The organism is Paenibacillus sp. LS1 (assembly GCF_026013365.1).
Lineage (GTDB): Bacteria > Bacillota > Bacilli > Paenibacillales > Paenibacillaceae > Paenibacillus.
Genome location: NZ_JAPDOE010000006.1, coordinates 173015 through 230685, shown reverse-complemented (window position 1 = coordinate 230685; position 57671 = coordinate 173015). Strand labels below are relative to the sequence as shown.

The 57671-nt window shown below is 48.7% G+C and carries 42 protein-coding genes (1 of these 42 cut by a window edge); 12 read left to right on the top strand and 30 right to left on the bottom strand.

Features of this window, described 5'->3' with window-relative positions; all coding sequences use genetic code 11:
* The 8 genes from OM416_RS21445 to OM416_RS21410 form a co-directional block, all read right to left on the bottom strand.
* Window positions 1–302, bottom strand: the 5' portion of a protein-coding gene (locus OM416_RS21445) for an NAD(P)-dependent oxidoreductase (RefSeq protein ID WP_264932884.1). The gene continues 1066 nt to the left of window position 1, outside the view; 302 of the gene's 1368 nt are visible here — the first part of the coding sequence; its start codon is at window positions 300–302; its stop codon lies beyond the left edge, outside the window.
* 50 nt (window positions 303–352) lie between these two features.
* Complete coding sequence (locus OM416_RS21440; protein WP_076332522.1) at window positions 353–1234, bottom strand: nitrilase-related carbon-nitrogen hydrolase; 882 nt, start codon at window positions 1232–1234, stop codon at window positions 353–355.
* A gap of 4 nt (window positions 1235–1238) precedes the next feature.
* On the bottom strand, window positions 1239–2528 hold the full coding sequence (locus tag OM416_RS21435; protein WP_264932801.1) for a M20 family metallo-hydrolase: 1290 nt from the start codon (window positions 2526–2528) through the stop codon (window positions 1239–1241).
* Window positions 2529–2626: 98 nt separating this feature from the next.
* A complete protein-coding gene (locus OM416_RS21430; RefSeq protein ID WP_264932799.1) occupies window positions 2627–4000 on the bottom strand; it encodes an aspartate aminotransferase family protein in 1374 nt (457 codons plus the stop codon).
* Between the two features lie 21 nt (window positions 4001–4021).
* Window positions 4022–5086, bottom strand: a complete 1065-nt coding sequence (locus OM416_RS21425; RefSeq protein ID WP_264932797.1) for an ABC transporter substrate-binding protein — start codon at window positions 5084–5086, stop codon at window positions 4022–4024.
* 99 nt (window positions 5087–5185) lie between these two features.
* A complete protein-coding gene (locus tag OM416_RS21420; RefSeq protein WP_264932795.1) occupies window positions 5186–6124 on the bottom strand; it encodes an ABC transporter permease in 939 nt (312 codons plus the stop codon).
* A complete protein-coding gene (locus OM416_RS21415; RefSeq protein WP_264932793.1) occupies window positions 6121–6933 on the bottom strand; it encodes an ABC transporter permease in 813 nt (270 codons plus the stop codon). The genes OM416_RS21420 and OM416_RS21415 overlap by 4 nt, the downstream gene beginning before the upstream one ends.
* A complete protein-coding gene (locus OM416_RS21410; RefSeq protein WP_264932791.1) occupies window positions 6914–7738 on the bottom strand; it encodes an ABC transporter ATP-binding protein in 825 nt (274 codons plus the stop codon). Before OM416_RS21410 ends, OM416_RS21415 begins: the two co-directional genes overlap by 20 nt.
* Window positions 7739–8102: 364 nt before the next feature.
* Here OM416_RS21410 and OM416_RS21405 point away from each other — a divergent pair, with 364 nt between their 5' ends.
* The 3 genes from OM416_RS21405 to OM416_RS31830 all read left to right on the top strand — a co-directional run bounded on the left by OM416_RS21405 (window position 8103) and on the right by OM416_RS31830 (window position 12660).
* Complete coding sequence (locus OM416_RS21405; protein ID WP_319951922.1) at window positions 8103–10328, top strand: HAMP domain-containing methyl-accepting chemotaxis protein; 2226 nt, start codon at window positions 8103–8105, stop codon at window positions 10326–10328.
* 119 nt (window positions 10329–10447) lie between these two features.
* On the top strand, window positions 10448–11449 hold the full coding sequence (gene moaA, locus OM416_RS21400) for a GTP 3',8-cyclase MoaA (RefSeq protein WP_076332515.1): 1002 nt from the start codon (window positions 10448–10450) through the stop codon (window positions 11447–11449).
* Window positions 11450–11823: 374 nt separating this feature from the next.
* Window positions 11824–12660, top strand: coding sequence for a methyl-accepting chemotaxis protein (locus OM416_RS31830; RefSeq protein WP_062836917.1), 837 nt, complete (start codon window positions 11824–11826; stop codon window positions 12658–12660).
* 211 nt (window positions 12661–12871) lie between these two features.
* Here the strand turns inward: OM416_RS31830 and OM416_RS21390 are convergent, their stop codons facing one another.
* On the bottom strand, window positions 12872–13483 hold the full coding sequence (locus OM416_RS21390) for a LysE/ArgO family amino acid transporter (protein WP_264932879.1): 612 nt from the start codon (window positions 13481–13483) through the stop codon (window positions 12872–12874).
* A gap of 132 nt (window positions 13484–13615) precedes the next feature.
* On the opposite strand from OM416_RS21390, the gene OM416_RS21385 reads away from it, so the two are divergent.
* The gene (locus OM416_RS21385) at window positions 13616–15109 is read left to right on the top strand and encodes a PLP-dependent aminotransferase family protein (RefSeq protein ID WP_264932789.1); all 1494 of its coding nucleotides are present in this window, start codon (window positions 13616–13618) and stop codon (window positions 15107–15109) included.
* A gap of 155 nt (window positions 15110–15264) precedes the next feature.
* Here OM416_RS21385 and OM416_RS21380 read toward each other — a convergent pair whose 3' ends face one another.
* The 6 genes from OM416_RS21380 to OM416_RS21355 all read right to left on the bottom strand — a co-directional run bounded on the left by OM416_RS21380 (window position 15265) and on the right by OM416_RS21355 (window position 23829).
* Complete coding sequence (locus OM416_RS21380; RefSeq protein ID WP_062836914.1) at window positions 15265–16092, bottom strand: carbohydrate ABC transporter permease; 828 nt, start codon at window positions 16090–16092, stop codon at window positions 15265–15267.
* A complete protein-coding gene (locus OM416_RS21375; RefSeq protein WP_062836913.1) occupies window positions 16089–16973 on the bottom strand; it encodes a carbohydrate ABC transporter permease in 885 nt (294 codons plus the stop codon). Before OM416_RS21375 ends, OM416_RS21380 begins: the two co-directional genes overlap by 4 nt.
* A 181-nt stretch (window positions 16974–17154) precedes the next feature.
* Window positions 17155–18435, bottom strand: coding sequence for an ABC transporter substrate-binding protein (locus OM416_RS21370; protein ID WP_264932787.1), 1281 nt, complete (start codon window positions 18433–18435; stop codon window positions 17155–17157).
* A gap of 147 nt (window positions 18436–18582) precedes the next feature.
* Window positions 18583–19692 carry a response regulator gene (locus tag OM416_RS21365; protein ID WP_264932786.1) on the bottom strand — a complete coding sequence of 370 codons (1110 nt, stop codon included), beginning with the start codon at window positions 19690–19692 and terminating at the stop codon, window positions 18583–18585.
* Window positions 19689–21479: a sensor histidine kinase gene (locus tag OM416_RS21360; protein WP_264932785.1), complete on the bottom strand. Its 1791-nt coding sequence runs from the start codon at window positions 21477–21479 to the stop codon at window positions 19689–19691. Before OM416_RS21360 ends, OM416_RS21365 begins: the two co-directional genes overlap by 4 nt.
* Before the next feature lie 346 nt (window positions 21480–21825).
* Window positions 21826–23829, bottom strand: coding sequence for a beta-galactosidase (locus OM416_RS21355; RefSeq protein WP_264932784.1), 2004 nt, complete (start codon window positions 23827–23829; stop codon window positions 21826–21828).
* Between the two features lie 248 nt (window positions 23830–24077).
* On the opposite strand from OM416_RS21355, the gene OM416_RS21350 reads away from it, so the two are divergent.
* Window positions 24078–25049, top strand: coding sequence for an AraC family transcriptional regulator (locus tag OM416_RS21350; RefSeq protein ID WP_264932783.1), 972 nt, complete (start codon window positions 24078–24080; stop codon window positions 25047–25049).
* On the opposite strand, the gene OM416_RS21345 is transcribed toward OM416_RS21350, so the two are convergent.
* On the bottom strand, window positions 25019–25648 hold the full coding sequence (locus tag OM416_RS21345; protein ID WP_264932782.1) for a molybdenum cofactor guanylyltransferase: 630 nt from the start codon (window positions 25646–25648) through the stop codon (window positions 25019–25021). The two genes, OM416_RS21350 and OM416_RS21345, sit on opposite strands and share 31 nt — an antisense overlap.
* A 162-nt stretch (window positions 25649–25810) precedes the next feature.
* Here OM416_RS21345 and OM416_RS21340 point away from each other — a divergent pair, with 162 nt between their 5' ends.
* A complete protein-coding gene (locus tag OM416_RS21340) occupies window positions 25811–27004 on the top strand; it encodes an MFS transporter (protein ID WP_264932781.1) in 1194 nt (397 codons plus the stop codon).
* A 717-nt stretch (window positions 27005–27721) separates the two neighbouring features.
* On the opposite strand, the gene OM416_RS21335 is transcribed toward OM416_RS21340, so the two are convergent.
* Window positions 27722–29455, bottom strand: coding sequence for a glutamine--tRNA ligase/YqeY domain fusion protein (locus OM416_RS21335; protein WP_076332507.1), 1734 nt, complete (start codon window positions 29453–29455; stop codon window positions 27722–27724).
* 259 nt (window positions 29456–29714) lie between these two features.
* On the opposite strand from OM416_RS21335, the gene OM416_RS21330 reads away from it, so the two are divergent.
* Together OM416_RS21330 and OM416_RS21325 are read left to right on the top strand one after the other, a co-directional pair.
* A complete protein-coding gene (locus OM416_RS21330) occupies window positions 29715–29978 on the top strand; it encodes a DUF2164 domain-containing protein (protein WP_076253656.1) in 264 nt (87 codons plus the stop codon).
* Window positions 29979–30024: 46 nt separating this feature from the next.
* The gene (locus tag OM416_RS21325) at window positions 30025–30573 is read left to right on the top strand and encodes a GNAT family N-acetyltransferase (RefSeq protein ID WP_036612698.1); all 549 of its coding nucleotides are present in this window, start codon (window positions 30025–30027) and stop codon (window positions 30571–30573) included.
* Between the two features lie 116 nt (window positions 30574–30689).
* Here the strand turns inward: OM416_RS21325 and OM416_RS21320 are convergent, their stop codons facing one another.
* Window positions 30690–31478 (bottom strand): SDR family oxidoreductase, encoded by a 789-nt coding sequence (locus tag OM416_RS21320; protein WP_264932780.1) that lies wholly within the window; start codon window positions 31476–31478, stop codon window positions 30690–30692.
* A gap of 31 nt (window positions 31479–31509) precedes the next feature.
* Complete coding sequence (locus OM416_RS21315; RefSeq protein ID WP_264932779.1) at window positions 31510–32010, bottom strand: GNAT family N-acetyltransferase; 501 nt, start codon at window positions 32008–32010, stop codon at window positions 31510–31512.
* Window positions 32011–32270: 260 nt separating this feature from the next.
* Between OM416_RS21315 and OM416_RS21310 the strand changes: the two genes are divergently transcribed.
* A complete protein-coding gene (locus OM416_RS21310) occupies window positions 32271–33470 on the top strand; it encodes a methyltransferase domain-containing protein (RefSeq protein ID WP_264932778.1) in 1200 nt (399 codons plus the stop codon).
* Between the two features lie 79 nt (window positions 33471–33549).
* Here the strand turns inward: OM416_RS21310 and OM416_RS21305 are convergent, their stop codons facing one another.
* Window positions 33550–36942 (bottom strand): GH36-type glycosyl hydrolase domain-containing protein, encoded by a 3393-nt coding sequence (locus OM416_RS21305; protein ID WP_264932777.1) that lies wholly within the window; start codon window positions 36940–36942, stop codon window positions 33550–33552.
* Window positions 36943–37103: 161 nt separating this feature from the next.
* Window positions 37104–38093 (bottom strand): LacI family DNA-binding transcriptional regulator, encoded by a 990-nt coding sequence (locus tag OM416_RS21300; protein WP_264932776.1) that lies wholly within the window; start codon window positions 38091–38093, stop codon window positions 37104–37106.
* Between the two features lie 529 nt (window positions 38094–38622).
* Here OM416_RS21300 and OM416_RS21295 point away from each other — a divergent pair.
* From OM416_RS21295 to OM416_RS21285, 3 genes are all read left to right on the top strand, one after another.
* Window positions 38623–40284, top strand: coding sequence for an AraC family transcriptional regulator (locus OM416_RS21295; protein ID WP_264932775.1), 1662 nt, complete (start codon window positions 38623–38625; stop codon window positions 40282–40284).
* 95 nt (window positions 40285–40379) lie between these two features.
* Window positions 40380–41408, top strand: coding sequence for an ABC transporter substrate-binding protein (locus OM416_RS21290; protein ID WP_264932774.1), 1029 nt, complete (start codon window positions 40380–40382; stop codon window positions 41406–41408).
* Between the two features lie 240 nt (window positions 41409–41648).
* Window positions 41649–43361, top strand: coding sequence for an ABC transporter ATP-binding protein (locus OM416_RS21285; RefSeq protein WP_264932773.1), 1713 nt, complete (start codon window positions 41649–41651; stop codon window positions 43359–43361).
* A gap of 52 nt (window positions 43362–43413) precedes the next feature.
* Here OM416_RS21285 and OM416_RS21280 read toward each other — a convergent pair whose 3' ends face one another.
* From OM416_RS21280 to OM416_RS21240, 9 genes are all read right to left on the bottom strand, one after another.
* A complete protein-coding gene (locus tag OM416_RS21280; protein ID WP_264932772.1) occupies window positions 43414–44994 on the bottom strand; it encodes a hypothetical protein in 1581 nt (526 codons plus the stop codon).
* A gap of 196 nt (window positions 44995–45190) precedes the next feature.
* Window positions 45191–46483 (bottom strand): ABC transporter substrate-binding protein, encoded by a 1293-nt coding sequence (locus OM416_RS21275; RefSeq protein WP_264932771.1) that lies wholly within the window; start codon window positions 46481–46483, stop codon window positions 45191–45193.
* The gene (locus OM416_RS21270; protein ID WP_264932770.1) at window positions 46480–48237 is read right to left on the bottom strand and encodes a sensor histidine kinase; all 1758 of its coding nucleotides are present in this window, start codon (window positions 48235–48237) and stop codon (window positions 46480–46482) included. Before OM416_RS21270 ends, OM416_RS21275 begins: the two co-directional genes overlap by 4 nt.
* A 92-nt stretch (window positions 48238–48329) precedes the next feature.
* Window positions 48330–49979, bottom strand: coding sequence for an extracellular solute-binding protein (locus tag OM416_RS21265; RefSeq protein ID WP_264932769.1), 1650 nt, complete (start codon window positions 49977–49979; stop codon window positions 48330–48332).
* Window positions 49980–50006: 27 nt separating this feature from the next.
* Window positions 50007–50876 carry a carbohydrate ABC transporter permease gene (locus OM416_RS21260; protein WP_264932768.1) on the bottom strand — a complete coding sequence of 290 codons (870 nt, stop codon included), beginning with the start codon at window positions 50874–50876 and terminating at the stop codon, window positions 50007–50009.
* A 15-nt stretch (window positions 50877–50891) separates the two neighbouring features.
* The gene (locus tag OM416_RS21255) at window positions 50892–51857 is read right to left on the bottom strand and encodes an ABC transporter permease (RefSeq protein ID WP_264932767.1); all 966 of its coding nucleotides are present in this window, start codon (window positions 51855–51857) and stop codon (window positions 50892–50894) included.
* A gap of 223 nt (window positions 51858–52080) precedes the next feature.
* Complete coding sequence (locus OM416_RS21250) at window positions 52081–53628, bottom strand: response regulator (protein ID WP_264932765.1); 1548 nt, start codon at window positions 53626–53628, stop codon at window positions 52081–52083.
* A gap of 276 nt (window positions 53629–53904) precedes the next feature.
* Window positions 53905–55128 (bottom strand): MFS transporter, encoded by a 1224-nt coding sequence (locus tag OM416_RS21245; protein WP_264932876.1) that lies wholly within the window; start codon window positions 55126–55128, stop codon window positions 53905–53907.
* Window positions 55129–55319: 191 nt separating this feature from the next.
* Window positions 55320–57383 carry a molybdopterin-dependent oxidoreductase gene (locus OM416_RS21240; protein ID WP_264932763.1) on the bottom strand — a complete coding sequence of 688 codons (2064 nt, stop codon included), beginning with the start codon at window positions 57381–57383 and terminating at the stop codon, window positions 55320–55322.
* Window positions 57384–57671: the final 288 nt, after the last annotated feature.

Below are 57671 nucleotides of genomic sequence, written 5' to 3'. Positions count from 1 at the left end.
TCGTTAAGCACACATGCGCCTTCACACAGTTCCTCTGTGGGACAGACACGTGCGCAGCTGGCTCCAACCGGATTCGCATCCATAATGGTGCGGGCCGAACCTTTCAGGTGCCCTGTGGATATTTTGCTAATAAAAGAAGGGATGTTGATGTCGGTTGGACAGGCCTTGATACAAGGTGCATCGTAACAGTACAGGCAGCGGTTTGATTCCTCCATCGCTTCCTTGCCTGTCATGGCGGGTTTCATCTCGGCAAACCGACTCTCCCACCCATAATCGGATAACGTTGTTCCTGAGCTGTTCATCAATGTCATGCACCTCCTGAAGTTTTATCCGAGCTAGTTTCAAGCTACTTTTACAGACTAACCAGATGTTCGTACGTTTCCGGCCTGCGATCGCGGTAGAACTGCCATACATTACGTACTTCACGAATCATCTCCGTATCCATCTCGCCAATAACGACCTCATCCTGATCCCGACTGCCGATCGCTACCATTCTGCCTCGTGGGTCAACTAGGTACGACTGTCCATAAAATTCACCCATATTCCATGGCGCTTCCACACCAACTCGGTTGATGGCCGCTACATAATACCCATTAGCTACCGCGTGAGCAGGCTGTTCCAGTTTCCACAGATATTCCGATGTCCCCGCAACCGTAGCGGACGGATTGAACACAATCTCTGCCCCCGCTAGCCCGAGCAATCGAGCCCCTTCCGGAAAATGACGATCATAACAGATGTACACGCCGACTCTGGCGTAGGCCGTATCAAATACCGGGAACCCAAGGTTACCTGGTTTGAAATAATACTTTTCCCAAAACCCATTCGTACCCTCACCTGCTTCCACATGCGGGATATGATGTTTGCGATATTTCCCCAGATATGAACCATCTGCATCAATGACAGCCGCCGTATTGTAATACGAAGCAATGCCCTCCACCTCGTACACGGGTAAAATAATCACCACCGCAAGCTCCTTTGCCAGCTCCTGAAAACGTCTGGTCGTCGGTCCTTCCGGTACCGGTTCAGCGGATGCATACCATTTGGGACTTTGCTCTGTACAAAAGTACGGTCCATAGAATACTTCCTGCAATCCGATGATCTTGGCCCCTCTTGCAGCAGCTTCACGAACCAGCGCAATGTGCTTCTGAACCGCAGCTTCTTTGTGCACCTCAACGGGAGCCGAACCTTCAATCTCATGAGAAGCCTGGATTAGTCCGATGCTGATTTTGCCCATAACGTCACAACGCCTCCTCAGATAAATTGGTTGGTTGGTTCATTCCACTGCACATCCTCCGAATGGTGCGATACAACACTTCCGTGCCCAGCCCAATATCCTCCGAGGAGGAATATTCGCTGGGATGATGACTGATACCGTCCTTGCTACGGACAAAGATCATGCCATAATCACACACAAGCGAAAGGGCCATCGCATCATGGAACGGACCACTCATCAGTTCTGGCAAAGTAATCCCGATCTCTTCCGCGGATGTACGAATCACCGACATGATCAGCTCTGCACAATACCGCGGCTCACTATTCGTATCCTCTGTCAGCGAGTAAGTTAGACCATATCGGGAACTCACGTCATCCAACATGTTCATCAATCGGGCTTCAAGTCGGTTTCTGCGTTCCATCTCCATATCTCGCAAGTCCACCGTAAAGCTGACTTCCTCCGGAATGATATTCCGTGAGTCTGGAAACACCCTCAGACTTCCCACCGTGCCTACGGTTGGTGCTTCCGGGTCTTCTCTAACCATATCGTCAAAAGCCGCAATGACTTTGGCACTGCCTACCAAAGCATCATGTCGCATTCCCATCGGAACAGAGCCGGCATGACCGGCCATGCCTTTCATCGTTACCGTAAGCCACAGCGGGCCGGAGATGCCCGTCACCAGACCTACTGGTGCATTCAGCGCCTCCAGCACTGGTCCCTGTTCAATGTGCAGCTCCAGATAACTGCCTATGGAACCTGGCGGATAGGTCGCTTCTTCAAAATCCGAAGGAGAACAGCCGAAGGCTTCCAGCGCCTCCCGGCGAGTCACTCCGTTTTTATCCTGCCGCTCCAGTTCGCCCTCTTCCAACTGACCGGTTATGCCACGCGAGCCGAACAGGCCTTTGTTAAAACGGGAACCCTCTTCATCGCAAAAGGCAATCACTTCAATCGGCATTCGGGGATGGATGCCATTTTCGATCAGGCATTGCACCGCTTCGAGCGCGCCTAGCACACCAATTGCTCCATCATAGCGACCGCCATACGGCTGAGAGTCGATGTGAGAACCAATCATGAGGATCGGCAGGGCCTGATCCGCCCCTTCCAGACGACCAATCAGATTGCCGAAGGCATCAAGTCGCGTCGTCAGACCGGCCTTTTCCATCCATAGACGAACCTGTATGATGCCATCCATATCTTCCGGGGTCAGGGCAAGTCGGCAGACACCCGTCTCTGCGATTCGTCCAATGCGTGACAACTGCTCAATTCGCTCATTCAGCCGAAGCTGATTAATGATTCTGCCTGTTGTGGTCTGCATCCTCCCTCACCTCCTTGCACTTATTTATCGAGTAATGATGTGGAAATCTCCATTTTGCTTGCTAAACCGTAAACGTCTGTCGTACCTGTGTATGGCAACTACCCTGCGTCCAGACTACGTAGCGCAACGAGCAAACTTCCAGCGATCAGATCCAACTCCTCCTCGGTGGTGACAAACGGTGGGGAGATCGTCAAAATGTTTGCAAAACCCGGTACGGTATCGCCGTTCTTGCCAATCAGGATGCCGTCCCTTTTACAACTGGCGAGTACCTTCATTACTTTATCCGCTTCTGCAGGAGACCCGTCTGCTTCAATCAACTCCACCCCACAGGCGAATCCGAATGAACGGATATCCCCCACAATGGACAGCTCCAGCAGCGGCTCCAGCTTCTCACGAAGCAGGTATCCCAGTTCTTCCGCCCGGCTGACCAGATTCTCTCGTTCCAGAATCTCCAGATTCGCCAGTGCCACCCGGCAGGATACGGGATTCCCGCCAAAGGTATTCACATGGCGAAAATGGGTATCCGGTCCGGATTCCCGGAACGTCTCATACAGATCTGCTCGCACAGCCGTTGCCGATAGCGGCGAATAGGCACTGGTCATGCCTTTTGCCATCGTCACAATATCAGGCTGTACGCCATAGTTCTGATGACCAAACTTCTGCCCAGAGCGGCCAAAACCGCAGATGACCTCATCTACAATGAGCAACACGCCATAGCGCTGACAGATTTCTTGTACGGTACGCATATAATCCGGCGGGGGCACAATCATACCGCCCCCTGTGATCACCGGCTCCATAATTACTGCGGCAACCGTCTCAGGACCTTCCCAACGAATCACCTCTTCATAGATGGTTGCACATTCGAGTCCGCATCCATCCTTGTTTCGTCCAAACGGACAGCGGTAGCAATACGGTGGTGGAACATGAGAGAAACCTACGCCGAGCGGCTCGTATTTGATCTTGCGGGCGGCTTGCCCGGTAGCGCCCAGTGCGCCCATGGAGTTGCCGTGATAGGCACGGTGACGGGAGATGAATTTGTGCCGAGTAGGCTCACCATTCTGATGGTGGTACTGACGGGCTATTTTGAAAGCCACCTCATTCGCATCTGAACCTGAGTTGGAGAAGAATATCCGATACTCCCCCTCCAGCCAGTCATTCAGCTTCTCCGCCAGCAAAATCGCCGGTTCGTGACTCTGCGTCATCGGTACATAAGCGAGTGCTTTCATCTGTTCATAGGCACTTCTCGCAATCTCCTCACGGCCATGCCCCACATTCACACACCAGAGCCCCGACATCGCATCCAGATAACGCGTACCATCCTGATCGGTGATCCAACTGCCCTCCCCGCTGACTGCAATCATCGGATGATCGTTATGAGGCGAGATGTGATGCCACACGTATTTGCGATCCTTCTCCAGCCACTCTTCCTTCGTACTGCCAAACGGCTGCGGCTGCTGATCCACAGAACTCATTCGTCATCCTCCTCCACACGCTTATTTCACCGCTTCTTCATAGATGCTTTTCTCCAGCGCTTCATCCAGATTTGCGGCTTTTTTGATCAGCCCATAATTCAGTGCAATATCCGCAGTTCGGGCAAATGACTCATCAACAAAACTACCGACTTGCTGCTCTGTAAATCCTTCCGGGCGAATCAGCTTCGCAATCTCTTCCAGCATCGTTACCTGATGCTCGCGGGTGGTGCTGCCCTCCGTCACATTACTCATCACGATATCCACCGTCTCATCCTGATTGTCGATGGCGTAGTTCCAGCCTTTCAGAATGGCACGGGTCACTTTAACCGCAAGCTCACGGTTGCTGTCTACCCAATCCTTCTTGGCAATTAGCGTATCCTCCAGCATGCCAACACCGGCATCTTCAATGTTGAACACATCCAGATCGGATTCTTTCGTTCCACTTTCCAGTACAACGTGATATTCGTTATAGATCGTCGCCGTAGCCACATCCACCTGATCGTTGAAAAACTGATCCATTGTGAATCCCTGCTTCACCAATTCAATATCTTTCTTCGGATCTAGGCCATTCTTCTCCATGAACGCGAGCACCTGAAACTGCTGACTGCCGAACCAGGTACTTACCTTCTTGCCTTTCATCTGAGCCGGATCAGTAATGCCTAGAGACTTCTTGGCGATCAAGCGATAGCTACTCTTCTGTGAGATTTGGGCGAGCGAGACAAGCGGCAGACCGTTGTCCCGGCTGACCAGCAGACTATCTACTCCTGTGATCCCGACATCAGCCGCGCCATTGACCACCTGCTGCTCAATCACGATATCCGGACCACCCGGAATAATCTCGGCATCAATGCCTTCATCTGCAAAAAAACCTTTTTCCTTCGCTGCATAGATCCCGGCAAACTGCGCCTGCGGCACCCATTTCAGCTGAATTTTAACTTTGGTTAAGGGTTTATCTGCTTCTCCCGACCCTCCTGAACTCGCAGCGACAGGCTCAGCCGCCGGCTCGGACTTCGTAGAACATGCGCTCAGCATCGTAACAACCAACAGGACCAACACCAGCAAACCCGGCTTCAACGTTTTGTACATGTACAGAACAACCCCCTGTTTATATACGATTTTTCAATCAGGTAGTGTGAGGCTCTACTCACCAGCCCTATCAATCTATGGTTGATACCCTGATGTACGTTAGTGATCTGTGCGTGCACGATTCCACGGAATGATTCGCTTTTCTGCCAGAACAACCGCTTCATACAGCACAATACCGAGCGCGGCGGCGATGACAATACAGGACCAGGCCAAGGGCATGTTCGCCAGTCGAATCTGATCCGAGAGCAAGTACCCGAGCCCCTGGGAGGCGATGAAAAATTCACCCACAATGGCCCCAATAATACTGGTCGACATGTTGATCTTCAGACCGGCAAAGAGGGAAGGCAGGGCATGAGGCAGTCTCAGCTTCCAAAAAAACTGCATCCTGCTCGCGGCAAGGCCACTCAGCAGATCACTGTACTGCGGCTGAATGGAAGTCAGCCCTTTGAAAAGGCTGACAGCCATCGCTGCCATCGTAATCACCGTAACGACAGCAATACGCGACCAGATCCCGTCACCGAACCAATTATTCATAATCGGGGCAAGGGCTACAATGGGAACTGCATTCAGTGCAGACAAAACCGTAACCGCAGCCCTGCCGCTTGTTGGGAAGAATGATGCACCTGCCGCCGCCAGAGCACCAAGCAGGGAGCCGAGCAAGAAACCACCCAGCATTTCGGTTCCGCTGTACATCGCGTATCGAAAGAGCATATTGGCATTTTCCTGAATGGATGCCGCAATCGTGGAAGGTACAGGCAGTTGGTAGCTTTCCAGCGAGAATATCCAATGAAACAACCTGAGCTGCCAGAGGGCGAGAAACATTATCCCGGCACCCCAAGGAAGCATGCTCAGTGCAATCGAGCGCCCGCGAAAGCCGGTGCCCGGTCTGGCCTTTCCGGCTTGTCCCCGTTGTCCATGGATTTCCGATCCGGGAGCAGCTGCCATCTGTGAACCCGTGAGGGTCGTAGCTGCACCAGTTACAGCAGCAATCGTCACACCTTCATCACTTTTCCGGCTCAACACTCTACCGTCACTCATGTGGCATCACCTCCTTTAGCCCTGAATTCAGGCTGCCAGGGGGTCAGCCAACGTTCGGCCAGGCTGATGACCAGATATGAAATCAGGCCAATGCCAATGCTAAGCATGATGGTCGCCCAGAACATGCCAACTTGGGCATGACCGTAATATAACGAACTGACCATCAGGACGCCGAGTCCGTCGGGAGCCCCCATCAATTCCACAACGATGGAGGAAGTCACCGCCAGCGGAGCAGCTATTTTCATACCGGAAAATAGTCCCGGTAGTGCTGAAGGCAGTAGACATTTGATATAACGTGCAGTCAGTGAAGCTCCACAGGAACGCATAAGCTCCAGATGCTCTGGTGCTGCACTTTTCAACCCTTTCAACGTATGGATGATGATCGGGAAGAAGGTGACATAAGCCGCCATAACAATTCGAGCCCACTCTGCATTGTGGATAATACCGTACACAATTGGTGCGAGACCAATAACCGGAACCATCTGTGAGGAGACAACATATGGCGATAACGTGCGCTCCAGCCAGACAGCACCGCTCATGAGCAGAGCCAGACCGAGACCAAGCATCGTTCCCCCTGCAAAACCAATGGCTGCATTGCCGAACGTGACAGCCCCCTGCTCTGCCAGCGTACCCGAGTAGCGAAAGAGCGCTCCAAGTACCTCGTGCAGATAAGGAAGGCGAGACGCCGCCTGCTGGGGTGACAAAAACAGTTGGAGTATCCACGCGATTCCTTCCCACAGCACCAATATGGCCATAATCCAGATGATGACCCAGGATCGATATCCCGGTTTAAAGAACCGCAGGGACATGAGATTCATCACGCTCCTCGTAGAAGCAGTTGCGAATGGTTGTAATCATGTGATAGAAGTCTTCCGTTTCTCTCAGTTCACTATGACGTTCGGAAGGCAGGTTGACGGAATGAATGGAATGCACCTGCCCTGGATGCGCCGAGAGCACAATGATTCGGTCGGACAGAAATACGGCTTCGGGGATGCTATGTGTGACAAAGAGGAAGGTCTTGCCTGTTGAGCGCTTGATCTCAAGCAGCTCCAATTGAAGCTTTTCTTTCGTGAATTCGTCCAAGGCAGAGAAGGGTTCATCCATGAGCAGCAATGGTGGATCAAGTGCAAGCGCACGTGCAATGGATACACGTTGCTGCATCCCGCCACTGAGCTGCCATGGATAATGGTCTGCGAAGCGGGTTAACCCCACCATTTCAAGCAGTTCACCGCTAATGCGGCGGCACTCCTTCCGCCGGGTACCAAGCAGCTCCAAGGGCAATTCCACATTGTGCCGCACCGTGCGCCAATCGAACAAAGCAGGTGTCTGGAAGACGATGCCGAACTGTCGCTGTAGCCGAGCACGCTCAGGCTCTTGGCCTGCAATGCGAACGGTGCCTAAAGTGGGCTGAAGTAGATCACCCACCAGCCGGAGCAAGGTCGACTTGCCACAGCCGGAAGGGCCCAGCAGAGAGACAAACTCATTAGACTGGATCTGGAATGTAACATCCGACAAGGCAGTAACTTGTTGTGTCCCTGTACCAAAGACAACGGACACATGATCAACATCAATATGGCAGGCTTCGGGGACTGTAGCTGAGGATATGGAGGACATGGGCATTCTCCTTTGTGGGAAGTTGTTTTCATTGCACACCAAGGCTGAATGGGAGGTTTATATACACGAACGTAACAGGTTTTGCTTGTTAGATAATACTATATCGCTTTGGGCGGGGATTACATTATACAGTGTGTTTTGAGTATGGGCCTGTTCATGTTACACAATGTAAAATGAGATGGATTCTCAGAGACATCTATGTAAGTTTCCTTGATAGATAGCTAACATGAATTTCACCTAACAACAAACGCACGATCATTTGTATTTATTGAATAAATATTCGGAAAATATGACATATGCCCTCGTATTCTTGTTCGTTTTCTTGTATAAAGATTGAATAGAGAATCCAGAAATCGGGGTGGTCATGATGTTTGATTGGCTGGGATGGAGAAAAGGATTGCCGCTGTGGCGATCGTATCGGTTGAACGCACATATGAAGGAAGATGTGGAACAGATTTTTGAGGGGATTGCCGAAACGAGACGTCAGCTCATGATGGACTGGGCAGATGAACAATGGAATCACCTGGATCGCTTGCTTCATCAAATACAGCCCGTTCGACCACAAGATGTACTGCCAGGTTCATCTCATATAAGTAAACTAGATACATGGTTTCAATCCAGTTATATTCGAGCCGTTGATAGTACAGAGCTATTTATGCTGAACGAACAGAATCAGGTGGTATTCTCTACATATAAGAAACATATTGGACAGATCTATACAGATCACGAAGCTTTGATTGGACCAGGATTGAAGTACTCCCGGGCAGATATTCATGGGAAAAAGTGTTTGTATGGCCCATATTCCGATCCATTGACGTTGGATATTGGTCCGCGCTCGTCCGCTTTTCACGATGATGTCACCTTGTTGTTTATCAACCCCATACTACAGGAAGGTCGATATGTTGGTTCATTATGCAGCCGTGTTCCCGGGGATGTCTTGGGTGACCTGATTCAACGAGAATCAGGCCATATCTATCCCGATTCGGGTGATAACTATCTCTTTATGGCTGAGTCGAAATTACGGCCCCATCTGCAGCCCGGCACCGCCTTATCCCGAAGCCGCTTCGAGGATCGTACCTTTACACATGGGGAAAATCTGAAAGATGGCGTCACCACCGAATGGGGTATCGTTTCCGTTAAGGAGCATACGGAGCTGGAGCTCATGTTCACCGATCCATCGACCGGGCAGCTACATCCCGGAGTAGCGAACACCATTCAGAATGGCTCCAATCTGTTCGTTGCCTTTCCCGGCTACTCGGATTACCGCCATATCTCTGTCATTGGCAAGGGCATCACCTTTCAGTTGCCACACTGTCCTGATCGTTGGGGCATGATGTGTGAGGGAGATCTGGAGGAAGTATACCGGATACGGAGCATCGGCTGGCGCCAGTTCAAGCAGCACAGTCTCTTCACGCTCTTGTCAGGCGTTGCAGGAGCGGCCCTTGTCTATGCCCTTACTGGCAGTGGATGGAGTGCGGCAGCAATGGCGGCTTTTAATGTGCTGTTTGGATTCTTCACTGCATTACAGCTGCATCGCAGCCAATATCGACGAGTTCATGATGACTTGCGCCGCATCAGCCGATTTATTCGGATCAACGCCGAAGGCAAAGGTGATCTGACTCAGCGCCTGAACACGTCTGATTTTGCCCAAGACGAATCAGGTGAACTGGCGAAGTGGATCAATAACATGATTGATTCTCTGGAAGGCATTATGCTGAAGGTACAACTTGCCACGGTAGACGTTATGGACAATCAGTATCAGATGCGAACCTCAACCGAGACAACCCAGGGTACGACTGAGCGTGTGAACTATAAGCTTGGTTCGATGATTCAGGCCATTCGCACCCAACTGGAGGATCTCGATCAGGCCAAGATCGCTGCCGATCACATGCGCTTAACGCTGCAACAACTGGAGACTTCTGCCACTAAACAGATCGGCGTGGCCCAGCAGGAAGTGGAACGAATCGGCGACAAAATGACCCAAATCTCCGGAGCGGTGTCCGATACCAACCGTACCATCCTGTCCTTCATGGATACCATGAAAGAGATTTACCGTGCACTGGCTGTCATTGATGAAATTTCAGCTCAGACCAACCTGCTCGCTCTGAATGCTACCATTGAAGCTGCACGCGTGGGCGAACATGGCCTAGGCTTCTCGGTCGTGGCGGGTGAAATCCGTAAGTTGGCCGATGTATCCCGCTCTTCCACTGAAAATATCCATCAGATTCTGGACCGAATCTCAACTGCAGCAGGAGCGGCGTCCCAATTAATCACAGAGGGAGATCAGGTGTTGGCTGAAGGAACGACACTGGTTCAGGCCGCTTCGCAACTTCTGCAAAATGCTACCGCTGAAGAACCTGAGCGCACGCAAGTCGTGGATCAAGTGGTCATGCTAATGGAGAACATTGCTGCAATTAGCCATCAAAATCGGGCTACTTCCGCTGAGGTAGAAGCAGAGATGATGGAGCTGATCCGTGATATGTTGCAGGTTCAGCATTCGTCGAATAACGTGGAAGCCATTACGGTCTTCCTGCAACAACTCGTGGGACAATTCCATCTGAACCACCCCGCTAAAAATACTGTCATCTGACGTCATCGTTGACGCGGATTGGAGAAATAGCTAAAATTTGATGCAACTGTTCCTTTTGAAATTGTCGTATCATTTATAATAGAAGATTTCCAATCTGAACCGATGAAAGGGTGGTCTGCATGGAATTGCTTCAGGATTCATTTGGCCGGATACATGACTACATCCGTATTTCTGTTACGGACCGCTGTAATTTACGCTGTGTGTATTGCATGCCTGCGGAGGGTATGGAGTTTGCTCCACATGATGAGATTATGAGCTACGAAGAGATCGCACAGGTGCTGAAGGTGCTTGCTCCGATGGGTATGCGTAAAGTTCGGCTCACTGGGGGCGAACCGCTGGTGCGCAAGGATCTGCACAAGCTCGTCGGCATGATCTCGGCGATCGACGGGATTGACGATATTGCACTCACAACCAACGCTCTTCTACTAGATAAGCAAGCTCAGGCATTGAAAGACGCGGGATTGAACCGAATTAACATCAGTCTGGATTCACTGCGGGCTGATCGCTTCTCCATGATTACTCGCGGCGGAGATGTGAACAAGGTATTGAAAGGCATTGAAGCTGCAACTGCCGCTGGCCTTGCTCCGATCAAGCTGAATGTCGTACTGATGAAGGGTATCAACGATGATGAGATCAAGGACTTTATTGCAATGACCATCGATCAGCCTCTTCATGTGCGTTTCATTGAATATATGCCGATTGGACAGGCATCGGATTCGTGGCGCAAATCCTATTTGCCACTGGAAGCCGTCACAGATGTATGTGCTGAAGCGGGTTGGGCGGTTGAGAATACAACAGGCCCTGCGGGGAATGGCCCCTCACGTAATATGAAAATTGTAGGCTCCGAAGGCACTTTCGGATTGATTCATCCCGTGAGCGATCACTTCTGTGACAATTGCAATCGACTTCGGCTGACCGCTGACGGACATATCAAAGCCTGCCTGTACTGGTCGGATGAGTATAATGTTCGCCGCTTCGTGGATGACCCAAATGCCATGGCGGCGCTCTTTCTCAAAGCGCTGGGTACGAAACCGAAGAATCATGAGATGGCTCTGGCTTTGGAACAAAAAATGCAATCCCACACGCCGACGGTACGGCGCATGTCCCAGATTGGCGGATAGCAACCGTACGCAATATTAACTCAACAGTGTATTTCTGGGTACGGATATATATCTCTACTGTCAGGATAATCCCTGCACACAACGGATGAGGTAATACTGGCGCGATGAACCTTACGTCAATCAGCATTCATAACGTGAAGTGGAGCGTGTCACAAGGAATAGGTGAATACCCGAAGCAGACAAGAACATCACGTTCTCGTCTGCTTTTTCGTTATTTTTTCATTTTTTTCTGAAAATTATCAATTCTGCTGTTTCATTTGTTAAAAATGAAAGTAATATACGTTATGCCCTTGTTGGGTCTTCAAGATTCTCATAATTCTGACGATGTATATACAATACATCTAGATGATATGCACACATAGGAGATGACCATATTGAACATTGTTGAAGCACTCGTTGCAGCAAGCCCGTATTTTAAAATTATGCTGAAAGAACACGATATCATGATTGCAGTAACCGATACCGAGAAGTTCTGGTATTATGTTCCGAGCAACGAGCTCGATCTGGGCATCAAAGCAGGAGATATCATCTCGCCGGATGACCCTACACTCCGCCGAGCCCTGATACATGGGGAGACTTCAGCCAATCGCATTGATGCTAAATTTTATGGCACCTCCATTGTCTCGGCAGCTACTCCGCTTCGGGATGAGCAAGGAAATATCGCGGGCGCACTTGCCATCGGCTTCTCCCTTCAGAATGAGGAAAAACTGGAGCACTTCACCGAGCTGATCGGCGGAATCAGCGGCAGACTGACCGATATGGTACAGACAGTAGCTGCTCAATCTGAGCAATTGACGGCCTCCTCCACGCAAATCTTGGACAATACGCGCATGGCTGTGCAGAACTCAGGTGAAGTGAACAAGGTCGCCGCATTCATTCGCGAAATCTCAGAACAAACCAATCTGCTCGGCCTGAATGCGGCCATCGAAGCAGCCCGAGCCGGCGAAGCAGGCGCAGGGTTCAGCGTCGTTGCATCTGAAGTGCGTAAACTTTCTACAGGTACCAAAGAAGCTACGGTAAATATCGAACGTTCCTTAAAGGATGTTCAGCATTCCATCCAACAGATGGAGCAGGAGATCACATCGATCTCACAGTCGAGCAACCAACAGGCTGTGATGGTAACCGAGTTCAGCGAGGTCATTGATCAGTTGAATAGCGTAAGCCGTGATCTGAAAGTGTTCATTGAATCCATGCTGCTGAAAGCAGAATAGATTCGATTACGCTGACCTTAACTCAGATGACCAACCATATATAAGTGATGCAATACCGATGCAATATCGAGCACTACATGTTCCAACTCAATAATTAGATCAGCAAGCTATGCTGATCACCAAATTCAGCACTCACATTGAACTCCCCGCGCGATTAACGTCACGGGGAGTTTTATTTATTTCAAACAAGATGAGCCACATCAGGGTCCTTCTAGGAATAAACGAGCTTCCACAGCATCATACACGCTAGACCGACCATGATCAGAGCAGACAACCGATTGAACACCAGACTGATGCGTCCAGTACGATCCGTTCTGCCAATTAACCTGCCCGCACCTGCAAGTCCCATGAACCATATCCACGATACAGCCGCGGCTGTCAGGGCAAAATACATGCGCTCCACCCCTTCATACTGAAGTGAACTGGTGCCAATCACGGCAACCGTGTCCAGCAGAGCATGGGGATTGAGTAAAGATACCGATGCGGCGAACGCAATCTGTCGCCCTGCTGACAATACCGTCTGGGAACCTTCCACAGATTCGGACGACCTCCAGATACTCCATGCCATATATAGCAGAAACAGGCTTCCTACTGCATACAACACATTCGCCAGAACTGGCCATTGCAGTAAAATGAGCGACACCCCTCCGACCGCTGCCCCAATCAAGAACGTATCACTGACCCCTGCCGTTATTACAGCAGGTAGGGCATCAATATAACGCCTTTGTCTCATGCCTTGGTTAAAAATAAATACATTCTGCACACCCAGTGGCAAGATCAGGCCAAAGGCCAGAACCACTGCGTGAATAACAACCTCCATTATGCTTCCCCCTTATCTCTGTATTCCATAGTAGAGCAGATGAGGGCTGACGTAACCAACCACTTGGATGGCATCATACCCAACCAAATGATATAGTGTTGGTTACAAAGACAAACGGAGGTGATTCTGCCAGTTATGGAACGTTCTGATTCTCGGCTAAGCATGGGGTGGAAGCCTAACCCGTCTCTCAACTTGCCCTTGTATCGCCAGATTGAAGCCTATGTCCGGCAGAAAATCACAACGGGCGAATGGTCAGCTGGCTACCGTCTCCCCTCACAGCGAATATGGGCTGAGTCCATGGGGGTGAACCGCAGTACATTGGTCACTGCCCTGGATAACCTGACCGCCGCTGGTCTGATTGAGGGCAGACACGGCGGGGGAACATATATCTCCGGCTCTGGTTGGCATGGCATGGCTCACGGAGCCATGCCCAACTGGAACGAAGCCATCGAGGAGGGTTGGTATTATCCCAATCTGCCCGAGATCCAGCAGATTAATCAGGCTGAATTCAGGCCTGGCATCATACGTCTTGGTACAGGGGAGCTTGCCCCGGAGCTGATGCCTCAGGATGCTTTTAACGACATTCTGTATGCCCTGTCCCATCGTTCTCGTACACTCAACTACCTGGAACCTCAAGGAAGCCTGGAGCTTCGGGAGGCTTTATCCGTCCATTTGCAGACTACTGGCATTCAGGCCTCTCCAGATTCCATACTGATCGTATCCGGCTCTCTTCAGGCGCTACACTTGATTTCGGTAGGACTTCTGCCTCGCGGATCAGCAGTTCTGTTGGAAAAACCGTCGTATCTCTATTCCATTCACGCCTTTCAGTCGGCAGGGTTGAAAATGAGTGGTATCCCGATGGATGACGAAGGATTGCATATTGCACGTCTGGAAGACGCGGCGCAGCATGTAAAAGATCAGGACCACATCTCGCTTCTCTATACGATCCCGAGCTTTCACAATCCTACCGGCTCTGTGATGAGTGATCACCGCCGGGAAGAACTCATGACCACCGCTCGAACTTTGGGCATCTCCATACTGGAGGATGCTGCCTACAGTGATCTGTGGCTGGATACACCTCCCCCACCATCGCTGAAGGCGCGTGATCAGGAAGGACGGGTGCTGCATATGGGTACTCTGTCAAAGGCAGTCAGTCCCGGTCTGCGCCTCGGATGGCTGGTTGGGCCAGAACCGGTTATACGCCGACTTGCAGATATCAAGATGCAGACCGATTACGGCACCAGTTCACTCGCCCAAGAAGCCGCTGCCCTGTGGTTCGCCGAAGGACATCATGCAGGACATATGGAACGCCTTCGCCCTGAACTTCGCAAACGAAGAGACTTCATGCTGGATCTGTTGCGACAGTACTTTCATGACATTGCGGAGTGGAAGATACCTGCTGGCGGGTTTTATATCTGGCTGCAATTCACTATATCGCCTCTCTCCATCCGCCAATTGTTCCATACCTGTCTGGAGCAAAATGTACTAATCCACCCGGGCTATCTGTATGACAGGCTGGACGCGAGTCACATTCGGCTCTCCTACGCCTATGCATCCCCTGATGAGATGGAGCGTGGACTGCAATGCTTGGCAGAGGCTGTCCACAGGCTCATGGATTCTGGCTCCTGACTTCGAATGTTGGTTCCTGAGTTCATAACGCAAACAGCCTTGACCTGAAAGGACCATGTCCTTCAGATCAAGGCTATTAGCGTACGTTTCCTAAGTGTGTTCGAATACCAAAAGCGCGTAGTTACCCGCGAAGCTGAGGTATTCTTTCGAATGTTTTACCCCTTTACAGCACCCTCCGCGATACCTTCCATAATGAACTTCTGGAAGAAAGCATAGATCAGAATAACCGGAATCGCAGTCAGTACCAAGGAGGAGAGAATCAACGGCCATTCCTTGTTGTATTCCCCAAACAGCATGTTCGTGGACAGAATCAGCGTATAGCGATTCACATCGGTCAGCATGAGCAGTGGCAACAAGAAGTCATTCCAGATCCACAGGAAGTCCAGAATCGCGATGGTGACTGTGATCGGAAGCAAGAGCGGGAAGATAATCTGGAAGAACGTCTGGAACTCATTACATCCGTCAATCTGGGCTGACTCCTCCAATTCACGCGGAATGGACTTCACAAACCCGTGATAGAGGAAGATTGCCATGTTCACACCAAGCCCGATATAGATCAGGGCCAAACCGTACGTGCTTCCCTGTACACCCATGCCTTTGGCTACCCGTGTCAGCGGAATCATGATCGAGTGGAACGGCACCAGCATGGATGCAACAAACAGGAAGAAGATCAGGTTGCTCAAACGGCCAGAGGTACGTGACAGCTTGTATCCCGCGAGTGAGGCACAGAAGACGATTCCCCCGATCCCCAGAAAGGATACAATCGCCGAGTTCATCGAACTGCCCAACAGATTGATTTTGTTAAACGCGTCCGAATAATTCTCCCAGTGCAACGTTGTTGGCAGCGCGATAAAGGATTGGAACATCTCACCTTGTGTTTTGAAAGAGTTCACCACCGCCATGTAGATCGGTAGCATGGCCACGAGAGAGCCCAGAATCAGCAGCAGTCGAATCAGATAACTGTTCAGTCGTTGCATCCTCATGCTTCCACCTCTTTCTTCTTCATGACGGTGATCTGAATGAGTGTAAAGATGAGTACAATGATGAACAGCACAACCGATTTAGCACTCGCATAGCCGTATCTGAAGTTGTTGGAGAATGCTTCTTCATAGATGTTCATTGTAATAACCTGCGTGGCCCGGCCCGGTCCACCACCAGTCAGTCCATACACCACTTCGAACACTTTGAATGCTCCGTTCAGCGTCAGGAAGAAACAGATAGTCACGGCATGAGTAATCATCGGCAACACCACATTGCGCAGCACCTGGAATGCGTTAGCCCCATCAATAACAGCCGCTTCCTTGAGACTTTTCGGCACACCCTGGAGAGCAGCCAGATAGATGATCATCATATACCCTACACCGTTCCAGAGCGATACGATCAGAATGGAGTAAAATGAAAACTTCGGATCACCCAGCCATTGCTGGTCGAGGAACGAAATAGCCAGTTTCTCCGCAAGCTGTGGCAGCACCTGAGAGAAGATGAAGGTCCACATGAAAGCACTGATGATCGTACTGATCATGTTAGGCATGAAGAACAGGGTCCGGAAGAGCCCTTTGCTGCGCGTCCGTGACTCAATTAATACGGCGAGCAGCAAGGCAATTCCATTTTGCAGAATCAGCATAAATATTACATATTTCATCGTGAACCACAGGGAGTTCAGAAAGTCGGGATCTTCTTTGAACAATTCCACGAAGTTGCCCAGACCGATAAAGCTGTAATCCCGATTAAGTCCGTTCCAATCCGTGAGGCTATAGAACATGCCACTAAACGTAGGGTACAGCAGGAAAATCGCATAGATGACAAAGGCAGGCGCAGTGAACGCGAGCAGTGACAGATACTTCTTGAACACATTCGTAGCCATTGGTTCTCCCCCTTTTCACTCGAAGCGGATGATTGTAAACGAGGGAACGAAGAACGTTCTGCCTGCCGTATCATCTGCTTGGAGACTGCGACGGAATAAAGTACCGCTAATTGGTTGGCAAAACCCCCAACACTGTAGAGATTTTGCCAACAGAAGCGGGTACTACATTCCTCGCAACTCCTTACTTGTTGACTTTGTTGTACGATTTCCACGCCTTGTCGAGCGCATCGATAACCTGCTGTTGATTTAATTGCCCAGAGTAGTAACCTTGCAACGCTTTGCCTGATTCGTCTTTCACCGCTTGAGGGATGGATGGGTCCTGATAGGCTTTACCTTCACTCACATATTTCTGGGCATCATCTACCCACGGGAAGCTCTTGAAGTCATGGATCTTGGCAACCGGATTGAACTTTAGTGCTTCAAAGAATGCGCTTGAATCCTTGTCATCGAGAATGTAGTTCACAAAATCGAGTGCCACTTCTTTATTCTTGCTTGTTGACGATACCGCCAGTGAAGTAGAGGTACTCAGATTGATTTTGGTATCATCCGGATTGTCATTGATCGGCATTGGTGCTACACCAAAGTTCAAGTCCGGATTGGACTTCAGGATCGTTTCGGCAAACCATGGTCCCTGAATCCACATTGCGGCGCTTCCTGAAGCGAAGGCTGCTGAACCATCATCTCCGCCCACTTCCAAAGCTTTGTCCGTTCCATTGGCATTGACCAGATCGAAGATATCGAACAATGCTTTCATATCTGAGAAGGAGCCTTGATCCTGATTCATCTTGTCGACGAAGTCTTTGTGCTCCGACTGCGTTAATGCACCCACAGTGAGTGGCAGGAATAATTGCGGAATCCAGGATTCTTTGTAGGACAGTTCAAACGGTGTGATGTTGGCTGCTTTCAGTTTCTCCACGACCGCTTTCATTTCCGTTAACGTCGTTGGTACTTCCAGCCCCTGCTCTTCGAAAATATCTTTATTGTACAGATAGCCCCATGATAACGTTTCCAATGGAACAGCCACGACTTTGCCCTCCGAATCCGTTACGGAAGGTTTGACTGAATCCAGCAACTTATCTACAAAAGGTTGGCCCGACAGATCTTCCAGATACCCAGCTTTGCTGAATGGTGGAATCTCGTTGACCGCATGAAGAGCGAACACATCCGGTGCATCATTGGAGGCGAGTCGTGTCTTCAGAATCTGAGGTGCATTGTCCGCTGGCGGCATTTCCAGTTGCACGTTCACCTCAATGTTTTTCTCTGCTTTCTCCTTGGCTTTGAACTGTTCTATATATTTATCGTAATGTTCTTTCAGCCGAGGTTGTGCAACGAATACTTTGAGTGATACCGTGCTGCCTGATGCCGATTCTTCCTGCCCATTGTCCGTTCCTGCATTGGAGCCGCAACCTGCGAGCAGAACACTGACCAGTACCGCACTTGCTACGCTTTTCCATACTTTCATCTCTTATGACCTCCCGGTGTGTAACTGGTTTGTCTTTCATAGGCTCATTATATATCAGAAAATGAAAGCGCTTCATTGGACAAAATTAGACTCGTGTATTGGATTATTTTAAACCTTAATCCTGCCGCAAATGCTCTCTCGAACGACTCATTCCGTGCTACTGCTTAAATTGCCTGATATACGAGTATGTCCCTTCCGCATCTCCCCCGGTGAAACTCCGAAATGCTTCTTGAATACCCGATAGAAGTAGGACACATCCTCATAACCCGCCATCTCGGCAATATGCTTGAACGGAATCTGTTCATCCATCACCCATTCCTTCGCTCGCGTCATACGTAACTGGACTACATAGTCGGTCACATTCACCTCATACTCTTTCTTGAATACCTTGCTGAGATATTCTTTACTGACAAAAAAGATTTGGGCGAGCTGCTCCAGTGTAATCATCTCCATGCAGTGCTGCTCAATGTATTGCTTCACCTCGTCTAGGTTCAGCTTGTTCTTGAATTTACGCTGCGCAATCAGCTGCTCCAAAGCCTGGTAGTACGGCGTGGATATCCAATCGATTGTAGATTCGATGGAAGCCAGCGCTGTCGAAGGAGGTAGCGCCGTTGCCACTGGGCGCTCGTACAAGCCGTTGGAGACGCACAGTTCATCCAACAACGCCTGTAGTTCATAGGCTACGCGCCCAAGTTGCCGAGGTCTGTTAATCTCGCATCTTTCCAGCTTCTGCTGCAATTGCTGGAACCATTCCCGCAAACTCTGAACGTTTAGGTCATTAAACCGCAAGCGAGCCTGCTGCTGAAACAAAGAGAAATCACCCGCAAACGCAGAAGGATACGATTCCCAAGATTCTGGCGCTGATTCAACCTTTTCCAATTCTTTTGCACATTTGGCAAGTACACCATTCAGTTCATCCGGATTCACCGGTTTGAGCAGATAATCCGCAGCCCGATGCCGGATCGCGTGTTTTGCATAATTGAAGTCGTCATATCCACTCACCACGATCACCTTGATCTGTGGGTATTCTCCGCTCAGCGTCTGTAAAAGCTCCACACCGTCGGTGCCTGGCATCCGCATGTCCGTAATGATAATGTGAGGCTGATGCTGTTTGACCAGTTGTATGGCCTGCTCACCATCCTCTGCCTCACCTGCAACGGTCATGCCGAGTTCATTCCAATCTCCGAGGTTGCGCAAAATATCCCGGTTCCACGGTTCATCATCCACCAGCAGTACTCTGTACAGTTCCTTGTTCACAAGGCTTCGCCTCCTGTATTGCAGGGGATTCGTACCGTAACGCTCGTCCCCTGTCCGTATTCACTTTCTATACTCATCCCGTATTCAGGTCCAAAATGCATCACCATTCGTGAGGCCGCATTAACCAGCCCAATACTTGTGCCTGAACTCCACACCCGATCTGCCTCCCAGGTAAGCCGCTCCAGTCTGGACTGCATCTCCGCTAATTTCTCAGCATCCATACCCACGCCGTTATCACGAATTCGAATGGTTACATCTTTAGGTTCACAGACGACCTCAATGCCCAGCTTCCACTCGCCCTGCTTCTTCTCCAATCCATGTAAAAATGCGTTCTCCACAATCGGTTGCAGAGACAACTTGGGAATATAACAAGCCCGAAGTTCCCCGGTAATCTCCAAGGTATATTCAAGCCTGCCAGCAAAACGCTGCTTCTGAATCAGCATATAATGCTCCAGCTGGTCCAGTTCAGACTGTAGGGGCACGAGCCCGTCCGGCGCTCGTACAATATAACGAAACATCTCGCTCAAGGCTCGAATGACCTTATAACTGTCTGCCGGTTTTTGCGAGTAGACCATGCCGCCAATCATCTGCAACGTATTTTGCAGGAAATGCGGATGGATCTGGGATTGCAGTGCTTTGAGCTCGGCCGTCTGCTTCTCCAGATTCATCAGATAGTTGTCGCGAATATGTTCCCGAATACGACTTGCCATACCATGCAGATTTTTCTCCAGCAGACCAATCTCATCTACCCGGCCACTTCGTACCACTTCCCTGTCCTTGATCAGCTGGATACCCTTCATGGAGTTCGCCAGTCTGACAATGGGTTTCGATGTACGCCAGGCTACGAGCGCAGCTAGTCCTACAGAAATAACGGTTGCTAGGCCACCCACAACCAAGCCGTATTTCATCGTTTCCAAGGCACTTTCGTTAATGACGTGGGCAGGTACAACCTTGATCACACGTAGTCCTGACGGCTCAATGGAATGAAAGAATACGTATTCCTTGGCTGTACGAATGAAACCCGAAGTTTCTTTTGTGCTTGCCAATTTCTCCAGTGCTTCCGCAGACGGCTTAATCTCTTGATTTGGCTGATAGACCGGACTGCCCGTGTTGTCCGCAATGTATACCGCATAGGCTCCCCGGCTATCCAGCAGCTCTAGGGTCTGGTTGAACTCAGCCCACTTGACCTCCAGACTGATGGCCCCAATCTGTGCTTGATCCTCGAAGCGGTTCATGCTGCGAGTCATGTGAAACTTTTGCGGATCGTCCGGATCATTGATAATCGTAAAATCTTTATGTTGTGCAAAAAGCTCATGATATCCTTCCGGTATTTCCGATACCGCTTTGATGCGAGAATCCATGGAGTTGAAGGTGAACAGGGTGTCCAATTCCTTCAAGTACAGTTCAACGCCAAATACATAATTGCCAGCTGAATAGTATACACTGTTGAGCATATTGAAAACGGCCTTCTGCTCATCGAATCGACTGGCTGTCGGCGCTTCCTGATTCAGCGCCAGATATTGATGCAATTCGTCACTGATCTGAATGGAATAGATAATATTGTTCATGCGAGCGAACTGTTCACCCAGATAAATAGAGGCCCAGTTCATGTTCGCCCGGTTGGTCTCCATAATCTCCTCTTCCATGGAAGAGCGGGTATTTTCGGCTGCCATGGCGGTCATGGCAATGACAGGTAGAACAGCCAGCAGCGTCATAGTCAAAATCAATTTATTGCGAATGCTGCGTTTGAAAGGATCTGTCAGCTTCCGATAACATTCGGTAAACACAGCGCATCCACTCCTGAGCTAAAATAGACAAACGCCCCAGCATGGAAGCCGAGGGCGCTTTGGTCTTTATATTCGTTTGGAAATGTTAAAATATCACGTTATACAATAGAATGAATGGTTACACGAGATCACTACGTGGTCAGAACAACCCTCTGATCGCTGTTATCACCTGATTTTTTTGATTCCCTTTTCTAAGGGGAAAATCCGTTGATAAAGGCGAGGTGTATGCTTCCGATGCAGCTTTCTTTCAGAAAGCTTTTAGCTCCGCTTCCTCAGGTTTCTTCTGCCCTCTCCGTTAACGTGTACATGTTGAATTCAACTTATATACCTATATTATTATTTCCTATTATTGTTCAATAATCCGTATTCCCCATGGTTCCAGTTCGATTTTCTCTCCCGCAGCAATCGGGGTTCCTGCCAGAAGTTCGGTCCCTTCCCCATAAGCATTCACGAAGGATGTTGCCTCATCTGCATAATTGAAATAGTAGCGAATCGTGTTCCCCTGATCGTTCACACCTGTCTTCACAATGATAGGAAAAGCCAGCTCCTGATCAGCTCCCCATACGCCCGCTTCCTTCATAACACGTTCCAATACCTTACGGATCACCGCAGAACTGGTATAACATCCGACATAGGTTGCTTTGCCTTTTCCATAAGCATTCTGGGTAATTGCCGCATATTCACCCCAATGCGGATGATCATACCAAGCGAGTACTTCAGCCGTTGTGGGTGTAATTAGTTCCATCCAGGTGTGAACCTGGTTTTGCTCCTCACCAACCTCGAATGGATCATCGCGCAGCGAGACATGTTTTGGCTCTACAAAAAGGTTATAGCTGATTCCACATGCCTCACTGATCAGGCCGGGCTGGCGAGTAGAGCGTACCTTGATATGCTCATTTGCGAATCCGCTTTTGAACGAGTAGACGATATGTCCGCCATCCTGTACGAATTGATTTAATTTTTCCAACAATGCATCCGAAGCAGCATACAGAGCAGGTACAACGAGCACATCATACCCAGCATAACTCTCAACAGATGGATCGATCAGGTCACAGCCAATATTCATCTTGTACAATTCATCGTACATCCAGCGCACCACGTCATTGTAGTTCTTGTCACTGGTGAAGTTAAACCCAAACCATTTGATTGATGTAAGAGCCTCATTGCTGAACAGCACAGCCACCCGATTCTTTTTCTTCAGATTCACAAGCTTTGGACTGAGACGGGCAAAATCCCTGCCAATCGTCTTCGCTTCGTTGTACACCGGATTAGGTTCAAAGTCATGACTGAGCAATCCTTTCCAGTACGTCTCAAAGGAGTTGTGCAACGAATGCCAGTGCCAGTAAGCGACCATGTTCGCCCCTGATGCCAGATGACTGAATGCCTGCAAACGCAGCTGTCCCGGATAGGGAACCCAATGCCAGAACGCCTGTGCTTCGGTCTCCAGTACCAGATAGTTCGATTGTTTGGTCGAACGCGCCACATCCCCGCCGAATGAAATCTCAATGCCTGTCAGATCATCCTGGGAAGGATGGTAGATGTCCACACTGGTGATGTCAAAAGGTTTCGATGCGGCAAAATGATCCACATCCCCTTGAATGCCGTACGAATATCCACGCCAATCGAAGTCAAAATTCTGGGTAACAAACTGTCCTTCCTGTTTGTATTCATTCACGATCCCCACTTGCCAAGCCAAAAAGTTGGTTACCAGCTGTCGCTGGAACTTGGCAAATTCAGCGCCCAGACTCCCGTTGATCGTTCCTACAACAGACGGGAAGTCTTCCCAGCTATTGATCCGATTGCTCCAGTAGTCGAGGCCAAATTCCTTGTTAAGCTCATCCAGGGAGCTGAACTTGTTACGCATATATTTGACGAATTGCAGTTGTACATTATCTCCTGCGGTATTGTAATGCTTCGTCTCGTTATCTGTCTGATAACCAATTACTGCTGGATGTGTGCTCACTCGAGAGATCAGCTTGCGGATAATCCGCTCGGCATAGAATAGATAGGTTGGGTGTGTAATATCCATGATCTGTCTTGCGCCGTATTTGCCAGGTCCCTGTGAGGTGGTAGCCAGCACGTCCGGATGTTCCTTCACCATCCATGTAGGAACAGCATACGTTGGTGTCCCAACGATGACCTGAATTCCTGCCTCATGCATGGCATCCAGCACACGATCCACGGAAGAGAAGTCAAATACGCCATTCTGCGGTTCATGGGTACTCCAGGTTGATTCTGCAATGCGGACCACGTTGATCCCTGCATCCTTCATCATCTGAATGTCCTTGTCCAATCTTTCGTAAGGCATATATTCATCATAGTAGGCTACGCCATATAATAATTTATCCATGATTTAATCTCCTTTTTGTCGGGAAAATGTAATGATCTTGACATGTGCACGAGTTGACATATTCCAACCCATAATGGTAGCGTTTACAATATTATCGGTTGAAGAACTTGGAATGGTCAATAACCTCTTCGAACGCTGATGCGCTCCATGGATTATCCATGCTCGCGTTAAACTGATTATAATGAAGTATACTAAGGGTGCCGATTGTACAAGGCGAGTTGTTTTTACCCTTTTCCGAGGTGAATGTTATGGATATTCGATCACAGCTCCGAGAAATGCCTCACCATACGTTGGCCCATTGGCTACCTATTATCGACTGTAACATCAAATTTTATGGCGCGCACAGCCAACAAGTTCCATATGGATGGGCGATGCCGGAGGAATCACATCCGGGCTTTGAGATTATGTTGATTATCGAAGGCACACAAGAAAGTGTGATTCATGGTTATACCTATACCGTAGAGGAAGGTTCCATTCTTCTCATCCCTCCCGGGTTCAAACATACGAATCAATGTGTATCCACGAAAGGCATGACTTATTTCAGCGCTCATTTTAATGTGGATGATCCGGTCTTCACTCTGAAGCTGATGTCACAGCATAGCCAAATCTACGCAGCAGGTACGACAGATAACAGGAAGATGCGCGTTGTGCTGGAGAGTTGGATGGGCATGATTAACGTATCTGAGGCCTATACATCCACCGACAAAATGATCATGCAGGCACGCATGTTTGAACTGTTCGCCCTGTTGTCCCAAGCCGCTGATAGCAAACCGGAGGCCGCTTCTTCCGTTGCTGCTTCACACGCGCCAGCCCCTACAGCCATGCATTATGCAGGAGCTATAGCCGAGGCGATCAAGCAGGCCTTCTATGCCCAGCTTCGAACCAAGGAAGACAGTGTATCCACGGTCAAAGTAGAGCAGATTATCTCCTCGTTTGGCATCAGTCCGGGATATGGTTTGCAGGTCTTTCGAAAGGTATATGGGAGATCGCCCAGGGCATACCTGTCCAGCTTGAAGTTGCAGGAGGCCAAAGTGCTGATCGAACAGCCCGAGCTGTCACTCGGTGAAATTGCGTGGAAGCTCGGCTATACTCAACTGTCTCATTTCAGCAGACAATTCAAACGTTGGACAGGCCAAAGCCCGCTTCAATATCGCAATCATCATGCAGATGCTTCTGGCGATCCTGTATCCTACAGATCTGAATCGAGCCCAGAATCTTGATTACGGATACGTTCGTACTCTTCCGGCGTGTTCATATTACTCAATTGCATCGCAACTTGATGAACGCCCGCTCTCTCAAGCTCTTCAGCTTCGACATATCGGCAACCGATCTCTTCAAGCCATCGCATGACTCGAAGATGATCCTGCATCAGGCGCTGCTCCAGATCAGGGAGCACATGCCTGTGATACGCACCAGCAAGGGGATGGACACGCCCATCCACGCGTGGAACGATAGCAGAATAAGAGTCATGCGACTCGGCCAGCTTTTTTATCCCATCAAAAAAGGACGTTTGCAGGAGCGGCATATCGCAGGCGCAGACCAGATTCCATTCTGTAACGGAAGCCTCCAGTGCCGCGTGAAGACCCGCGAGTGGTCCCTTGCCCGGATAGTGATCCTGGACGCAGTCATAGCCCATTTCACCGTAGGATGTCACGTTGGGTCCGGCAGCCACGATGATACGGGATACTGCGGGTCTCAACGCCTTCGTCACATGTTCCAGTACAACGGAACCGTTCAGTTCCAGCATGGCCTTGTTGGTCCCCATGCGACTGGATAATCCTCCTGCTAATATGATGCCTGTCCATTCCCTCGCGCTCATGATGTATTGCTCCCTTCTGGTAACGATGTGGGCTTGTTATATCAATCGATCAACATTTTCTATAGATTGAATCCCCTTTCAACAAATGATACATTGAACAATATGCATTTGAAAGGAATGGCTTAATTGGACAGACCTGTACCTTCAAGAGGAAATTCCTCATTGGTTTCTCTGAAACTATATAACTTTTTCATATATGGCGCCATTTCTATCTTTGCCGGTTTCCTGCAGCTCTATCTGCAAGAGATTGGTATGACCAAACTGGAGATTGGCAGTCTGATGGCGATTGGACCCTTTGTATCCTTGTTCGCCAACCCGTTCTGGGGCTTCTGGAGCGATAAATCTCGCAATATTCGGATCATCCTGATGATTATGATGGGAGGCACATTTGTGCTCGCCCAGGGTGTGTTCTATGCGCCCAGTTATACGTGGATCTATGTAGCCATGATTTTCTTTTATTTTTTTCAAAGTCCATTATTCGCCCAAACAAACAGTCTGATTCTCGGATATATCGATGGTACGACCCAGAAATTTGGAGCATTCCGGCTCTGGGGTTCACTCGGTTGGGCGCTGACTGCTGTCGCTGCTGGACCGCTCATTGACCGTTTTGGCATCGGTAGTGTATCCATTATATTTGCGTGCATGATTGCCGCAGCCTTTTTATTATCCGTATTTCTGCCCAGACAGCCGATCGCTTCGGATACACCCGTGGTTACTTTTCGGCGGTTTGGCAAAGTCATGTTCAATCCGTATTTTATGACTTTTATCGGCTTGGGTGTGCTCGTATCGGTGCCTAATGCCATGAACAGTACATTTATGTCACTATACATAGTAGAGATGGGTGGCGACAAACAGATGGTCGGCTGGGCCATTTTCACCTCATCCATTCTCGAAGTCGGTGTATTCCTGCTGCTCGACCGCTTACTCAAACGCAAAATGAGCATGCTCCTGGCATCGCTCATCCTGATCAGTCTACTATTTGCACTGCGCTGGCAGCTCATGGCCCTGGCTACCAACCCGATGGAGATTGTATTCATTCAGCTGATGCACTCCATTACGTTCGGTGGGTACTTCTATGTAGGCACACAGCTGACCATGCTGTTCATACCAAGACCTTATCGTTCCTCCGGTCAAGCGGTCTATACGATGGCCTGGGGCGGTCTCTCTGGCGTGATTGCTGGTCTGTTCGGCGGCTGGCTATTCCAGAGCTTCGGTGCGGAAATCATGTATAGCATCGGCGTATTCTTCTCGCTCATCGGCGCGGTTGGATTCGGCATCATGTGGTTATCGAATCGACGTAACGGCTATCAGCCGGTTGTGTTGACAGAGATGGGTAATATGGATGAGGACGGTTAATCTTTTGTTAGAAAAATTGAAAGGTTTCCACTGGAGCACTACGAGCACAGAAGAATCTTTCGATCGCTGTTATCCCCGGATTTTTTTGATTCTCTTTTCAAAGGGTGAAATCCGGGGATAAGCGTATGCTTCCGATGTAGCTTTCTTTCAGAAAGCTTTTAGGCGAACGCTCCGCTTCTCCAGCTTTCTTCTGTCCTCTCCGTTAGGGTGTAAATATAAAGTTCAAACATTCAAACAAAAGATTAAGAATAGGTGCAGTAAAGAGAAAAGGCGTCTAAGGTTTGTTGCCCTAACGAACCTTAGACGCATTATTTATAGCAATTTCACGAAATTCTAAAGCTAAGGAATCTCAGCCACGTTATTTCGCATAAAAGATGCTGAAAATCAAAAAAAGACAAGCCAAATAAGGAAATAAGGTGTCTACGATTCGTTAGTTTGCTGGAATGCCCGAATACACTTAAATAGCGTGTCCTAGGTTCGTTTGATTCTTATCCCATACGTACATTCATCCTTCTGCACACGCTCATGTTCATGTTCATGTTCATGTTCATGTTCATGCGAAATTGTATTACTAAGTCTAAAACTGGACCTGACTATACCCAGAAAAACAAAAGGGCATCCTTCGCCATAATCATGACGAAGGTGCCCTTACTATTACTTATAACTTGGCTGCTTACCAACACGCTGGTGAACAGACCTTAAGTTCTTCCAACGGTCTTATGCCTTCGGCAGTTGGAACGAGCTTTTCAGGGATACGACCCGGTTAAATACTGGACGACCTGGCTCGGAGTGTTTCGGATCTACACTAAAGTAACCGTGACGGAAGAATTGGAATTTATCCTGAGCATTCGCTTCCTTCATCTCTTGTTCCACAAACCCGTTAACAATCTCAAGGGAGTTCGGGTTCAATTGATCCAGGAACGTTTTCTCCGGTTGCTCTTCCACAACCTCAGCTTCAGCCCCAGCTACTGCCACTTCCACCTCTGCTTCCGGTGCTTCATCCAGGATCAACGGCTCATACAGACGGAATTCAGCAGGTACCGCTTGAGTCGCTTCTACCCAGTGGATCGTTCCTTTGACTTTACGGCCAGTGAAGCCACTGCCGCTCTTCGTCTCTACATCATAGGTACAATGAATCTCGGTTACATTACCTTCTGCATCCTTGATCACATCATTACATTTGATGAAGTATGCATGTTTCAGACGAACTTCGTTGCCAGGGAACAAACGGAAGTATTTGTTCGGCGGATTTTCCATGAAATCGTCTTGTTCAATATAAATCTCACGGGAGAACGGAATTTGGCGATTGCCCATCTCTGGGTTCTCCACATTGTTCTCTGCTTCAAGCCATTCGACTTCCCCTTCAGGGTAGTTGGTAATGACCACTTTGAGCGGGTGCAGGACAGCCATTGTGCGCGGAGCTTTCAGTTTCAAGTCTTCACGTACAAAATGCTCCAGCGTTTGCAGGTCGATAACCCCTTGGCTCTTCGAAATTCCTGTCTCGAATACGAAATCACGAATCGCTTCCGGTGTATATCCCCGGCGGCGCAGACCTGAAATCGTTGGCATACGTGGATCATCCCATCCATCCACATGACCTTCGTCCACGAGCAGTTTCAGCTTCCGCTTGCTTGTCACCATCTGGGACAGGTTCAGGCGGCCGAATTCGTATTGACGTGGTTGACTCTCCATCTCACATTCCGCAATAACCCAATCATAGAACGGGCGTTGATCCTCGAACTCCAATGAACAGAGGGAATGCGTTACACCTTCAATTGCATCTTCGAGCGGGTGAGCAAAGGCGTACATCGGATAGATGCACCATTTGTCGCCAGTGTTATGATGGTGTGCATGTGAAATCCGGTAAATAACCGGATCGCGCAGGTTGATATTCGGTGCAGACATATCGATCTTGGCACGCAGCACTTTCTCCCCGTTCTTGAATTCGCCTGCACGCATGCGTGTGAACAGGTCGAGATTCTCTTCCACCGAACGATCACGGTACGGGCTGTTCTTGCCCGGCTCCGTTAGCGTTCCGCGCATTTGACGGATTTCATCGGCGCTTTGGTCGTCGATGTAGGCTTTTCCTTTTTCAATCAACAAGACAGCACGCTTGTACATCTCATCAAAATAATCCGAGGCAAAACGTTTCTCGTTCCACTCGTATCCGAGCCATTTCACGTCTTCCTGAATTGATTGAACGTACTCTACATCTTCCTTGACCGGGTTCGTGTCATCAAAGCGCAGATTCGTTTTGCCGCCAAATTCGCCGCCCAGCGTAAAGTTAATCCAGATCGCCTTGGCATGGCCGATATGCAGATAACCGTTCGGTTCCGGAGGAAAACGGGTAATAACTTCCTGGACTTTCCCTGACCGGAGATCTTCGGTAATAATATTTTTGATAAAGTTAGGTGGGGTTGTACGATTGTCCACAGGTATCAAACCTTTCATGAATTGATTGGAGCTTTCGGGAATTGCAGCAATTCCGGCTATAATTCCTTTATAACGAAGTCATTTCCTGAAAAAAACTGTTTTCTTGGAAAGTTTCGTACGCGTTTCATTTAAATATACCTTTAACGGGGGAGGAGTTCAATAAAGAACGGCACCAAAGTCAGGATCAGCCGTGCATAAATAGGCCCAAAACCATTTTGACGGGTTCGCTCGAATCATGTAGCATGATAGTAAAAACAAATTAAAGGGAGGGTTTCCCATTCCATCGAACTCGCTTAAACTGACCAAAGAACAGCAGGATGAAGCCATTCGCACCATCCAGTCGTATTTCGAAGAGGAACGTGGCGAAGAACTGGGTGATCTGGCCGCTTGGGGTGTCCTCGACCTGTTCATGACACAGCTCGCTCCCTACATATATAATCAGGCACTCCGTGACGCACGCACAACGGTCAATCAACGCATGGCCTCGATGGAAGAAGATCTGTTTGCACTGGAGCAAAAATTGCCCAAGACCTCACGTTAATCACTACAAATAAACCTATACTATACAAAGAAAGAAGGTTGCATTCATGTTTACCTATTCATTGGATGAATATACCGAACTCCGGCCACTGGCCATGGAACATACCAAACCGCTGTTCGAACTGACGGATCGTTCGCGGGATCAATTGAGACATTGGTTGCCGTGGGTGGATCATGTGACAGAAGTGGAACACACCTCAAACTTCATTACTAACGCATTAAAACAAGGTGCTGAAAATGGCGGCTTCACCGCTGGAGTATGGTCAAAAGGGGATCTTGCCGGCGTCATCGGATTCCACGAAATTAACTGGACCAACCGCTCCGTAAGCATCGGATATTGGCTTGGAAAAGGCTTTGAGGGTCAAGGCTTGATGACAAGCGCTTGTCGCGTTCTGGTAGACTATGCACTGGTAACCCTGGATCTGAATCGCGTCGAGATTCGCTCGGCAACGAACAATAAACGGAGTCGCGCCATCCCTGAAAGACTCGGATTCGTTCTGGAAGGTGTCATTCGACAAGCAGAGAAGCTGCCTAAAGGATACGTGAACCATGCGGTGTACGGCATGCTTCAGCATGAATGGGAACTTTTGCGCTAATTCGCTTACATAATGAATCAGGAGTGTCTTCTCCCAACATATCGGATCAATATGAATACCCTCGATCTCCACGGAATGTGGTGACAGAGGGTATTTATGTATTGTATCCATATCTTTTAGAGGGCTCGGACCATGCCACCATCCACGATCAGCGAGGTTCCCGTAATGTAAGTATTGGCCCCGGATAACAGGAATACCACCGCTTTGGCGAACTCCTCCGGTTGACCATAACGGCCGAGTGGAATCTCTTTACGGAATTGGTCAGAAACCTCTTCCTCACTGATTCCATTTTGCTCTGCCCGTGCTTCATCCAGCTCACGAATGCGGTCTGTTGCAATACGACCCGGCGCTACCGTGTTGATCAAAATACCGTATGGAGCCAGCTCTTGAGACAAGGTCTTCGCCAATCCGAAAACGCCGGTACGGAACGTATTGGACAACACCAGACCCGGAATCGGCTGCTTCACCGAAGTTGAAGCGATATTCACAATGTGTCCTCCGCTTTCTTTCATATAAGGAAGTGCGCCGCGAATCAGCCTTACATAACTGAGCACATTTAATTCAAATGCACGTTCCCAATCTTCATCGGTTAGTGACTCAAATGAACCCGATGGCGGACCACCCGAATTGTTCACCAGAATATCAATCTGTCCGAACAACTCCGCTGTCTTGTGAATCAGAGCCTCAATATCTTCCTTACGTGTCACATCGGTTGCACAATATTCCACACGTCCGCCACCACCAAGCGCCAGAAGCTCCTGCTTAACTGCTGCGAGCTTTTCTTCGCTTCGGCTGGCGAGCATGACGTCAGCACCTTCTGCTGCCAATTGAGCAGCCACCGCTTTGCCTAGCCCGCGACTGGAAGCCAGCACCAATGCTTTTTTTCCTTGAAGTCCCATGTCCATCGTTGTTCCTCCTCCTCAGTCAGCTATGTTTCTATTTGGTCTGGATAAAATAACCCATAAGAATATCGTCCACATACTTGCCGCCGATATAAAACTCGGATACCAATCTGCCTTCCGTCACAAATCCACACTGTGTATAGAACGTAATCGCTCCTGGATTGCTGGAGAGCACGCGCAGCCTGAGCTTGCGAACGCCTTGTTCGATCGCATGCTGCTTGATGGCATCCATCAACGCTGTAGCAATGCCACAACGCCGATCATGAGGATGAACCGCAATATGAATCTCGTAGACATGACGGTTGACGGGCATACCTGTGGCTGGTTGAAAGCCCACATAACCACATACCCGCTCTCCCTGCACCGCAATCAATTGGCTGCCTGGCGGACAATGCTGCAGATATTGCTGTCTGGAGCGCCATTGCATCGGTGCAGGAGAGGTGTATTTGTCCCATACCAAGGTGTCCAACTCCATTAGCTGAGCTGCATCCTTGATTTCGGATGGACGAATCGTAAATGTATGGCTGGTAAGCATAATGATTCAACCTTTCGTGCTATAGTCGAAAACGCTGTACGTTACAACGTCGGGGAAGTTTAGAAAATTAAGATTGTTAAGAAACTTAGAATATATCGTTCGTTCGCTTCACTGTTTAGATTTCTTTGTTCTATATATTGTAGCATAGCCTCAGCTTTGACTAAAATTCCACTCGGTATTGAACCTTTTCGCAAAATGAGATAAACACTTAACCTTGCCGTAACGTCATGGTTTATACTGGTTCGATAAGGAGGGGATGCATGATGAATATCAAAGAGGCAGCAAGCAGGCTTGGTATATCGGCGAGAGCCATTCGTTTTTATGAGGAAAAAGGATTAATTGTACCCGCCAAACAGTCCAATAACGGGTATCGTACCTATACCGAAAATGATATCTGGCGGCTTCAGACCATTGCTGCGCTACGTGAGATTGGCATGTCCCTGCAGGATATAACACACGCGCTCGGAGAGATTGATCAGGGGAACCAGCAACGGCTAGAAGAATATCTGGAGCTGCAACAGGCCGTCATGTATGCCCAGTGGATTGAGTTGAAACGTATGATGGATACAACCCAGCGCATGATTGACCTGAATCGTCAGGATGGTCCACTGGATGTCAGCCATCTGCACGACCTGGCAGACAGTGCGCGTCGCCTGCGTGAAGCACGGCAGAACTGGCATGATCGGTGGAATTATGATACGCAGGCAGCTATCCACGATCAACGAGTGCAGGCAGCGGACAACGTCAGTACTGGACAATTCATTTCAGAGGACAGGCATTCTTCGGATGAAGCCTTTCCCATAAGCGATGAGCTTGAAGTTCCACACCCACACCATAATGCAGGTCATTCCACGCTGAGCGAATCCAAGGATGTGGTGCAGTCTACCTTTTATCTGTATCACAACTATGATGAGGGGCTCGAACAGACAGTTCAATGGATCTCTCCCGCCCCAGGTGAGAAAGGACTTGATATTGGTACAGGCACAGGTAATCTGGCTGGGAAACTGCTACAGCACGGCGCAGACATGACCGCTATCGATCAGTCCCGGGAGATGCTGCGTAGATGTCGCAACAAATATCCCGAGATGAATGTGAAGCTTGGTAATTTTCTGGCGCTGCCTTTTACCGATCATTCCTTCGACTTTGTTGTGTCCAGCTTTGCCTTCCATCATCTGAGTCCAGACCAGCAAGGACTGGCCTTACAGGAGATGCAGCGGGTATTAACCTCGCGCGGACGTATCGGTCTAACCGATCTGATGTTTGTTGATGCGACTCACCGTGATTCCTATATTCGGCAGGCCGAAACCACAGGACACCAAGAACAACTGAACGCCTTGCGCGAGCGTCACTTCCCTCTGCTCGATGAGCTATGCGGCTGGTTGGAGCAACAGGGCTACGTAACAAAGCATGTTCGGCATAATGAGCTGTTACATACGTTGTTGGCTGTTCCACTGCGGTGAGCTTTCATGAGCATATGCCAAAAAGGCCATCCCGCCTTGAATAAAGGAGGATGACCTTGGTATACATCATGCTACGAAATTACATATAAATATCAACAACCGTACGCTCAGTCGCACTACGTGCTTGTCTGAACTCATCAAGCGAGATGCTTACACCGCCCTGACGGTAACGGTTTGCTGTACGCTCAGTACGAATATCCTTGCCATTCACCGCTACACGGCTCACAGCACCTTCATTCAAGTGATAGATGAACGTCACTGGCTCTCCCGCATACTCGAATTCGAATTGCATGCCATTCAGCTCGGCTGGCAACACCGGGTCAATGACCAGATCGCCACCTTCTTGACGAATGCCAAGCGCGTTGGAGATCAGCTGGTTCATGTAGATTCCAGGGCCGCTGGAATAGATTCTCCATCCGCCTTTCACCTGTACAGTACCTTTACGGAGTTGGTCAAAATGCTCCTGTGCCTCGTAACGTGTATTGAACTTGCCGTCCGAACTACTGAAGTACGAGTTCGCTTGGCGAATCTCCGCGTTAGGCACAACCTCGCCGATGCCAACCGGGTTGATCATCGCGAGACCATTCCACACCTGATCTGTCTTGCCGAGCTTCGCCATCGCTTCCACATAACGGATATGGGCGTGTACATATTGCAAACCAATCTCACGTCCGAAGTTAGACGCTTGCTCTGCACGCTTGAAGTGTGTGCTTACACCACCAGCATATTGAGCTGGACGATTCATCAGACGCACGCCATCTGGGCACAGGAACTGCTCACGGATCAATGCATAATGCGATTCTGCTTGCTCCGCATTCAGCAACTCACCGATCATGCTGCGCGTCATTGGCAGCAGACGATATTGAATGCCTGTCTCTATGTCCGTTGGGTGAAGCATCAGCTTCGCTTGGTCGGCTTCTTCCATGTATACAAAGCCTGGAATCACATCTGTGCCCAGCATGTAACGGTTAAAGTCCTCACGGATGCCTTGAGCCAGCACGTCAAGCTCCTGTGCAAAGTCCGCATCCTTGAATTTCAGCGCTTGCGAGAGCACGTTCACGGACTGATACGTCAATGCCACCGTCCAACTGCTCACCATGTATTGCTTCAGCTGTGCATTGGCTGGTTGGAGTGTATCATCCCAGTCGCCATCGCCGTAGGAAGACAGGAACGTATCATGCAGGAAGTGCGAACGGATATATTCGATCTCTTTTTTCGCGTGATCTAATACAGTTGACGTCTCTTCCGTGAACCCGAAGCTATGCTTGACGGTATAAGGTACTTTCTCATCCAGAATCGCATAGTCGCGAGTCGCTGTCAGGTAGTCCGCCAATACTTTCAAAGGCCATACGATGATATCGCCATGACTTTCTTCCTGTTGAATCGCAAAGTATTTATCAAACATGAACCATTGTGGCCAGTTGCCATCATCTTCATATTGGTGAGTATAAACCATCTTGATGATATCGCGAACTTGCTCATATTTTTGCGTTGCCATAAAGTACTCCACCGGACCTTGGCACACATCACGTGTACCCCAAGCCGCGCCGCCATACTGCTCCAAACCGTGAGGCACAGAGTAGTGAACCAGCATGTTGTGGGTGTACCACCAAGCCAGCGCATTTACTTTGAACAGATCCTCTGCACTCTGACCTTCGCCACGGGACAAACGGAACCCGTTCATCACACCTGCGAAGAACTCGCGGTATGCCTGCACTTCCTCTTCAAATGTCAGGCTTGAACCTGCTACCACTCCGCTGTCCGCTTGGCCTTCCAATACCCCTTGTACCTTCAGCGTCCATTCAGCACTTGCTTCCAGACTAAGCGTAACCAGTGATGCGGAACCACTGCGGATACCACTTGCCAGCAGCGTTTCGTCCCCTACATTTACAGCTGCGCCATCCACCGACATGCGGTATTGCAGATCTGGGTACGTTCCTGCACTAATCGCTTGTGGATCAGCCTTGAAGATCAAAGTATCGCCATCCTGCGTCATATGCAGCGGATATTCGTACTCATTCACATTCATCGTAATCTGGTTTGTTACCAGGTAACGGTATGCCGTGCCACTTGTGGAGCGCACATTCATGCTTACTTCCGTAGTATGTGCCCCTGTATAGTTGGTCACGATGATCGTATCGGATTCGGTTTTGTAGATCCAACGTACATAGTTGAAGCCAATCTCGAACAGGGAAGGCATCGTCAGCAGACGATATTGTCCGTCCATTTCCACATAAATGCGTTGTCCCGCCGTCTTCGGCACGTTCAATGCATTACGGGCATTACTGATCATTTTATTAAAATTGGTGTTACCAATAACGAGCTGTGAGTTGAAAATACCGTACATATACGATGTCGTCGTAATAACCTGTGCTCCAAGTTGCACGTTGCCACCACTCATCAGAATGTGACCATGCGGACGCTCCACAAGCAATTCTTTTGCTTTCAGAACGATATGCTCATAGCTGCCTGTGAAGAAGGACAACAGTTCCTCACCGCTATGCTCTTCCTGATGACGGTCAGGGAACAGATCATGAATCTCATCTTGCGTCAGATCAAGCGTAACCAGCGGTTCACCCAGGAAGGAGGACAGTTTTACCTGTTCCAACGTGTCACCATTTTCCACAGTCAGAGCCTGTACTTCATTCCACGCTGCTTCAACTTCATCTCCGAATTCCAGTGCAGAGATTCCTTCGGCATGATTAGGCTTCGCCAGTCCATAGAAGACTACCTGTGCTTCTCCGTTCAGATTCAGCAGTTCCGATTGTAATGCCGTGTAGGCAAATTCATACTGATACGTCTCGTTCGCAAGCGTCTGGTGATTCAAGCTCTCTGGTTGATTGGTTTCCTTGTAAGACAGACCGAAGAATTGGAATCCGTCTGTGGAGTAACCGACTGCTTTGGTCAGGGAACCTTGTTGCATATATGGAAATGCACCGCCCTGAGGCTGGTTTTGACGGGAACAAACGACATATCCTTTGGCTTCATCTTCAAATACCGTGTGGTCAATGTATTGTGACAGATAAGCTTCATTGCTGCGTACCGCACCTGGATCAGCCAAACCTACATCCTGTCCGTATACTACATCTACGTTATGTTGTTGTCCTGTAAGTTTCACATCCCAGAACCAGACACCTTGCGGTGTAGCCGTAAATACGACCTGATAACCAATGCCTTGTTCACTGCCTTCGAGCTGGACTGTGCCTTCCCAGATCAATTGGTTGCTGGACTGAGCCTTGCTTGTAATCACCTTGCTATTCGAACGTACACCGAGCAGCGGGAACGAGCTGATTTGCTCTCCTTCGTGCACACGCAGGTACAGGTTATTTAGAGATCCATCAATCTGGTTACTTAGCAACTGGTTCAACATCGTCGTACCAGATGTAGCCTGGTACAGGTCTCCACTGTTCAAAAAGGTAAAGGATAACTCCCCGGCACTCAACCGGATCGGTTCATTAATCATCGTTGTCATAAGGTTCACTCCTTGAATTAGTATATTATCGAAACGTTTCGATAAATCTGAAAAAGAATAGGGGCCTCTTCAAACCGGCCTTTTACAGCCCGTCCGGACGATAACCCCATCATTGAACTTTTACTTCAGCATGCAGGCAGTCTTTGTTGTTCAGACTCGGTCTAGACCGAACGTACAGAGCTGCGCTCGATCATATTAATCGTTAACGTATACGATGGATCTACCGCTTCGCCATTAAGCATCTGGAATAACAGATGTCCTGCGAGCGACCCGGCTTCATGCTTCGGCTGGCGTATCGTTGTCAGCGGTGGACGAACATATTCGGACAACTGTATATCGTCAAATCCGATTACGGAAATGTCATTCGGCACCGATATGCCACGCTCTTCCAAAGCCTTCAGGCCGCCAATCGCCATCTCATCGTTACCGTAAAATACCGCCGAGGGAAGCTCACCCTGCATGATCATCATCTTGGTTGCACTGTATCCGCCCTCACGTACAAAGTTACCGTTCAAACGCCATTTGGACTTTTCTTCAAGTCCAGCTTCTCGCATCGCTCGCAGATACCCTTGGTATCGGAGCGCATTGTCATACGAGTTGGCTGGACCGCTGATATAAGCAATCTTCTGATGCCCTGCCTGAATCAGGTGACTGGTAGCAAGGTAACCACCTTGCTCTCCATCCACCAGCACGTTGACCAGATGGTCACTCGATAGCTGACGATCCATCACGATGATCGGAAAGCGATGACCAGCAGATTCCACCAGAATATCATCTTGGATGTTATGTGCCAGGACGATGGCTCCGTCTACTCTTTTTTCACGCAAAAATCGCACTGCCGTTGAATCCCGTCCACCCATGGAGCTGCACGCAATCAGGTCATACCCGTTCGCAAGGGCTACATCCTGTACACTGCGGATCAACTCAGAGTAATACGGGCCCGACAGATCTGTCAGGATCAAAGCGATCGTGTTCGTCCGGCTCCGCTTCAGGTCCATGGCAAAGCCGTTCTTGCGGTAATTCAATTCTCGTGCTGCCTCAAGCACTTTAGCCTTGGTCTTGGCACTAACCTTGCTATCCCCGCTCAGCGCATAGGAAGCAGTCGAGAGTGCTACACCTGCCAGCTTTGCCACATCCTTAATCGTTGCCATTCCACGTTCGCTCCTTCTAAACTAAAACAAATTCTAAGGTTATCTACATTTTATACGATACATGGTTAGAACAACCACTAAATCCTGTATTATCGTTTATTGATCTTTGTACATATCAATGCGATGGATATCAATCGAAACGTTTCGAGTTGTTCTCAAAAAAAATCCTTGTTTCCATCCTTATGGCAACAGGGTTGAATGCATCCCGTTCCAGTCCATACATAATTGATGGTTATGACACGTCTTTCAATCTTGCACTCTATAAACAGTTCGTGTCTAACACAATGAAACTGGCATTAAACGCCAGATTGAAACGTTTCGACATTTTCATTATAGTCGGTGTTGATAGCGATTTCAACCACTTTATCTATTTTTCACAGAAAAAGTTGATTTGTTCAATCTGTCCATCCACGTTACTTCGTTTATAGTATATACTGCATAATAATCGAGATTTGAGAATTACGCCAGTACACCAAGGGCATGAGACGAAAGATGCCCCTGCTGACTTATGTAAGGAGACAGTTATCCAATGAATATATCCAAGCCCATTTATCATAAAAAATCGCTGTCACGCGCCGTTTCCTCGCAGAAAATTCAGTCCATCCCCAATGCCCTGTTCAAGCTGCGCCATCTGGTGCAACTTCATGACCGTGAGGCGTTCTCCCGCACAGATGAGATGTGGAGCACACTTCATGTACTATACGTCATTACTGCTGGCCAGGCCAGACTGATCAGTGCAGAGGGTAAACTGACATTAAATGCGGGCTCCGCAGTGGTTCGGCAAGCCGGAAGCCTGCTTCAGCACGAGAACAAGCGAGGCTCACTATCACCAATACAGGGCATTGCTATTGCTTTTGATTCCACTGAAAATGAACAGCTGTTCTGGCCGTTCGGGATACCAGCTCCCATTGCGAGTCGTACTCTCACCGATAGGGCAGTAGAATTAGTTCAAGCCAGTACGGCAGGCCGTGATTCCAGTCCATTCAGGCCACATATGCTCTTCTATGAGTTACTGGATATTTTGCGGGATCATGTGGCTCATTCTGCTCATGAAGATCACTCCTGGCTTGATGCCGTGCTTAGACATATCCATCAGATGTATACCCATCCGCTGACCCGCGAACAATTGGCACGGGATGCAAATGTGAGTCCTGAGCATTTTTCACGGGAGTTCAAGAAGCATACAGGTCTTACGTTTGTTGAATATGTGACCCGTCTCAGAATCAGGATGGCTCAAGAACATCTGTTGTTCGCGAACCCTACCCTACAGGAAATTGCACAACTGACAGGCTACAGGGACACCTTCTATCTGAGTCGCAAATTCAAACAGATGGTTGGATCAGCACCAACACACTACCGAAAAATGCCAAAGAAGATTGTATCTTTGACTTACAATTATACGGCCTCGCTTCTGGCATTGGGCCACACTCCCCACATGGGCGCCGTAGCCAGCTGGATGGAAGAGAAACGGGGTGAACATGGTCAGGATGGTCATGAACCATTTGAGCAACATTCCGAATATAACCTAGTTAAACATACGGATCTGATTGCAAACGCTCAGCCCGATGTCATTGTCGGCTATGCACCGCATCCCGCTTCCGATGAACTACGTCTGATCGCACCGACCATTCTGATGCCTTTTGAGGAACTCGATTGGCAGGAGCAGCTTCTTCATTTGGGCCGAATCACAGGGCTTGAGTCCAATGCACAGACGTTGTTAAATCAATATCATCAACTTGAGCAAGAGGCGAATCATACATTGGATCAATGGATGGAAGGGACACGAGGGTCCGCTATTTGCATGTTTATGATTGGAGAGGACGGCGCTTATATCTATGGTCATGGCTGGGGCAGAGCTTCTCATGTGCTGTATCAATCGCTGGGCTTCACCCCACCGTCACGGATGGAGCAGGATGGACAATTACTCACGGGGTACGTTCATGTTCCGTTGTCCGAAATTCACTTGTATGCAGCAGATCACATGTTCATCGCTTATCCTATGGAGGCAGCCGAGCGAGAAATGCTGGATAACCTGCTGAATCAGGAATCCTGGGGTACTCTCTCCACGGTTCGTGAAGGCCGCGTATACGAGATTGATGCCGATATGTTCTATGGATTCGATCCCCTGTCCATCATGGAGCAGTTGCAGCATATCATGCGTCACCTGACATCATATTTGTCCATGCAGTAGTGATCATAGTTGTCCATGTACAAATATCACATCTTCCTCTATGTTATTAATGAGAATAATAATCATTATTGATTATATACAGGGGGAACAATGATATGTTTGCTGCAAAAAAACGCTTTTCCGGCTTGCTTCTTATGCTCGCCATCATTATGATTCTGGCGGCATGTAGCAGCGGTACAGGCTCGACGGCCACGGAACAGACATCGGCGACGGGAACAGAAACCACAGCCGGCTCTTCCGAAACGAACACAGACACGTCGTCCGGTTCAGACAATTCGGATGCTACACGAATCTACAAGTCATTAAGTGGGGATGTTGAAATTCCGGTTGAACCGAAACGGATCGTCACAGATATGTACGTAAGTGATCTGCTTGCACTGGGTGTGAAACCCGTTGGTGCTGTTCAATATTTTTTGGAAAACCCGTTCTATGCGGATCAGGTGACCGAAATAGAGAGTATCGGTGATCGGGCGGCGGTATCCATGGAGAAGGTCATAGCCTTGAACCCGGATCTGATCATTACCTATTCTGACCAGGCCAGCGAAATTGAGAGTTATCAAAAAATCGCACCTACCGTGGTCATCCCTTATGGTACATTCACCAATGTACATGACGAAATTCGGGGATTCGGAGAGCTGATGAACAAATCCGAAGCAGCCGAAGCTTGGCTAAAAACATATGATGAACGGATTGAAGCCGCTCGCGCTAAGGTGAAAACCGTCATCAAACCGGAGGAAACCTTCTCCATCCTTGAAGTATCCGACAAGAGTTATTATGGATATGGAGACAACTTTGGTCGAGGAGGACAAGCGGTCTACAGTGCTTTGCAACTTGCCCCACTCGAAATCACAAAAAAAGAACTGATGGGTGATACCCAATGGAAAGAGATTTCGCGTGAAGTCGTTGGTGATTATGCAGGGGATCATATCTTCTTAACCGTTGGGGAGAACAATAAAAATTATCAAGGCGACTCTATCTGGCAATCCCTCCCGGCTGTGAAAAACAATCAGGTGTACGAATTGTTGGAAGACCGTTACTGGTACTTTGACCCGATTGCGATTCAAGGTCAGGCTGAAGAATTCGCCGATATGATCGTAGAACGTGCCGAGCAAAACCGCAAATAACACAAGCAAGAATACAGGTGTCCGGACAGGCTAGGGCGCGTCTGAAAACTCCGAAGGAAGCAGATTTTGCCGAATTTTCGTTCCAAGCAAGAAAGTTTTCCGCAGGCGTGCCGGGGCACGTCAAGGGAAAGTGACGCAGCAGGGGGCGAAAAGGCGGTAAAAGATGCACTTCAGCGAGTTTTGAGACACGCCCTAATGCGCCTGATCGGGCATTTGTGTCATATCGAGGAGGACTTACATATGCTTCGCCGTTTTATGTCTTATTATCGTCCTTACAAAAGGCTCTTTATCTTGGACTTTTCCTGTGCGATCGCCGCCGCTCTGCTGGAGCTGGCCTTTCCACTCGCCGTGAACCGGGTGGTCGATCAATTGCTTCCGGCTGGCAATTGGTCCATGATCTTAGCGGCGTGTGCCGGATTGCTCGGCATCTACCTGCTCAGTTCCTTTTTCCATTATGCAGTCACCTATTGGGGGCACAAGCTCGGCATTAACATCGAATCCGATATGCGGAGAGAACTGTTCACGCGTGTACAGAAGCAGTCCTTCCGTTTCTTCGATAACAATAAGACCGGGCACCTGGTCTCCCGCATGACCAACGACCTGATGGATATTGGTGAGATTGCGCATCACGGACCCGAAGACCTGTTCATTGCCCTCATGACACTCGCCGGAGCTTTCGGTATCATGCTGGGGATCAACTGGCAACTCGCTGTGATGACGTTCATCATTGTGCCGCTGATGATCTACCTGTCGCTGTATTTCAGTCGCAAAATGTCCAAGGCGTTCAAGCGCATGTTTGCGGATATCGCCGATTATAACGCACGGGTCGAGAACAATGTGAGCGGCATCCGTGTGGTACAAGCTTTTGCCAATGAAAAGCATGAAGTAGGACGTTTCGTTGAGAACAACGAACGTTTCAGACTCACCAAACTAATCACCTACCGCATCATGGCCTGGAACTCTTCACTCAGTTTTATCCTGATGAAATTCGTATCGCTGTTTGTATTGGTGTGCGGAACCTGGTTTGTTATTCAAGGAAGTATGACTTATGGGGAGTTCATCGCTTTTGTGATGTTATCCAATGTATTCCTCGGACCGATCGAGAAGATTAACTCTGTCATCGAGACGTATCCCAAAGGCATCGCTGGATTCAGACGTTACCTAGAGTTGCTTGAGGCTGTACCTGATGTAGAAGATACACCACAGGCAAAACCGATTCCGGATGTGAAAGGCGATATCGCCTTCCATAACGTTACCTTTTCTTATGGAGAACACAAACCTACGCTGTCTCAGGTCAATCTGGATGTTCAGGCCGGCCAGACGGTGGCTCTGGTTGGACCATCGGGCGGGGGTAAAACGACGTTATGCAGTCTGATCCCACGTTTCTACGATGTGGATGCAGGACATATCTCCATCGATGGCATTCCGGTGAAGGACATGACCCTGGAATCACTGCGCTCCCATATCGGGATTGTGCAGCAGGATATTTTCCTGTTTGACGGAACGATTCGTGAGAATATTGCATACGGCAAGCTAAATGCTTCGGATGAAGAAATCTGGCAAGCCATTCGCCGAGCCCAACTGGAAGAGCTGGTACAGTCCCAACCAGACGGACTGGACACCATGATTGGTGAACGTGGCGTAAAATTGTCCGGCGGACAAAAGCAACGGTTGTCCATCGCCAGAATGATCCTGAAAAATCCACCTATTCTCATTCTGGATGAAGCCACCTCCGCACTCGATACCGAGACGGAAGCAGCCATCCAGCTGGCCTTATCTGAACTAGCTCAGGGACGTACGACATTAGTGATTGCCCATCGACTGGCGACCATCAGACACGCCGATCGTATCGTGGTCGTAGAGAACGGTAGCGTCGCTGAACAAGGTAGCCATGAAGAACTGCTCGCGCGTAAAGGCTCGTACAGCCGTCTGCATCAAGCACAGTTTGGGTAAATACAACGACAAAACAACCTTCCCTCAGAACTAGAGGTGAAGGTTGTTTTATTCATTTCAGGTATCCTTTTGATTTCCAGAATCGCTTCGCAAATGATTCAGCAGCGTACGGCAGCTCCCCATTCAGTAAATCCTCATTTGCTTGAATGAGCACTTGGCGTCCACGTTCGAGCAATTGAACGGCATGTAGTAATTGAGAGCCGCCTATATAATGAAGTTCAAGCAACACCGGTTCTTCTTCCTCATCCTCGTCCTTCTGAGCCGAGTATTCGATCAACACACTTTCCGTGCCGTCCTCATGTTGGTGCAGGGTATAATAGTATTTCTCCACCTGCGTCTCCCCTTGAGTATCCTTATACTCTCTTCCAATACGTAGCATAGCTGGCTGGGGAACACCATCACTCAGCTGACCTGCTTGTCGAAATGCATAATACAAGTCTCCAATCCACAGCCCATGCCGGTCGTCATCATAATAATCGTCATATGGCTCCACGATCGGCAAAGCTAATAAATCACGGATCAGTTGATGCGAAATTAAGGAACGGGCATACTGATAATTCGATACAGACTGCAACAAGGTGCTCCATCCTTGCTCGCTTAACTGCTGAATATCAGCAGGTGAGTTCTCCGAAAATACGTTCCATTCCGAATTCTCATTGTGCAGATAACGATATGCACCTGAGATCATCCAGACAGGTTTACCCGGTTGTAGGATATGTTTATCAGGAGAGTTGGAACCTTGATTTGATGGCTCCATCTTAAGCAACAATGCACAGTTATGGTCATCCTGAAAATAAAGACTGCGGAAATACCCCTCCTTATGCTCATCTCCATAGACCGATACTCGGCAAAATTGCTCATTCAACCAAAATTCATAGCTGTTGAGTAACTCATCCTCCTCTCTTACAGGCAACAAAGATGGATGAGTAAGACGCTCTATGTTCTCAGCGGTAATACGATGATCTTCGAACCAATCCGGCACATCTGGCTCTGATTCATCAGCGTGAATGTACTTTCGGTTGATTACAGGTCGTCCTTGCTGCAGCCTCTTTAACATTTCCTCTCGCCAAGGAAACGGCTCTGTATCTTCATCAATCACACATTCAGGAACCAATAACGCCAACATGTCAAAGCCCCGCCATGGTCCGAGATCCTCCCATTCTTCAAGCTGACGCTTCACATTACGCTGTCCTTGAACCTGAATCATATATTGCTCGGTACTTACCAGCAATCCACCTTCTACATTCCCTCTCACTGTCAATTCTCCATGGTTATAATCCCCCCAGAACATATCCTCCACATAGAGATTACCTGTAATATATATTTCCTGCCCACCCACGATCATATAGGGCGTTGTGAGATTCCCAAGTACAACCAGATTTGAACTGGCCGCGTCGGAACTTGTATTTCCAATATAACGATCCACTGTCAGATTTCCTTCAACCAAGATCAAAAAAGGTCCTTCATCCAACAACAGTTCACTGATATGAAGGTCACCAGAATGTAACCATACTTCCTCGGCTTCAAATTCACCGTTGTGCGCTTCATTCTGAGTGTACATCCAACTTTCCTGAGGCAACTTCGTTTTGATATCAGCAAAAGACACCTTGTGACCTATCTGATGTATGGACATGTCCTGACACTCCTCATCCAATAATATATGGATAGAATCTATCTGATCTACAGATAGACGACTACCCATTTTTATTATACTAGAGGAAATATACACCATTCCATAACAAAAACCCTCACCCGAGTAGAATGAAGGTTGAGCTTGTGAACGACAACAGCCCCAAGCCCATTATATACATATATGATCTAGTCCATTCTTATAACTTCCCATTCAAAATTGTGTTTGCCCGCTCACGAAAATCCTTTGCCGCCTGCTCAGGCGTAATTTTGCCAAACAACAGCAGATCATACAACTCACGTAATACCGCAGTGACCTCTGGCGCACCCACGGGATCAGGGGGGTCCATCTGAGTGCTGTTATCTGCAACCCAATCAATATAATCAAACACCTGCGCCAGCTCTGGTTCAACCACCAGCTTCATCCGCTCTTTGACACTGGATGAGACAGGCACACCCCGCTCCCCTTTGAGCAGCAGATTGGCATCCAAATCATTCACGAAAAAGCTGATGAACTTGGCTGCCTCTTCCTTATGTCTGGAATTGCCCGCCACGGAGAAAAACATCCCTGGCTTAAGGAATAACCCATCCTGACTGTTTGGCCCAGGCATCGGGGAGATGGTTAATGGCTTGCCATACCGCTGAGCGGTGCTGATAAATTGGTTGGAATACCCCCAGCTAAACAAAGCCTCTCCAAGATAGAACGGGTCGTTGTCCGATTTGCCAATGTCTGAAGTCCAAATATCCGGTGCAAAAATAAGCATCTTTTCCGCGAGCTGCTGCATCCTGCCAAAGTAATCAATAAACAACCCATCATCTTCATACCCCAATCTCTTGCCGTCCTCGGCGTACAGCTTGGAACCGTACTGTCTCAAGTAATACGCGAAAAACTGTTCGGGCGTAAAATAAGTTCCCAGGTAAATGCCTTTCCCCAACAATTGCTCGCCCATCCGGTCAAAATCCGCCCATGTCCACGTATCCGTTGGCAATTCAATATCATTGGCCTTCAACACTTCCGGATCATAGATGCTGAGCATGGCGTTTACCCCCAAACTGAGGCCGTAGGTTTTCCCATTCAGGCTTCCACTTTCCAGCTGTTCCTTCTCAATATCCGTCGTGTCGATGAGCCCACTCTGCATGTACGGCGTCATGTCCTCCAACAGTTGCAACGAACTGTACTGGGACAGATAGGAGATATCCATCTGAATAATGTCGGGCAACGCATTACCTGCTGCATGTGGTGCAAGTTTTCTCCAGTATTCGTTGAAACTGCTATATTCGTACTCAATGTTCACATGTGGATTCAGTTTCTCATACAGGTCGATCACGGCAATCGTTGCATTGTTGCGGAACTCCCCACCCCACCAAGCGATGCGCAAAGTTATCGGCTCTTCGTCCACAATCATGCCTGGCCTTTGATTCAGCTGGTTCACGCAGCCAGGAAGAGTCAGCATAAGACAGATCATGCCTATCGTTCGCAATAATCTTCTCATAGCTTCTCCTCCTTACATGGTGATGGGGGTGGCAGCAATACCGTTACTCTCGTTCCAAGCCCTGGCTTGCTCTCCAGCAGTACATCATATTCTTCGCCAAAAGCCAGACGTACCCGCTCCCTGATATTCAGCAGGCCAATACCTGTTCCTCTGGTTTTCACTTCTCCGCGAAGCACTTGCTCCACATATTCGGGCTCCATGCCGGGACCGTGATCCTCCACGATAAGGGCCAGCTTGCCACCTGATATCTCGGCAGACACTCGAATCAGACATGATCCAACCTGTGGTTCCAATCCGTATTGAATGGCATTCTCCAGGAGTGGCTGTAGGGTCAACTTGGGAATGGTACAACCCAGATAAGAAGCAGACACATCCATACGGAAATCCAGCCGCTGCCGAAAACGGTAGGTCTGAATGGTGATGTAATGATTGACGATCTCCAGCTCTTCCGCAATGGTAATGATATTTTGCTTGAAACTAATGGAGGAGCGCAGCAAATATCCGAGTGACAGCACCATGCTGGAGATTTGCTCCTGCCTGTTCTTTTTAGCGAGCCAATGGATTGAATCTAGCGCATTATACAAAAAGTGGGGATTGATCTGCGCCTGAAGCGCCTTGAACTCGGTTTCCTTAATGACCAGCTGGCTTGCATAATTTTCTTTGATCAAAGTATTAATATGTGTAATCATCAGTCGATACGTACGCTGTAGTAACCCCAGTTCATCCATGTGCTGGTGTGTGGGAATGATCAGATTGGCATCTATGTTCTCCAGATCTCCATACTGCACTTCCTTCATCTGACTGATGAGTTGCCTGATCGGCCTCGTCAGACTGCGTGCGAACACCATACCGAGCGCGAGAACAACCAGAATGGCGATAAGATAGACGACAATCAGTATATTTTTCAACCATATAATACGTTCAAAAATTTCATCATAAGAGGCCATATTATAATAAACCCAGCCGGTGTAGGCGGATTTCTTCTGGGAAAGAAATATCTCCCTCCCATCCAGATTCTTGATCTCATATCCCCCACTGCCTGGAAGTGGATTCAGTCCGGTGGACACCGCTTCTGGAAGCTGGCGATAAGGGTATACCACATCACTGCCTGCTTTTAAAATAATGTCACTGTCCTGGCTATCAATACCCGCATACTCTTCAACGAGTCGCTCGATATTAATACGCAGAAACAGTATGCCTACCGGTTCCAGGGTCATCGGTTCATAGGCTCGCACTTGACGTACCATAACCAGCATCGGGTCATCGTCATCCGGGTATAGCCAGCGTACTGCACCATTGGCCTGCTCCGCAGCCTCAATCATCCGATCATATTTTTCCGGGGATACGGTTAACGTTTCGCCATATTTATTCACTCTTCCCCTGGAATCAATCAGATGAACGGACTGCACATATCGTGCAGCCCCACTTATATGCTCCCATAGCCGATCCGTGATCTTCTTCCGTTCAATAAAGCTTGAATATGCGCTATCGTCATCCAGCAACGACTTCAAGGCCCTTTGAATTTGAGTATCGGAGATCATGTTTAATGATAACGCTTCCAACTTCTGAAGTTCAACATCCACTGTAGACGAGGAAAGGTTCAGCAGTCGGGACGACTTATCAAACAGCTGTTTGTCATACACCGAGTACGTATAGTACAAGGACCCAAAAGCGAGGATGATGATAAACGCCATCATGAACAACATCATCAGAAACATTTTCATTTTGATGCTCAGTTTGCGGTAGGCTGTCATGACCAAAGCGCTCCTTTGAACCACGTGATACTACTAGGTATATCACATACAGGAAGGTTTTCCCAAAGTTTTAGCGCTCGATTTTTCACGTATTATTTGGACTGATATCGATCATAGGCTGCCTGATGAACCTCGATCGCCCGGTCAATGTCCATGCTCTTGATTGTTTCGGCCATCTTGTCAAATTCGGTAATCGGTTTCTGTCCGCTAATAATGGCAGTCATCGTCTCATTCAAATACGTATTTACCTGACTCATGATGGACGTACTCGTGCTTACCTCATCCGTTGACAAACGAATTGGTGGAAGTGTTAATGCCGAGCTTGCTTTCATCCATTCCGCATTCGCCGCGCGCTGTCCGTCGTCAAATAATAATGCATCCAGATAACGACTATCCTGATTGATTGGACCGTCCATAATGGATAAGGCATAGGAAGCCAGTGCCTGATCATACGTCAGACCGTTCGAATTATCAATGATGGTATCTGTGAATTTGACACCTTCCCCGTCGCGAACGTAGCTGTCATTTTCGATACCAAAGTTGAACAGATCACTACCCTCTTCGCTATAGTTGTAGTCCATCCACTGTACAATATATTTCAGTTTGTCTTCGTCCGCGGAAGCCGTAATCGCCTCACCATAAGTCAACACTTTAGCATCCAGATTAAATGTCGCATAGGACGTTCCATCCTGAGATACAGGCCATGGTACGCCAGTCACGTTAAAGTTCGGATCGGTATCTCTCATCAGATTGAAATATTTCCCCATACCACTGAACACGCCACCCTGATATGCGCCTGCGAGATTGCTGGTAACCTTATAGTCAAATGCTTTACCGTCATTAGTCATGATCTCGGGATCAATCAGCCCTTCCTTGTACCACTTAGCCATGGTCTCCAAGAAATCACGGTAGCCCGGCTGAATCGGTCCGAATTCCACCTTGTCCCCATTCATCTGGAAGCCACCAATTACACCAAATGCCGCCGCAAAATCATGGAGCTTGGTCAGGTTGCCCGGTCCCCAGTTTCCGGTGAATGGCAGCTCATCTGGCTTGCCGTTGCCGTTAGGGTCCTGTTCCTTGAATGCCTTGAGTACCGTATACCACTCATCGATGTTGGTAGGTACTTTGAGATTTAATTTATCAAGCCAATCCTGGCGCATAATTAAACCGGAAGTGGCATTCAGCTTCAGTGCATCCAGCTTCAGCAGCGGGAACATATAGATCGTTCCATCGTCGAGTGCAATCTGCTTCTTCACATCTGGATCGGATTCAATAATCCGCTTCAGGTTCGGTGCATAACTGTCGATCAATTCATTCAACCGGATGATCCGGCCATCCTTGATCATTTTTTCCGGTCCGCCAACGGCATCCGCCCAGTTATAATAAATGACATCCGGCAGCTCCTTCGTGGAGATCAGCAGATTGAACTGGTCCCGCTGTTGTCCAAGCGGAGGATGTGTGAACTTCACTTTGATACCCGTCAGCTTCTCCTTTTCCTTATAAGCCGCCATATCGCCAAAATTGTTCATGGAAGCTGTCAGTTTGGCATCATTGGCGCGCCAGTAATCAATGGTAAATGGCTCACTTGTAATCGGTAGCGGTATCTCAGTCAAGGCCTGAACCGCAGGTTCTGTTCCCTCTGCTGGCTCTGCACTACCTGGTTCATTATCACCCGTACAGCCCGCCAGTAAAGACATGGTAAGTAGCGATGACAACAGGATGGACCCCATTCTTTTTTTCACGTAATTCGCCTCCATAGGATACATTTTTTATTGTTTCACAGCACCGATTAGGGCACCCTGAACAAAATAACGTTGGATGAACGGATATACCAGCATAATCGGCAGCGTGGAGATAATAATCGTCGCATATTTGATGTTCTCCCCAATGGCAAAGCCGGTATCCGCGCCAGCGCCCATGGCCTCCGTACTGCTGCTGATCAGAATATCACGCATAATAATCTGGATCGGATATAGCTCCTGACTGCGCAGGTAGAGCATCGGTCCGACATAATCATTCCAATGGTCAACCGCATAATACAGCATCATGACCGCCAGGATTGGCTTTGACAAAGGCAGTACAATTCGAAACAAAATCAGAAAGTCATTGGCACCATCAAGCTTCGCCGATTCGATCAGACTGATCGGAATGCCTTCGAAGTTTGTTTTCATAATGAGGAAATAGAACGTACTGATGGCACCCGGAATAATAAGCGCGAAACGGGTATCCACCATCCCCAGATTCTGAATTAGCAGAAACGTCGGAATCATGCCACCGCCAAAGAACATCGTGAACGTAATTAATTTCATCAGCGTTTTTCTACCCATCAGATCACTACGTGATAACCCATAGGCAGCCAGCGAAGTCATGAGCAGATTGATGGCTGTACCCACCACAACATAGAATAGGGTGTTCATGTAGCCCGTATAGATGCGAGTATCCTGAAATACCGATTTGTACGCGCCCAGCTGGAAGCCTTCAGGAATAAGCATGAGTGAACGGGAACGCAACATCTGATCCGGATCACTGATTGAAGAATTGAACACGTACAGCATCGGGTACAAGCATAGAACCATGATCACCAAGAGCAGCAAGGTATTAAATACATCAAAAAGACGTTCCCCTATAGACTGTTTCATCGCTTCACCTTCCGATTACCATAGACTGGTTGAGTTAAGCTTTCTGCTAATCGCGTTTGCGATAATGAGCAGCGCGAAATTAATGACGCCGTTAAATAGTCCGATGGCGGTTGAATACGTATAGTTGCCTTCCAAAATACCGGATCGATAGACAAAGGTGGATATGACATCCGATGTCTCATAGGTCGGTGCCGTTTGCATCAACAATATTTTCTGAAAATCAGCGTTCATCACCGCCCCCATGCGCAGAATTAACATGATCACAATCGTTGGCATGATACCCGGCAATGTAATGTGAAGCAGCTGTCTCCAGCGGCCTGCGCCGTCAATTTTGGAAGCCTCATATAACTGTGGATCAATTCCACTAAGTGCTGCCAAAAAGATAATGGAGGCCCAGCCTGCGCCCTGCCATATGTTGGACAGGATGTACATCGGACGGAACATATCCTTTTCCGCCAGAAACATAATCGGCTGCAGATCGAAAAAGTCACGAATGACATTAAATAACCCACCGTCCAGAGATGAGAACGTTTTCAACATTCCAACCACGACGACAACCGAGATGAAATGTGGCATATAACTGATCGTCTGCACCGTGCTTCTGAACCACTTTTTCCGTACTTCATTCAGTAACAGGGCCAGAATAATCGGAGCCGGGAAACCAAACACAATACTGTAAAAACTCAAAATCAGCGTGTTCTTAATCAGTCGCCAGAAATAATAACTCTCGAAAAACATGGTGAAGTTGTCAAATCCGACCCATTCGCCTGCCAAGATTCCTTTGATCGGGCTGTAGGATTCCTGAAATGCCATCAGCAGCCCGTACATCGGCCCATAGCTGAAGATCAGATAATAGGCTACAACAGGAACGAGCATCAGATACACGTATCTGTTGCGGACAAGCTCCTTTTTCACCAAACTCCATTTACCAGCTGGCTTCAAACGCCCAGGTTCAATCCCCCGGCTTCGATTCAGCTCCATCCACTCAACCTCCACTCGATGTTCATTCACTAACATGACACTTCTAATGATAGAAGCGAGCGCCTTTTCTTCCCATGCTCATTTCCGATAAATGGATGTTCAAAACCGAGTTCCGTCCGACAAAAAAAGACCCTGCTGCCGATGAATGGCGTACAGGGCGAGAACGTAGATCAGATGTAGATCGGATATCAGGAAGCTATGTAGAAGAGACAGCAACGCTGTCCTAGGGAACTTTTTTATACTCGGAAGGAGAGAATCCAGTGTATTTCTTGAACATTTTGCTGAAATACGGCCAGTTGGCACCAAAGCCTGTCTGTTCTGCAAGCGAGGATACGGTGCAGTTCCCGTCCTGCTCCAGAAGCTCCAATGCTCTTCGGATGCGATAGCTTAACACATAGTTCGTAAACTTCTCACCGGTTTCTTTTTTGAACATTTTGCCGATGTAGTCTGGATTCATGTATATTTCCCCGGCGATGGACTGGAGTGTCAGTGTTTCGTCCCTGTAGCGATTCTCCACGATCTGCTTCACACTGCCCACCATCTGTGATTGTCTGGATCGGTGTTGTTCGTAGCGGCGCAGGGTGATTTCCTTGGCGACGGCAAGCAGAAACTGTTGAAAAGAATGTAAGGTACTCGATTCAATCATGCCTGGCAACTGGTCCATATACCTTTTCATCTCGGTAGAGCCGCTGAGCCGAATAATTTCCATAAACATCTGAATAAGATAGGACTTCGTTTGGGATATATCGTATCGTAAGTCGGCGAGCAGCTGAAACATCCAGTTCAACTCTGTTCCGACTTCCTGCCAGTGTCCAGCCTTAATTGCAGTAGCCATCCGCTCTGGATCATATTCAAATTCGGGAAGAGTGCGCTCCCCGGGAGAGTAGACATCCCGCTCCATAATGAGACTGCCCTCACCAAGGTAAAAACGGTAATTGAGATACACCAGCGTCTGCATGTACAAATGGCGTGCCTGCGAAAGGTCTCCTGGCTCGCTCAGCGCAATCGTGAGATCATCATGATAATATCGGGTAAATGTGGCGCGAATCTCATCGATATTATGGAACAACTGTGTTTCAGACAACTTGTCCTCCATCATCAATAACACATGCCCACCAACCGTGGTACTTAAGATCGGATTATGAAAAATATCCTCGGCAATGTTCTTGACCGCAAACAAGTGCAAATACTCATGATCTCCCTCAATCTCTACCAGCAACAACCGCACACGCTGATCCTGAAACTGTACATCAAACAACTCCTCGAAATACTTCCATTCCTTGACCCCGTACGTTCTGTTGGTCACCAGCTCCTTCAGAAAATATTCCTTGGCATGCGGCAGTACACGCTCCAGATTATATTGGATCGACTGCACAAAACACTCCTGATCGGTCAACTCTCGCTTCTCACTGACCAATTCACTAATAGCCTGTACGAGATGCTCTTCACTGCAGGGCTTGAGCAAATAATGCTTCACTCCATAATGCATGGCCGTCTTCGCATATTCAAACTCCGTAAAACCCGTGAGCATAATAAACGAGATATCCTGATACTTTTCCGCCACAGCTTCAACCAGCTGTAACCCATCCATTCCCGGCATGCGAATGTCCGAGATAATGATATCCGGGCGTTGCCGCTCGATTGAAGCAAGCGCTTCCAATCCATCTTGAGCGATGCCGATCAGTTCTGTTCCTAATCGAGACCAGTTCACGACGCTGGAGATCCCGTCCGAGATCATAAATTCATCATCGACCAACAAAACCTTGTACATCGTATGCATCCCCCTGCCTTTAACCAGTTCCATTCTATTATATGGGCATTATGCACAAATAGAGGGAAGAACGTTGAATGACATGGAATTGCAGCATAACAAGTCTGATTTCTGAACAATCCTGTCTTATCTCATCGGAAAAATCATTCACTAGCCGGCTATTGGAGCTGGTCCTGCAAAGACAAAACAACCCTCACCCGCTAAAGGGTGAAGGTTATCCTCGCTTCATTTTACAATATCATTGGGGTACGGGAAGATTATAATAACGTCATAACATTACGTATCCATCCCATACTCCTTCACTTCACGATTGCGGTTCAACACCGCATGCAATACAAAACCAAGTACCGCAATCACCGCTGTGCCTGTTGCCAGCCACGCTACAGGAATAAGTCCCTGTTTGTCATACATAACCCCCATCGCATAGGGCCCGATAACCCGTCCAACCGCACCGATCCCACCAGATATCCCGATGTAAAAAGGTGCAGCCCTGCCGGCATGCTCCGAGATAAATGCAGGTGTTGCAGGGGAGATCAACATCTCTCCAAACGTGGCAAGTACCATGGCGAGCACCATGCCTGGATAGCTGTACATGGTAATCATGACAATGTAGGCCATGCCATAGAACACGGCACTCGCGGTCATCTGGGCCGTAGAGGTACGGGCCATGGTCCGTTTCACCCAGCTGGTAAAAGGTTGGCCTACAAAGATCAGCACCCCGTTCAGGGTCCAGAGCAGACCGTACATTCTTTTTTCCATACCCTCAGAGATGATATACGGGGACACGCCTGTATTCCAGATGGAATTACCAAATAACAGGAACAGCACGCCCAAGCTCATAAACAGATATAACCGGGTATTGCCCAGCAATGCCCAGACGCCCGGCCCATCGGGAACGGTTTTGCGTTTCGTCAGATGCACTTCCCCCTGATCCGGCTCAACCCGCGATAGATAATACCAGAAGAAAATCGCGAACCCGGCTGAGGTCACTCCGTTCAGTACAAAGCTGAGGTGATAGGAAAAGTCAGCCAGAAAACCACTCAGCGCCGTACCAATCGCCACCCCGATATTGTTCGCCACATAGATAATATTGAATAATTCACCGCGTCGCTCCGCAAACCGGAAGCCAATAAAGGCTTGAATCGCTGGCAGCGACAATGAACTGAACAGGCCAATCCAGCCCATGGCACATATAAATATGACCCAATACGCGCTAATCCAGGGCAACGCGAACAAACCTAACGCATTAAGCGCCAGTGAGCCAATAATCAGCTTCTTCACGCCCACCCGGTGATACAACGAACCTCCAAGCAATTGTCCGAAGATGCCACCCAGGGACTGAATGAGGATCACAAAACCCGCGTTTGCCATCGTCCGCCCAAGCTCATCAAATACATACATGGTGGTCAGCGGCCACATCAAGGCACTGCCGGTTGCGTTAACCAGACTTGCCAGTAAAAATACTCTCACTTCTTTTGGATAGTTATCCAGCCATCTCATCATCTCTAGTTCATTCTCCTTAATACGCTACAAAACGTGATACCATACCAAAACAAAAAAAGCCTTAGCCCTGACGGCATAACCAGCCAGAGCGAAGGCCTTTGGAAGTGTTACTTTTTATTGCTCTTTAGATCCTGATACATTTTGTTCTTTGTTTATCTTACCTCAAAAAAATCACGCTGCAAGCACACTCATTGACGCTTCACTTCAACAGTGGCCGAGAAAAAGGTCGCCCCGTTACCCATGTCCGACAACCGATTGGAAGTGAGTGAATTGGCTCGCTGCTTCTTCCCGTCACCATCCCACCATAAGCCTTGGCTGATGACGGTTCCCGGCAACATGGCTTCACTTACCTTGGCAGTAAGTTCGATGCGCCCGCGATCATTCCATACCACTACTGCATCTCCATCCTCCACGTTTCTACGGATGGCGTCTTCGGGGTGTATCTGCAATAGAGGCATCTTTTCCAAACGTTGATGTTTGGCTGAATTGCCAAAGGTGGAGTTCAGGAAATTATGGTTAGGCGGTGACAGGAACATCAAAGGATACGTATCGGCAGGTCCAGCAGGATTCTCCCCATCATATCCTTCAACCAAAGCACTATAAGTAGGGAGCGGCGGAAGACCTCTCTGTTCCATTGTCTCTGAGTACAATTCAATTTTGCCTGAAGGCGTGGGCAGCTGATCCAGAAATGCAGCATGTGGCGTCATATCCAGCTTCACGAATCGGTGCTGCTTCAGTCCCTCCAACGTGACTCCATTCATGTAGGGGTTGCCTGTGCCCTGAAGTGCGTCCTCAATCATCTGTTCCGGCGTTTCTCCGAAGATTGCAGGATCGTACCCCATAGCCTGCCCAAGCAGTGAGAACAGTTCCACATTGCTCTTGCTCTCCCCAATCGGTGCAATTACCGGCTCTTGCAGATGAACGTACTGATGCCAATAAGAGGTATACAAGTCTGTCGCTTCAAATGAAGACGTGGCTGGCAATACGATATCTGCATATTTCGCGGTATCCGTCATGAACAGATCATGCACAACCGTGAAAAGATCCTCACGTGCAAAACCTCGCTCCACCCGCTCGGTATCCGGTGCCACCACCAGTGGATTGCTGCAGTAAACCATCATAGCCCGGATCGGCTGCTCTGCTTCCAGCAACGCTTCACCAATCCGGTTCATGTTCACTACTCGCGGCTCCGGATTCTGCCGCAGCTCCGGACGTTCCAGCGCGTCGCTATTTGTGCTCGCGTAGCTGTTGGTGCGAACAGCACCGCCGCCTTGCTTCAGCCATTGCCCTGTAATGGCAGGCAGACAAGCAACGCTACGCACGTTCATTCCCCCATTATCATGGTGCTGGAGGCCATTGCCGATGTGAATATGGGCTGCCTGTGCGTTGCCGTATAGCTCGGCCAGCTCCACAATGGTTTCCTCCGGCACGCCCGTAATGCGTGCAACGCGGTCAGGGGTGTAACTGCGGACATGATCACGTAGTTTCTCATGTCCCACCGTATATTTTTGCATAAACGCTTCATCCGTCAGTCCCCGTTCGAACAGCACATGCATCAATCCGAGCGCCAGTGCACTGTCCGTGCCCGGATACAGCGGAATAAACCAGTCGCCCCATTGGGCCGTACGATTGCGATGAACGTCAATTACGACGATCTTGGCGCCTTTCTTGCGGGCTTTCTCCGCCAAAACAACCTGGTGCATATTCGTACTGACGATATTACCGCCCCACACCAGGATCAGATCCGCATGCTCCGTATCTTCCGGCACCGTTCCATGGTTGGCGCCCATCGTATATTTCCAGCCGGTATTTCCGGCCGCATTACAGATCGTCTGCTCCAGTACACTCGCACCAAGCACATTGAAGAAACGTCGGTCCATGCCGTCTACGCCGAGAATGCCCATGTTACCGTAAAAGCTGTAGGGCAGGATGCTCTCCGGGCCGTAAGTCTCGGACAATGCAGTGAATTTGGTCGTAATCTCGCGAATTGCTTCATCCCAACTCATTCGTTCGAACTTGCCTTCCCCTTTGGCTCCTACACGTTTCATCGGATATTGTAGACGCTCAGGGTGATACACCCGCTCGGTCATATTTCTGACTTTATTACAAATGGCACCCTTGGTGATCGGATGATCCGGATTGCCTGCCACCTTCACAATTTTACCGTTCTCTTTATGTAGTAACAGACCACAAGTATCCGGACAATCGAGCGGGCATACCGCTGCGAAAACTCCATTCTCCTGATCGATCATAGTAAGGCTCCCCCTCTATAAAAGCTATCCCTATATCATATCTTCTTCGAGGTTATCACGTAAAGAGAACAGTATATTTTCGCCTAATATTCTCCGCTATAGCAGCTTCAAATTATTCTCAAAAAATTGTTTTTGAGTTTGATTCAACTTCAGAATTCAGGGGTAAATTAAAAATAAGGCATTAGGCTAGTGTTTCCCCACTTCCTCCTCATGCCATATCATGGACCACTCCCGAAATTCGCCATGAACAGGTTTCGTTCCCCCGAACCTTGTCATGGCGAATTTATT

Coding starts and splice junctions, on each gene's coding strand:
- OM416_RS21440 (WP_076332522.1), bottom strand. CDS start 1,234: ATGGGCAAAATCAGCATCGGACTAATCCAGGCTTCTCATGAGATTGAA.
- OM416_RS21435 (WP_264932801.1), bottom strand. CDS start 2,528: ATGCAGACCACAACAGGCAGAATCATTAATCAGCTTCGGCTGAATGAG.
- OM416_RS21430 (WP_264932799.1), bottom strand. CDS start 4,000: ATGAGTTCTGTGGATCAGCAGCCGCAGCCGTTTGGCAGTACGAAGGAA.
- OM416_RS21425 (WP_264932797.1), bottom strand. CDS start 5,086: ATGTACAAAACGTTGAAGCCGGGTTTGCTGGTGTTGGTCCTGTTGGTT.
- OM416_RS21420 (WP_264932795.1), bottom strand. CDS start 6,124: ATGAGTGACGGTAGAGTGTTGAGCCGGAAAAGTGATGAAGGTGTGACG.
- OM416_RS21415 (WP_264932793.1), bottom strand. CDS start 6,933: ATGTCCCTGCGGTTCTTTAAACCGGGATATCGATCCTGGGTCATCATC.
- OM416_RS21410 (WP_264932791.1), bottom strand. CDS start 7,738: ATGTCCTCCATATCCTCAGCTACAGTCCCCGAAGCCTGCCATATTGAT.
- OM416_RS21405 (WP_319951922.1), top strand. CDS start 8,103: ATGATGTTTGATTGGCTGGGATGGAGAAAAGGATTGCCGCTGTGGCGA.
- moaA (WP_076332515.1), top strand. CDS start 10,448: ATGGAATTGCTTCAGGATTCATTTGGCCGGATACATGACTACATCCGT.
- OM416_RS21385 (WP_264932789.1), top strand. CDS start 13,616: ATGGAACGTTCTGATTCTCGGCTAAGCATGGGGTGGAAGCCTAACCCG.
- OM416_RS21380 (WP_062836914.1), bottom strand. CDS start 16,092: ATGAGGATGCAACGACTGAACAGTTATCTGATTCGACTGCTGCTGATT.
- OM416_RS21375 (WP_062836913.1), bottom strand. CDS start 16,973: ATGGCTACGAATGTGTTCAAGAAGTATCTGTCACTGCTCGCGTTCACT.
- OM416_RS21370 (WP_264932787.1), bottom strand. CDS start 18,435: ATGAAAGTATGGAAAAGCGTAGCAAGTGCGGTACTGGTCAGTGTTCTG.
- OM416_RS21355 (WP_264932784.1), bottom strand. CDS start 23,829: ATGGATAAATTATTATATGGCGTAGCCTACTATGATGAATATATGCCT.
- OM416_RS21350 (WP_264932783.1), top strand. CDS start 24,078: ATGGATATTCGATCACAGCTCCGAGAAATGCCTCACCATACGTTGGCC.
- OM416_RS21345 (WP_264932782.1), bottom strand. CDS start 25,648: ATGAGCGCGAGGGAATGGACAGGCATCATATTAGCAGGAGGATTATCC.
- OM416_RS21335 (WP_076332507.1), bottom strand. CDS start 29,455: ATGAAAGGTTTGATACCTGTGGACAATCGTACAACCCCACCTAACTTT.
- OM416_RS21325 (WP_036612698.1), top strand. CDS start 30,025: ATGTTTACCTATTCATTGGATGAATATACCGAACTCCGGCCACTGGCC.
- OM416_RS21320 (WP_264932780.1), bottom strand. CDS start 31,478: ATGGACATGGGACTTCAAGGAAAAAAAGCATTGGTGCTGGCTTCCAGT.
- OM416_RS21315 (WP_264932779.1), bottom strand. CDS start 32,010: ATGCTTACCAGCCATACATTTACGATTCGTCCATCCGAAATCAAGGAT.
- OM416_RS21310 (WP_264932778.1), top strand. CDS start 32,271: ATGATGAATATCAAAGAGGCAGCAAGCAGGCTTGGTATATCGGCGAGA.
- OM416_RS21305 (WP_264932777.1), bottom strand. CDS start 36,942: ATGACAACGATGATTAATGAACCGATCCGGTTGAGTGCCGGGGAGTTA.
- OM416_RS21300 (WP_264932776.1), bottom strand. CDS start 38,093: ATGGCAACGATTAAGGATGTGGCAAAGCTGGCAGGTGTAGCACTCTCG.
- OM416_RS21295 (WP_264932775.1), top strand. CDS start 38,623: ATGAATATATCCAAGCCCATTTATCATAAAAAATCGCTGTCACGCGCC.
- OM416_RS21290 (WP_264932774.1), top strand. CDS start 40,380: ATGTTTGCTGCAAAAAAACGCTTTTCCGGCTTGCTTCTTATGCTCGCC.
- OM416_RS21285 (WP_264932773.1), top strand. CDS start 41,649: ATGCTTCGCCGTTTTATGTCTTATTATCGTCCTTACAAAAGGCTCTTT.
- OM416_RS21280 (WP_264932772.1), bottom strand. CDS start 44,994: ATGTCCATACATCAGATAGGTCACAAGGTGTCTTTTGCTGATATCAAA.
- OM416_RS21275 (WP_264932771.1), bottom strand. CDS start 46,483: ATGAGAAGATTATTGCGAACGATAGGCATGATCTGTCTTATGCTGACT.
- OM416_RS21270 (WP_264932770.1), bottom strand. CDS start 48,237: ATGACAGCCTACCGCAAACTGAGCATCAAAATGAAAATGTTTCTGATG.
- OM416_RS21260 (WP_264932768.1), bottom strand. CDS start 50,876: ATGAAACAGTCTATAGGGGAACGTCTTTTTGATGTATTTAATACCTTG.
- OM416_RS21255 (WP_264932767.1), bottom strand. CDS start 51,857: ATGGAGCTGAATCGAAGCCGGGGGATTGAACCTGGGCGTTTGAAGCCA.
- OM416_RS21250 (WP_264932765.1), bottom strand. CDS start 53,628: ATGTACAAGGTTTTGTTGGTCGATGATGAATTTATGATCTCGGACGGG.
- OM416_RS21245 (WP_264932876.1), bottom strand. CDS start 55,128: ATGAGATGGCTGGATAACTATCCAAAAGAAGTGAGAGTATTTTTACTG.
- OM416_RS21240 (WP_264932763.1), bottom strand. CDS start 57,383: ATGATCGATCAGGAGAATGGAGTTTTCGCAGCGGTATGCCCGCTCGAT.